Origin of the sequence: Vibrio lamellibrachiae (genome assembly GCF_050337265.1) — a bacterium.
GTDB lineage: Bacteria > Pseudomonadota > Gammaproteobacteria > Enterobacterales > Vibrionaceae > Vibrio > Vibrio kyushuensis.
In genome coordinates this window covers 1-57,671 of the sequence record NZ_JAKJSU010000015.1, presented here as the reverse complement: position 1 = coordinate 57,671, position 57,671 = coordinate 1, and the positions used below count along the sequence as shown (strand labels likewise).

The 57,671-nt window shown below is 43.0% G+C and carries 41 protein-coding genes, 1 tRNA gene, 2 rRNA genes and 1 riboswitch; of the genes, 9 read left to right on the top strand and 35 right to left on the bottom strand.

Going from position 1 to position 57,671, the window contains the following annotated elements:
- Nucleotides 1–72: 72 nt before the first annotated feature.
- The 3 genes from fbaA to epd all read right to left on the bottom strand — a co-directional run bounded on the left by fbaA (nt 73) and on the right by epd (nt 3,656).
- Complete coding sequence (gene fbaA, locus L4C54_RS21315) at nt 73–1,149, bottom strand: class II fructose-bisphosphate aldolase (RefSeq protein WP_428801227.1); 1,077 nt, start codon at nt 1,147–1,149, stop codon at nt 73–75.
- Between the two features lie 139 nt (nt 1,150–1,288).
- Nucleotides 1,289–2,449: a phosphoglycerate kinase gene (locus tag L4C54_RS21310; protein ID WP_428801228.1), complete on the bottom strand. Its 1,161-nt coding sequence runs from the start codon at nt 2,447–2,449 to the stop codon at nt 1,289–1,291.
- 157 nt (nt 2,450–2,606) lie between these two features.
- Complete coding sequence (epd, locus tag L4C54_RS21305; protein ID WP_428809722.1) at nt 2,607–3,656, bottom strand: erythrose-4-phosphate dehydrogenase; 1,050 nt, start codon at nt 3,654–3,656, stop codon at nt 2,607–2,609.
- Nucleotides 3,657–3,890: 234 nt separating this feature from the next.
- On the opposite strand from epd, the gene L4C54_RS21300 reads away from it, so the two are divergent.
- A complete protein-coding gene (locus tag L4C54_RS21300; protein ID WP_428809762.1) occupies nt 3,891–4,151 on the top strand; it encodes a hypothetical protein in 261 nt (86 codons plus the stop codon).
- 75 nt (nt 4,152–4,226) lie between these two features.
- Here L4C54_RS21300 and rraB read toward each other — a convergent pair whose 3' ends face one another.
- Nucleotides 4,227–4,649 carry a ribonuclease E inhibitor RraB gene (gene rraB / locus L4C54_RS21295; RefSeq protein ID WP_428801231.1) on the bottom strand — a complete coding sequence of 141 codons (423 nt, stop codon included), beginning with the start codon at nt 4,647–4,649 and terminating at the stop codon, nt 4,227–4,229.
- A gap of 559 nt (nt 4,650–5,208) precedes the next feature.
- Here rraB and arcA point away from each other — a divergent pair.
- Nucleotides 5,209–6,447 (top strand): arginine deiminase, encoded by a 1,239-nt coding sequence (gene arcA, locus L4C54_RS21290; RefSeq protein WP_428809721.1) that lies wholly within the window; start codon nt 5,209–5,211, stop codon nt 6,445–6,447.
- 111 nt (nt 6,448–6,558) lie between these two features.
- Here arcA and tldD read toward each other — a convergent pair whose 3' ends face one another.
- From tldD to L4C54_RS21160, 26 genes are all read right to left on the bottom strand, one after another.
- The gene (gene tldD, locus L4C54_RS21285; protein ID WP_428809720.1) at nt 6,559–8,004 is read right to left on the bottom strand and encodes a metalloprotease TldD; all 1,446 of its coding nucleotides are present in this window, start codon (nt 8,002–8,004) and stop codon (nt 6,559–6,561) included.
- 9 nt (nt 8,005–8,013) lie between these two features.
- Entirely contained in the window at nt 8,014–8,838 is an 825-nt protein-coding gene (locus tag L4C54_RS21280) for a carbon-nitrogen hydrolase family protein (protein ID WP_428809719.1), read from the bottom strand.
- A gap of 5 nt (nt 8,839–8,843) precedes the next feature.
- Nucleotides 8,844–12,719: a YhdP family protein gene (locus L4C54_RS21275; protein ID WP_428809718.1), complete on the bottom strand. Its 3,876-nt coding sequence runs from the start codon at nt 12,717–12,719 to the stop codon at nt 8,844–8,846.
- A gap of 10 nt (nt 12,720–12,729) precedes the next feature.
- Nucleotides 12,730–14,199, bottom strand: a complete 1,470-nt coding sequence (rng, locus tag L4C54_RS21270; protein WP_428801236.1) for a ribonuclease G — start codon at nt 14,197–14,199, stop codon at nt 12,730–12,732.
- A 21-nt stretch (nt 14,200–14,220) separates the two neighbouring features.
- Entirely contained in the window at nt 14,221–14,829 is a 609-nt protein-coding gene (locus L4C54_RS21265) for a Maf family protein (protein WP_428809717.1), read from the bottom strand.
- Nucleotides 14,829–15,317: a rod shape-determining protein MreD gene (gene mreD, locus L4C54_RS21260; RefSeq protein ID WP_428801238.1), complete on the bottom strand. Its 489-nt coding sequence runs from the start codon at nt 15,315–15,317 to the stop codon at nt 14,829–14,831. Before mreD ends, L4C54_RS21265 begins: the two co-directional genes overlap by 1 nt.
- The gene (gene mreC / locus L4C54_RS21255; protein ID WP_428801239.1) at nt 15,307–16,194 is read right to left on the bottom strand and encodes a rod shape-determining protein MreC; all 888 of its coding nucleotides are present in this window, start codon (nt 16,192–16,194) and stop codon (nt 15,307–15,309) included. Before mreC ends, mreD begins: the two co-directional genes overlap by 11 nt.
- A gap of 95 nt (nt 16,195–16,289) precedes the next feature.
- Entirely contained in the window at nt 16,290–17,333 is a 1,044-nt protein-coding gene (locus L4C54_RS21250; protein WP_428801240.1) for a rod shape-determining protein, read from the bottom strand.
- Nucleotides 17,334–17,483: 150 nt separating this feature from the next.
- Entirely contained in the window at nt 17,484–22,499 is a 5,016-nt protein-coding gene (locus L4C54_RS21245; RefSeq protein ID WP_428809716.1) for a DUF6701 domain-containing protein, read from the bottom strand.
- A gap of 7 nt (nt 22,500–22,506) precedes the next feature.
- Nucleotides 22,507–22,968 (bottom strand): MSHA biogenesis protein MshP, encoded by a 462-nt coding sequence (locus L4C54_RS21240; RefSeq protein ID WP_428809715.1) that lies wholly within the window; start codon nt 22,966–22,968, stop codon nt 22,507–22,509.
- A complete protein-coding gene (locus tag L4C54_RS21235) occupies nt 22,958–23,650 on the bottom strand; it encodes a PilW family protein (protein WP_428809714.1) in 693 nt (230 codons plus the stop codon). The genes L4C54_RS21240 and L4C54_RS21235 overlap by 11 nt, the downstream gene beginning before the upstream one ends.
- Nucleotides 23,650–24,252: a prepilin-type N-terminal cleavage/methylation domain-containing protein gene (locus L4C54_RS21230; protein ID WP_428809761.1), complete on the bottom strand. Its 603-nt coding sequence runs from the start codon at nt 24,250–24,252 to the stop codon at nt 23,650–23,652. The genes L4C54_RS21235 and L4C54_RS21230 overlap by 1 nt, the downstream gene beginning before the upstream one ends.
- Entirely contained in the window at nt 24,243–24,770 is a 528-nt protein-coding gene (locus L4C54_RS21225; RefSeq protein ID WP_428809713.1) for a pilus assembly FimT family protein, read from the bottom strand. Before L4C54_RS21225 ends, L4C54_RS21230 begins: the two co-directional genes overlap by 10 nt.
- Nucleotides 24,771–24,917: 147 nt before the next feature.
- On the bottom strand, nt 24,918–25,397 hold the full coding sequence (locus L4C54_RS21220; RefSeq protein ID WP_428809712.1) for a type II secretion system protein: 480 nt from the start codon (nt 25,395–25,397) through the stop codon (nt 24,918–24,920).
- A gap of 38 nt (nt 25,398–25,435) precedes the next feature.
- Entirely contained in the window at nt 25,436–26,011 is a 576-nt protein-coding gene (locus tag L4C54_RS21215) for a prepilin-type N-terminal cleavage/methylation domain-containing protein (RefSeq protein ID WP_428809711.1), read from the bottom strand.
- Between the two features lie 74 nt (nt 26,012–26,085).
- Nucleotides 26,086–26,544 carry an MSHA biogenesis protein MshF gene (locus tag L4C54_RS21210; protein WP_428809710.1) on the bottom strand — a complete coding sequence of 153 codons (459 nt, stop codon included), beginning with the start codon at nt 26,542–26,544 and terminating at the stop codon, nt 26,086–26,088.
- 7 nt (nt 26,545–26,551) lie between these two features.
- Nucleotides 26,552–27,772, bottom strand: a complete 1,221-nt coding sequence (locus L4C54_RS21205) for a type II secretion system F family protein (protein ID WP_428801249.1) — start codon at nt 27,770–27,772, stop codon at nt 26,552–26,554.
- 26 nt (nt 27,773–27,798) lie between these two features.
- The gene (mshE, locus tag L4C54_RS21200; protein ID WP_428801250.1) at nt 27,799–29,529 is read right to left on the bottom strand and encodes an MSHA fimbrial ATPase MshE; all 1,731 of its coding nucleotides are present in this window, start codon (nt 29,527–29,529) and stop codon (nt 27,799–27,801) included.
- Entirely contained in the window at nt 29,519–30,775 is a 1,257-nt protein-coding gene (locus tag L4C54_RS21195) for a tetratricopeptide repeat protein (protein ID WP_428809709.1), read from the bottom strand. The genes mshE and L4C54_RS21195 overlap by 11 nt, the downstream gene beginning before the upstream one ends.
- Nucleotides 30,772–31,617, bottom strand: coding sequence for an ExeA family protein (locus L4C54_RS21190; RefSeq protein WP_428809708.1), 846 nt, complete (start codon nt 31,615–31,617; stop codon nt 30,772–30,774). Before L4C54_RS21190 ends, L4C54_RS21195 begins: the two co-directional genes overlap by 4 nt.
- 82 nt (nt 31,618–31,699) lie before the next feature.
- Entirely contained in the window at nt 31,700–33,316 is a 1,617-nt protein-coding gene (mshL, locus tag L4C54_RS21185; RefSeq protein WP_428809707.1) for a pilus (MSHA type) biogenesis protein MshL, read from the bottom strand.
- Nucleotides 33,317–33,331: 15 nt separating this feature from the next.
- Nucleotides 33,332–33,610 (bottom strand): MSHA biogenesis protein MshK, encoded by a 279-nt coding sequence (locus L4C54_RS21180; protein WP_428809760.1) that lies wholly within the window; start codon nt 33,608–33,610, stop codon nt 33,332–33,334.
- Nucleotides 33,611–33,727: 117 nt separating this feature from the next.
- A complete protein-coding gene (locus L4C54_RS21175; RefSeq protein ID WP_428809706.1) occupies nt 33,728–34,372 on the bottom strand; it encodes a type II secretion system protein GspM in 645 nt (214 codons plus the stop codon).
- Nucleotides 34,369–35,808 (bottom strand): MSHA biogenesis protein MshI, encoded by a 1,440-nt coding sequence (locus tag L4C54_RS21170; RefSeq protein ID WP_428809705.1) that lies wholly within the window; start codon nt 35,806–35,808, stop codon nt 34,369–34,371. Before L4C54_RS21170 ends, L4C54_RS21175 begins: the two co-directional genes overlap by 4 nt.
- 12 nt (nt 35,809–35,820) lie before the next feature.
- The gene (gene csrD, locus L4C54_RS21165) at nt 35,821–37,830 is read right to left on the bottom strand and encodes an RNase E specificity factor CsrD (protein ID WP_428809704.1); all 2,010 of its coding nucleotides are present in this window, start codon (nt 37,828–37,830) and stop codon (nt 35,821–35,823) included.
- A gap of 135 nt (nt 37,831–37,965) precedes the next feature.
- Nucleotides 37,966–38,535: a single-stranded DNA-binding protein gene (locus L4C54_RS21160; protein ID WP_428809703.1), complete on the bottom strand. Its 570-nt coding sequence runs from the start codon at nt 38,533–38,535 to the stop codon at nt 37,966–37,968.
- A 299-nt stretch (nt 38,536–38,834) separates the two neighbouring features.
- On the opposite strand from L4C54_RS21160, the gene L4C54_RS21155 reads away from it, so the two are divergent.
- The 4 genes from L4C54_RS21155 to L4C54_RS21140 all read left to right on the top strand — a co-directional run bounded on the left by L4C54_RS21155 (nt 38,835) and on the right by L4C54_RS21140 (nt 45,282).
- Nucleotides 38,835–39,482, top strand: a complete 648-nt coding sequence (locus tag L4C54_RS21155; protein WP_428809702.1) for a LuxR C-terminal-related transcriptional regulator — start codon at nt 38,835–38,837, stop codon at nt 39,480–39,482.
- A 117-nt stretch (nt 39,483–39,599) separates the two neighbouring features.
- Nucleotides 39,600–40,469, top strand: a complete 870-nt coding sequence (gene galU / locus L4C54_RS21150; RefSeq protein ID WP_428809701.1) for a UTP--glucose-1-phosphate uridylyltransferase GalU — start codon at nt 39,600–39,602, stop codon at nt 40,467–40,469.
- Between the two features lie 146 nt (nt 40,470–40,615).
- Nucleotides 40,616–43,438 (top strand): excinuclease ABC subunit UvrA, encoded by a 2,823-nt coding sequence (gene uvrA, locus L4C54_RS21145; RefSeq protein WP_428809700.1) that lies wholly within the window; start codon nt 40,616–40,618, stop codon nt 43,436–43,438.
- A gap of 65 nt (nt 43,439–43,503) precedes the next feature.
- Nucleotides 43,504–45,282, top strand: coding sequence for a PglL family O-oligosaccharyltransferase (locus L4C54_RS21140; protein WP_428809699.1), 1,779 nt, complete (start codon nt 43,504–43,506; stop codon nt 45,280–45,282).
- Between the two features lie 57 nt (nt 45,283–45,339).
- Here the strand turns inward: L4C54_RS21140 and L4C54_RS21135 are convergent, their stop codons facing one another.
- Complete coding sequence (locus L4C54_RS21135) at nt 45,340–46,461, bottom strand: pyridoxal-phosphate-dependent aminotransferase family protein (protein ID WP_428809698.1); 1,122 nt, start codon at nt 46,459–46,461, stop codon at nt 45,340–45,342.
- Between the two features lie 177 nt (nt 46,462–46,638).
- Nucleotides 46,639–46,815, top strand: a riboswitch (Lysine riboswitch).
- Nucleotides 46,816–46,920: 105 nt separating this feature from the next.
- Here L4C54_RS21135 and lysC point away from each other — a divergent pair.
- Both lysC and L4C54_RS21125 read left to right on the top strand, forming a co-directional pair.
- Entirely contained in the window at nt 46,921–48,270 is a 1,350-nt protein-coding gene (gene lysC, locus L4C54_RS21130) for a lysine-sensitive aspartokinase 3 (RefSeq protein ID WP_428809697.1), read from the top strand.
- A gap of 262 nt (nt 48,271–48,532) precedes the next feature.
- The gene (locus tag L4C54_RS21125; protein ID WP_428809696.1) at nt 48,533–49,840 is read left to right on the top strand and encodes a cation:proton antiporter; all 1,308 of its coding nucleotides are present in this window, start codon (nt 48,533–48,535) and stop codon (nt 49,838–49,840) included.
- 73 nt (nt 49,841–49,913) lie between these two features.
- Here L4C54_RS21125 and metH read toward each other — a convergent pair whose 3' ends face one another.
- Nucleotides 49,914–53,591, bottom strand: a complete 3,678-nt coding sequence (metH, locus tag L4C54_RS21120; protein WP_428809695.1) for a methionine synthase — start codon at nt 53,589–53,591, stop codon at nt 49,914–49,916.
- A 150-nt stretch (nt 53,592–53,741) separates the two neighbouring features.
- Here metH and L4C54_RS21115 point away from each other — a divergent pair, with 150 nt between their 5' ends.
- On the top strand, nt 53,742–54,176 hold the full coding sequence (locus tag L4C54_RS21115) for a PilZ domain-containing protein (protein ID WP_428809694.1): 435 nt from the start codon (nt 53,742–53,744) through the stop codon (nt 54,174–54,176).
- A gap of 113 nt (nt 54,177–54,289) precedes the next feature.
- On the opposite strand, the gene L4C54_RS21110 is transcribed toward L4C54_RS21115, so the two are convergent.
- The 3 genes from L4C54_RS21110 to L4C54_RS21100 all read right to left on the bottom strand — a co-directional run bounded on the left by L4C54_RS21110 (nt 54,290) and on the right by L4C54_RS21100 (nt 57,532).
- Nucleotides 54,290–54,366 (bottom strand) — tRNA-Asp (locus L4C54_RS21110).
- Between the two features lie 68 nt (nt 54,367–54,434).
- Nucleotides 54,435–54,550: ribosomal RNA gene (gene rrf / locus L4C54_RS21105) — 5S ribosomal RNA — on the bottom strand.
- 90 nt (nt 54,551–54,640) lie between these two features.
- Nucleotides 54,641–57,532 (bottom strand): 23S ribosomal RNA (locus tag L4C54_RS21100).
- Nucleotides 57,533–57,671: the final 139 nt, after the last annotated feature.

Here is a 57,671-nt window from a genome sequence, read left to right as displayed (position 1 = left end):
TCTTAGAAATGAATTTTAGGCATAAAAAAACCCGCTAAAAGCGGGTTTTTAAAACAGTTACCGAAGTCTAAATTATAGAACGTCGATAGCGTTTAGGTCAGCAAAAGCTTTCTCTAGGCGAGTAACCATTGAAGCTTGACCTGCACGTAGCCATACGCGTGGATCGTAGTACTTCTTGTTTGGCGCAGAATCGCCAGTTGGGTTACCAATTTGACCTTGTAGGAAGTCAAAGTTTTCAGCAGAGTAAGTACGGATACCGTCCCATGTAGCCCATTGTGTATCAGTATCGATGTTCATTTTGATAACACCGTAGCCGATTGACTCTTGGATTTCTGCTTCAGAAGAACCAGAACCGCCGTGGAATACGAAGTTTAGAGCGTCAGGTGCAATACCGAACTTCTCTGCACAGTAAGCTTGAGAGTCACGTAGAATAGTTGGAGTAAGAACTACGTTACCTGCTTGGTAAACACCGTGTACGTTGCCGAAAGAAGCAGCGATAGTGAAACGTGGGCTAACAGCGTTTAGGATTTCGTAAGCGTAAGCAACATCTTCAGGAGAAGTGTATAGCTCAGATGCGTCCATATCCGTGTTATCAACACCGTCTTCTTCGCCACCAGTACAACCTAGTTCGATTTCTAGAGTCATACCCATTTTAGCCATGCGAGCTAGGTATTTAGCACATGTTTCGATGTTCTCTTCTAGAGTCTCTTCAGAAAGATCGATCATGTGAGAAGAGAATAGAGGCTTACCAGTTTCAGCGAAGAACTCTTCACCAGCGTCTAGAAGACCGTCGATCCAAGGAAGAAGTTTCTTAGCAGCGTGGTCAGTATGTAGAATTACTGGAACACCGTAAGAAGCAGCAACAGCGTGTACGTATTTTGCACCAGCTACAGCACCAAGGATTTGTGCACCTTGACCTTCAAGTTTAACGCCTTTACCAGCGAAGAAACCAGCACCGCCGTTAGAGAACTGAACAACAACAGGAGCTTTAACTTTAGAAGCTGCTTCTAGAACACCGTTGATTGAATCAGTATTTACTACGTTTACTGCAGGAAGAGCAAATTTGTTTTCTTTTGCTACTTCAAATACTTTCTGTACGTCATCGCCAGAAATTACACCAGGTTTTACAAAATCGAAGATCTTAGACATGGAAAAAGTCCTATTTATTCTATCGTTTTAAGATTAAAAAACTAAAGTTTAAAAACTTGCAAACGTTTGCTCACAACGCGCGCATTGTATCAAACAAACATTAAAAAAGCGGAAATATTATTCCCGCTTTCAAAATTTATTACTTAGCACGCTCTTCTAGCATAGCTACAGCAGGGAGTACTTTACCTTCAACAAATTCAAGGAAAGCGCCGCCGCCAGTAGAGATGTAAGAAACGTCAGCTTTGATACCGAACTTGTCGATAGCTGCTAGCGTATCGCCACCGCCTGCTACAGAGAAACCTGCAGAGTCAGCGATTGCTTTAGAAATACCTGCAGTGCCTGCTTCGAAGTTCTTGAATTCGAATACACCAACTGGGCCATTCCAAAGAATCGTTTTTGCGTTGCTGATGATGTCAGCAAGTACAGCAGTTGAATCAGGACCAAGATCGAAGATCATGTCGTCATCTTGTACGTCTGCAACGTTCTTGATTTCAGCTTCTGCGTTTTCATCAAATGCTTTTGCACATGCAACGTCAGTAGCAACAGGAATAGCACACTCTTTCATTAGCTTTTTAGCTGTATCAACTAGGTCTGCTTCGTATAAAGACTTACCTACGTTGTGGCCTTCAGCTGCGATGAACGTGTTTGCGATACCACCGCCAACAACAAGTTGGTCAGCGATTTTAGAAAGAGACTCAAGAACAGTCAGCTTAGTTGATACTTTAGAACCACCAACGATAGCAACTAGTGGACGCGCTGGGTTATCCATCGCTTTACCAAGAGCTTCAAGTTCAGCCGCTAGTAGAGGACCAGCACATGCGATTGGTGCATTAGTACCAACACCGTGAGTCGATGCTTGTGCACGGTGAGCCGTACCAAATGCGTCCATTACGAAGATGTCACAAAGTGCAGCGTACTTCTTAGAAAGCGCTTCTTCGTTCTTCTTTTCGCCTTTGTTAAAGCGAACGTTTTCAAGAACCACAAGCTCACCAGCGTTTAGCTCTAGGCCATCTAGGTAATCTTTAGCTAGTTTAACGTCGCAATCTAGTGCGTCATTTAAGTAGTTAACAACAGGAGCTAGAGAGAACTCTTCGTTGTATTCGCCTTCAGTAGGACGACCTAGGTGAGAAGTAACCATTACTTTAGCGCCAGCTTCTAGGCAACGCTTGATTGTTGGTAGTGATGCAAGGATACGTGCATCTGAAGTTACTTTACCGTCTTTTACTGGCACGTTAAGGTCAGCACGGATGAAAATGCGTTTACCTGCAAGTTCCAGGTCAGTCATCTTGATTACAGACATGTTTGTCCTCTCAAATTATTTAATAAATAAAGTTTTTGGAAACCCGGCAACCCTGCCGAGCCTAATAATTCTTCAAACTGGTTACTTATATGGAGATACTTCACATTTATTTCAAGTCTCGAAATAAACATTTCTCCACGGCATCCTTTCCATTCTATTAATCGAACTTGGATGCTTGCATTGCGAGCGCGGTATCCAGCATACGGTTCGCAAAGCCCCATTCGTTGTCACACCAAACTAGCATCTTAACGAGATGCCCATTGCTTACTCGTGTTTGTGAACCATCGACAATCGCGCTATGAGGATCGTGATTAAAGTCGATAGAAACGAGCGGCGCTTCAGTATAGTCAACAATGCCATCTAATGTACACTGAGATGCCTCTAAAATGGTTTGATTTACGTCATTAACTTTCACATTTGTATTAATTGTGACACTTAAATCCATTGCAGTAACGTTTACTGTCGGAACCCTTACAGAAATGGCTTCAAACTTGTTAGAAAATTTCGGAAAAATACGTTCAATACCTTTATGAAGTTTGGTATCGACTGGAATGATAGATTGGCTGGCTGAACGAGTACGACGAAGATCGCTATGATAGGCATCGATCACCTGCTGATCATTCATCGACGAATGTATCGTTGTGATCGTGCCAGACTCGATTCCAAAGTGCTCATCAAGCACCTTAATAATCGGCACAATGCAGTTAGTCGTACACGATCCGTTCGAGACAATGCGATCGCTCTGTTTTAGCGTATCGTGGTTCACACCGTAAATGATTGTATTATCAAGATCATTATCGCCAGGGTGCGAGAATAGAACCTTCTTAGCACCCGCTGTAATATGCGCCTCACCATCGGCGCGACAGCCATAAACACCGGTACAATCGAGAACAAGATCAACGTCGAGATCTCGCCAAGGCAACAGATCGATTTCAGCTAAATGAAGAATTCGGATGGTATCAAAGCTATCTTTGTTATCAGAAGCCTTATCACTATGATGCACGTAGATGTGCTCTTGATCATTAGTGATTTTTTTCCCAAATCGACCATGGCTTGTATCATATTGCAGTAGATGGGCCATAGCATCTGGCTGGGCAAGCTCATTGACAGCAACAATCTTAATCTGATGATCTTTATGACTTTCATACAATGCACGAAGAATATTGCGACCGATACGGCCAAATCCATTGATCGCTACTTTTAACATAATTCCATTGCCCTACTTCATTCGATTCATTGTCATTAATTCTGTGGCACAAATATTACCTGATAGTGGTGAAAAGCGCATCAATCAAGTGATCTACGTCGATAAATACCTTTAACCTATTGAAATGACGCATTTACATAACGCATAGTAATTAATGTGAGCCGCGATTTACCTGAGTCACATTTTCTTTGGCTGTTTCTAACCTACTTTATCAACCAAGGGAAAGGCTATTACATGACAAGTAAACGTAATTTTTTAAAAGACGGGTTTCTGGCAACTCACTTTTGTAAACAGTGCAATCAAGAAACAGAGCACAGTGAAGTTCTTGTTCGTAAACCAAGCAAGTACGATACACACACATCACTGTTTAGCAGGTTCATGCTTTTTATAACTGAATTCATTAATGGTGGGCATTACTACAACATGGAGCGTTATGTGACATGTAAAACGTGTGGTCGTCGAGAGCTCGACAATAAAGGGGATGAATTTGAGTGATTATTGATAGCATTAAAAAACCGAGCTAATCGCTCGGTTTTATTTTTTGCTCAAGACTTTTTATTTTTCGTCTTTCTATTTTTCGTCTTCTTCGCTTTCATCTTCTTCTTCAACTAGAGCATCTTCACCTTCATAGTAAGTGCCCCACCCGTCATAGATAATATCGAATTTCTCAGCAAGGTTTATCAGCTTCTCAACTTGTGCATCAATCGCTTCAGCGTTTAATACCGACTCCATCGAAGCGTCACAACAAAGCAGTTTATTGCCGTCTTCGTCTTCGGTTTCTTCAGCTTCAAGAACTTCAAAGCCCAACTTAAACGCTTCTACTGCCGCTTTTTCTAACGTTGCAAAATCTTCAGCAAATAAATGGTGTTCAATTTCATACAGCGAATCCGGTTCACTACCATCTTCCAGCAAAGCTTGAATGATATCGCGAGTCTCTTCTTTTTGAATCTCAATTAAGTCTTCTACTGATACATAGTCATCTGCGTTAGACATAGTTTGTGCTCCAGATCGTGTTCATAAATTCAAAATTATTTGCGACGAAATATCGCATGGATCGCTTAGAAATGCCACTAACAAAGCGATCCTGATAGGATCTTTATCCTTTATCGATGGATTATCGATACAAATACGCTTTAAGTTACAATTTTCTAACAATCGCCACTGAAATGTAAAATTCAGAGTTTTATCTCACAGCCTGATTCTTCACGACTAATTCAAAAGTGCGTGAATATGGTCAAACCTTGAATATCTTTATTCATCTTAATATGAATAAAGATTTAAACATCACGTTAGTTTTGGCAGAAGATGAATATCTATTCGCCATAGTCTTGGTTTCTTTCTTCTATAATTAAAAGACAAAACGCATAGGCAAGCACTGAACCATGATATGTTCCACACCTCACCTTTAGAGTTAACATCTACAAGACACACAAAATATAGAGGTAATAACTCAAATATTAATCAACACCAGTCATTACCATTGCAATTGCCACTTGCATCTTTACATCAAGCTTGTCATAAATACTGGCTGGAATATTAGTAAGGATACGAAATGAGTAAGTTGTACGTTGGATCTGAAGTCGGTCAGTTAAGACGAGTACTATTAAATCGACCTGAGCGCGCGCTCACTCACCTAACCCCATCAAATTGCCATGATCTGCTTTTTGATGATGTATTGGCTGTCGAAGCGGCGGGTGAAGAGCATGATGCTTTTGCTAGGACCTTAACTAACCAAGGCGTTGAAGTACTATTACTCCATGACTTGTTGGTCGATACACTAGCCATTGAAGAAGCGAAGCTGTGGCTTCTAAATACTCAAATTTCAGATTTTCGCTACGGCCCTATCTTTGCAAAAGATCTGCGCAACTACCTCTCTCAAATGACCAATGATCACCTAGCAACCGTGCTACTCGGTGGTTTGGCTTACTCAGAGCTTAAAATTAAATCTTCATCGATGCTGCCTAAAATGCATCGTCCTCTAGATTTTGTCATTGAACCGCTACCGAATCATCTATTTACCCGTGATACCTCTTGCTGGGTTTACGGCGGAGTTTCTCTTAATCCAATGATGAAAGCCGCTCGTCAACGAGAAACCAATCACTTGCGTGCTATCTATCGATGGCATCCAGTGTTTGCAGGTCAAGACTTTATTCAATATTTCGGTAATGAAGATCTTCATTATGATAATGCCAATATCGAAGGCGGTGACGTACTGGTTATTGGTAATGATGCGGTACTGATTGGTATATCTGAACGGACCACGCCTCAAGGTGTTGAAAACTTTGCAGCCAACCTATTTAAACATGGGCAAGCTAAGGAAGTGATCGCCGTCGATCTACCAAAACATCGCTCTTGTATGCACCTCGATACGGTCATGACTCACATGGACATTGATACTTTCTCTGTCTATCCAGAAATCATGCGCAAAGATCTCGATACTTGGCGATTAACACCAAAAGGCAGTGATGACCCTGCATCAACCGACGAAATGAAAGTTGAGAAGGTGCCAAGTTACATTCACGCGATCGAAAATGCGCTGGGATTGGACTATCTAAAAATCATTACGACCGGTGGTGATAGCTATGAAGCGGAACGTGAACAGTGGAACGATGCTAATAATGTTCTAACTGTCAAACCGGGCGTTGTTATTGGTTATGAACGTAACGTTTATACCAATGAGAAATACGATAAAGCCGGGATTGAAGTCTTAACCATTCCAGGTAACGAGCTTGGACGCGGTCGTGGTGGCGCTCGTTGTATGAGTTGCCCAATTGAGCGAGATGGGATTTAACTGAAATTAGCCTAGTTTTCTAAACGGGCTTTATATAACTCCTAACAAAAAAGCAGCGGAAGGTCGTCCCGCTGCTTTTTTAATGTCTGAACGTTAGTGTTCGAGCTATTGTTACTCAGTACCACCAACCGTTAACATATCTAATTTCAATGTTGGCTGACCAACACCTACTGGCACGCTTTGGCCTGCTTTACCACAAACGCCAACACCGCGATCCAAACTCAGATCATTACCAACCATCGACACTTGCTGCATGGCTTCAATACCAGATCCAATCAAGGTGGCCCCTTTAACTGGGTGAGTGATCTTCCCATCTTCAATCATGTACGCTTCAGACGCAGAGAACACAAATTTACCTGAGGTGATATCAACCTGACCACCACCAAAGTTTGGCGCGTACAAGCCGCGTTTAACCGTTGAGATGATCTCTTCCGGTGTGTGCTCACCTGGCAACATGTAAGTATTTGTCATGCGGGGCATTGGTAGATGCGCATAAGACTCACGACGACCGTTACCCGTTGGTGCAACTCCCATTAATCGAGCGTTGAGTTTATCTTGCATGTAACCTTTCAACTCACCCTTTTCAATCAAAGTGTTGTATTGACCACTGATACCTTCATCATCGACGTTCAGCGATCCACGAAGATCTTTTAATGTCCCGTCATCCACAATCGTACAGTGCTTAGAAGTCACCATTTCTCCGATCTTACCAGAAAATACAGATGACTCTTTACGGTTAAAATCACCTTCTAAACCATGACCCACCGCTTCATGAAGTAGTACGCCCGGCCACCCAGAACCTAGCACAACTGGCATTGCTCCAGCAGGGGCTGCAACAGCTTCTAAGTTAACTAATGCTTGGCGAATCGCTTCATCGGCAAATTGATACGCGACTTGTGAGCCTTCTTGATCGGTAAGGAAGAAATCATACCCAAAACGGCCACCGCCACCTGAACTTCCTCGTTCACGACGATCGCCTCTTTCAGCAAGGACACTAATAGACAAACGCACTAACGGGCGAATATCACCTGCGTAGGTACCATCGGTAGCAGCAACTAACATGTTTTCATGTACGCCGCTTAGACTAATTGATACTTCTTGGATCAGAGGCTCTTTGGTTCTGATGTACGCATCTAACTCTTTTAATAGCTCAGTCTTTTGCTGTTTCTTCCAACTCTCTAACGGATTAACCGCAGAATAATAGGCTTGATTATCATGACGGCTAAACGCCTGCACTTTTGCATTCTGCCCTTTTTGAGCAATACCACGTGCTGCTACTGCACTTTGTGTTAGGCCATCAAGGTGAATTTGGTCTGAATAAGCGAATCCAGTTTTTTCACCCGCAACGGCACGAACACCCACACCACAGTCAATATTGAATGAGCCGTCTTTAATGATGCTGTCTTCAAGTACCAATGACTCATGCCAGCTAGATTGAAAGTAGATATCGGCATAATCAATCTGGCGAGTGGCAATGCTGGCTAATGTGTCTGAAATATCTTGCTGCGTTAGACCGGTTGGCGATAACAATGCATCTTCGATTCGGTTTAGGCTCATAATCTACTCTTAATTATTTTTAAATTGGTTTTCAAACCGAGTGTGCGACGCCACTGGCATGGTATTTCGAATTTCGGCAACCTGTTGTAAGTTAATCTCTACGATACCGTTACTAGGTTTGCTATCGAGGCTAAGTACGACTTCACCCCAAGGGCTTATTACCATCGAATGACCCCAAGTCTCACGCCCACATGGGTGTCGGCCAACTTGATTGACCGCCACGACCCAAGACTGAGTTTCAATCGCTCTAGATTTTAATAAGGTTTCCCAATGTGCCTTCCCTGTTACCGCAGTAAACGCGGCTGGCACTAACAGTATCTGCGCCCCTTTTTTGACAAGCTCAGAATACAGGTGAGGAAAGCGCACATCATAACAGATTGAGAGGCCAAGTTTTCCAAAAGGCGTATCCGTTACCACAACATTAGAACCCGCTGAGAAGGTTTCTGACTCTCGGTAACGCTGATGGGTATCTTCCACATCAACATCGAACATATGTAGCTTGTCATAGTGGGCGATGATCTCCCCTTCACTATTGATCACTAAGCAAGTTGTACTGACATCTCCAGCTGCGGTTCGAATTGGCATACTCCCCACAACCAGCCATACCGAATACTGCTTGGCGATAGCGCTTAGCTGATACTGAATGGGTCCATCATCTAATGGTTCAGCATGTTTATGGTAGTCTTTACGATGGCCAAATATGAGTGCGTTTTCGGGTGTTACAATCCACGTTGCACCTTGATAAACAAGGCTAGCGACTTCCTGTTTAATGTACGCCAAATTCTGTAAAGGATCTGGCGTGGATGTCATTTGAATAATACCAACACGTTCCATGTGCTCTACTCCGCTTGTGCCTCTTCGATAAGCTTCTCAGGCAGCTTAAACTCACCTTTACTTCTAGACAATTCATTCACACTTGGTGAGTCTAGTGGTCCTTTGACTTCATAATTGACCTGAGTAAACACCTCTACGACGGGGGCAATCACCGTCGTAATAGCCAATACGTAGATGGCTGTTTGTGGTGTAACGGCAAAGGCTGTTAAAACAGGGATCCCAGAGGTAATATCAGGAACAAAATTCACTTCTGCATCAACTGTTCTATCATTGAGATTCGCCATCCCTTTGATGTTCATCTCTCCAGCAACCGCGTCCATCTGAATATCATTGGTCACGAAGATGCCATCACGCACCTCGCCTGTCCCTTTGATAGAGTTAAACGCCATTCCCTTGTCAAATACGTCGGTAAAATCGAGCTGCATCTTACGAATGATTGAATCTAAGCTAAATAGACCTAATAAACGAGCCGCACCACTGACATCTGAAACGATGCCTTTACCAAGCTTACTGTTAACTTTGCCTTCCAAGGTATTCACTTGCATTGACCAAGGTGCACCATCCCACTTCATCTGAGCGGAAAGATCAAAAGGGGCACGCTGAATACCAGAGCTAATACCAAATCGCTCCATCAGGTCACTGTTGTTTTCACCACTCAGTTCCATATTGTATTCGGTGAAGCTTTTATCTTCAGTCAACGTCCATGCGCCATTGATCGTGACGCTATTTGAGCCACTAGTAATAGAAATATCCTTCCACTCTAGCTTGTCGCCTTGTCGGACAAGATCAACGTTCACTTTACCAACCTTGTAACCTTGCAACCAAAAATCATCAATCGCTAACGTTAAGTTTGGCATCGACTGATGAAAAGCGCGATCAAAGCTTGAAATTAGCTCAGTCGGTTTCGAATCAACCGTTAATAGTGAAGCGTCTTCGTCCATTTCATCTAACGCAGGCACATAAATGTGTAGCCGGTCTAGCGATACGGCAAGATCATAAGGTTCGATGTAACTCGCTTCCCCGCTGACCTCTTGGCTTTCAAGATCAAAGTACCAGCCGAGGGTCTTTCTACGCGCGGAAAAGTCTACATCGTGCCATTCAATGCCTGCTAGCGTCAGATCTGCCACGTCAATATTGACACGTTGGGGCATTGGGATCGTCGGGGTGTTAAGCTCATCGAGTACCGCTTTCTGCTCTGGTACTGGCCGGTTTGAAATCTCAAGCCACTTATCTAGATTGAACTTACTAGTTCGGATCTGAGCATGATGACCAACAACTGGGCTGATTTTAAAGCTGCCATTGCCAACCACTAAATTGGTTGCCGTGATCACGGGCGTCTCTGGCCTAATATCTATTTCAGCTTGGTATTTCGCTCTTGGCAATAATAGACGTGCACTGATTGACTCTTGGTTACCTGAAGCTTGTAATCGAGCCTCACCTTTTGTTTTCAGTGGTTTCTTCAGTGGATATGGGTAATCGCTTTGGATCATTTTCATATCAGCCGTGAGATCGACCTGATAAGTAAACCCAACATCATTTAGCTGAATATTGATGTCTGACTGCCAAGGCGCATGACCTGATAGATCTTGCGTCCAACGCTCACCGATATAAGGTGTTAGTGGTTTGATATCCCAATCACCTAACAAGTCGATACCGACAGCGTAACCAGACCCTGAGTTTTCACCTGAGAAGTCGAGCGATATTGGTTGCTTTAAAAGATCCGCGGATAAGCCGGCGGCTTTGACCACATCATTATCAAATTCAATTCGACCCGACACTTTTTCAAGCGTCATAGGCGGCGCATCAATCTCTACGTGGTTATCGACTAAATCAGCATAGCCCCAAGCTCTTGCTTCTTCACCATCATGAAATGGAATGTAAAGCTGAAACTCTGACTCAACTTCACCATCAATCTGAATCGCTGTCAGCGCAGCCCCCACAGAATCAACCAAGGGTGAAGATGTCATGTAATCTCGAACCGCATTACCTTGACCAAGCGCAGTTGCTTCAATTTCAATATGCCCGTTACCAGCAAGTTCAGGGATTCGGCCAGTAATACGTTTACCTTCAACATCCATTAAGGTTGCGTCACGAGAATCTAGATGCATCGCATCGTTTTCGAACAACAAATCAAGCTGTAGATCGGTGATCGGTGGCCACGCCGTATCAAAGCTGAACTTGGCTTCTCTTAAGCCAACTAACGCTTGGAACATGCCGTTATTATCATGATAAGGGAAGTTACCTAATTCGCCATACCACAGCAATTTTGAAGTACTGACCTTACCTGCTTGGATGGCTGTAGATAAGTAATCAGTGAGGCTTTGGCCTAGAGCTAACGTCGGCAAGTATCGCCATGTTTGGCTAGCGTTATAGAGATCCGCTTCTGCATAAAATGAGAGAAACGGACTTTTACCCTCAGGGAAGTCTAATCGAAAGGCACCAAGCACTTGCAAATCAGGCGTTGCAGCAGTGACCTTATCAGCCCACAGAGACCAACCGTCTGAGTTATTCTGCCAAACAATTTCGACCTGACCTTGTCTAATATTAAGTGGCGCTTGGAAAACATCGCCATACGGCAAAATGTCATCAATAAGGGAGACCGATGCTTTCGCTTGCTCTGTATTACCTGAAACAGAGATTGATGCGTGATGAACCTCTGGCAGTAATTCCCACTGCGCCATTCCGGCATAGTTAAGATCAGCTGAGTATCGAAGAGATTCAATGCCACTTCCCATCGAGACTCGCACATCTTCAAGTTGGCCTGTAAAGTCAAACTCTTCAATAATCTTTACTGTCTCGTCAGAATCAGGAACTAAGCGTACCAACGGACGTAGTGCCTCTAAATCAAGTTGAGACATATTTAAGCGCCACTGATCTGGCTGCCAGTCAAAGGCGACATCTAATTCAGGCCATTCACTCTCATCGGTTCTTAATCTAAGTGAGTGACCATTCACTACCCAACCTTGCTCACTTGGAAGTAGCTTCACAATACCCGATTCCAGCATCAGTACGTGTTGTTTACTATCACTCCAGACAAGCTCTGATGGATTAATATCAACATAGGCATCAATTGGGCGGCTGCGTTCTAACGTTAACCAACTACTAAAGCTAACTAACCCTTTTTCGATGCCTGTTTGTTGTTGTAAATTACTGGTAATCCAAGGCGTAATTAATATGCTTTCAGCTTCAACGTAGAACTGACCAGAAACATCTCTCAATGAGCCAAAATCATGAAAGTTAGCGCTCACTTTCAAAGAGTTCAACGATGTGTCTGCTATGCTGATGGTCCCTTCTGCTTTATGCAAGCTACCTTGGTTTAACCAGCGCAGATTTTCGATATCAAGTTGACGAGTACCACCATCTACAGACTTATACGTAACCTGAGAATTGGTCATTGAAAAGTCATCAAGCTGACGTAGAAGAAGTCTGTCTAATTTAGATATAAACGAGCTATCGTGATCGGGCACATCCTCACTAGGCTCTTGGTCAGATTCAAAGACATCAACCGACCGCATATCTAACTTAAACCCATCAAGAGTTAGATCCGTGACAATAGGTTGAAGTTGAAGTAACGACTGAATTAAATCAAATTCGACTTCTAATGTCTGGGCTGAAAGGTGAATATCCGAATTATCAGGAAGGTCAGCGGTCATGCCTTTAAGGGCAATAGAAGGGTGAGTATTGCGCCAAAAACCCTTCACACTGTCGATATTAAATTCAATTCCGGCACTGGTACTGACCCAGGTTTGAATTTCATCTTGGAAGTGATTTAATTTGGGCAACGCAATACGCAAGCTCGTCACCAAAATTGCCAATGAGACAAGTATGGTGAGGAGCAAGAAGAGCAAAAACCGTAAAAGGTGAACTAAAGCTGAATTCACAAAAAGCCCATTACATCATAACAACGTCAAACTGCTCTTGAACATATAAAGGCTCGACTTGAATCCGAACCTCTTTACCTATAAAGACTTCTAGCTCCGCCATAGCATGAGACTCATCATCTTCTAATGACTCAGCGACGGCTGGTGAAGCGTAAACCACAAATTTATCAGCATCGTACGCTCTGTTTACACGAGTAATTTCACGCAAAATTTCAAAACAGACTGTCGCAACAGTTTTAACGCTACCGCGACCTTCACACGCTGGGCAACTAGCACATAAAATATGCTCAATGCTTTCGCGAGTACGTTTGCGCGTCATTTCAATCAGACCAAGCTGAGTAAAACCATTAATATTGGTTTTCACGCGGTCTTTACTCAACGCACCTTCAAGAGAGTTAACGACTCGCTTACGGTGATCATCAGATAACATGTCGATGAAATCTATGATGATAATACCGCCAAGGTTTCTTAATCTAAGTTGACGAGCAATCGCTTGAGTCGCTTCAATATTGGTATTGAATATCGTCTCTTCTAAATTTCTGCGCCCAACAAAAGCACCGGTGTTGATATCAACAGTCGTCATCGCTTCTGTTTGATCGATAATAAGGTAGCCACCTGATTTCAATTCGACTTTTCGATCAAGCGATCGTTGAATCTCATTTTCAGTGTCGTACATATCAAAAATTGGCTTATCGCCTTCGTACAACTCGACTTTATCGGTTAACTCAGGGACATATTCACTGGTGAACTCAAGTAGGTTTTCATACTCAAGGCGAGAATCGACCATGATGTTATCAAGCTCAGTACCAACAAAATCACGAATGATTCGCTGCGCCAAACCGAGTTCACCATAAAGAGTGCTGCGCGTTTTGTACTTTGCTCGGCGCTCTGAAATCTTTGACCAAAGACGTTTTAAAAATGCGGCATCTTGAGAAAGTTCTTTCTCATCAGCACCTTCAGCGGCAGTACGGATAATAAAGCCACCATGTTCATCACAGTATTCTGAAACGACTTTCTTTAAGCGGTTACGCTCTTTTTCACTTTCAATACGCTGTGAAACACCCACATGGCTTGCTCCCGGCATAAAAACGAGATAACGCGATGGCAAAGTAATATCGGTAGTAAGGCGAGCACCTTTCGTGCCCAGTGGATCTTTAACCACTTGTACAACAATGTCTTGCCCTTGACGAACAAGCTCTGAGATGTCGCGAACTTGGAACTGTTTCTTCTCATTTTCAGCCACACACTCAGTGTGAGGAACAATATCTGAAGCATGTAGGAAGGCTGCTTTATCTAAGCCAATATCAATGAACGCGGCTTGCATGCCGGGCAGAACTCGGCTTACTTTACCTTTATAGATATTACCAACAATGCCTCGTTTGGCTTCACGTTCTATGTGGATTTCTTGTAGGATTCCACCTTCAATCATTGCTACACGCGTTTCACTTGGCGTGATATTTAACAGTAACTCTGCACTCATGAGCGCACCTCAAAATTATAATTATAAAAATTCGCGCAGCAATTGGTCGGTTTCATAAAGCGGTAATCCAACTACGGCAAAGTAGCTACCTTCGATTCGAGTAACAAATCGACCGCCTAGCCCTTGAATACCATAGCTTCCTGCTTTATCGCATGGTTCACCGGTTTGCCAATATTGTTCTATTTCATTTTCAGACAACGGTTTAAACCATACATTCGTCGATACAACGACTGAGTGATGCTTTTGATTCGATATAACAGTCACAGCAGTTAAAACTTGGTGGCAGCCATTAGACAGCTGCTTTAACATTGCTTTTGATTCAGCAAGGTCGTTTGGCTTTTCGAGTACATTGTCACCGCATACAACGATGGTATCGGAGCCAAGTACCACTATATTATCTGAGCCAAGTTCAACTATATTATTTTGCTCGCTTAAGTGCTTCTCATAACTAAAAAGCCCTGCTTTGGCCTTATCAAATGAGAGCCGCTTAACATATTGCTCTGGTGTTTCCTTTGCTAAGCGAGATTCCTCTACGTCGGTCACCAGAACCTGAAACTCATAACCAAGCTGCGCAAGTAATTCTTTACGCCTTGGTGAGCCTGACGCTAAGACTAATGTTGTTGATTGCATTATTTTATTTGCCAATGTCGTCTCACTCGACGCATTAAAAGGAACATCCAAGGCCATAAAATACAGTTTATCAAACCACTCCAAAGTGAGAGTGGATTAAACGTAATGTCTTGAATTAAAAACTCACCAAAAAATATCAGCCCCTCAAGCCCTATAGATAATAGAGCAATAATGATCGCTTGCTGCCATAACGCCATGTTTCTTAGTACTAGGAAATTAATAGCAACGATATAAACGATAATGGATAACATCATTCCTCGGATGCCAAGTGTGGAGCCTAATAATAGATCCCACAGCAAACCTAGCACTAATGCAGTACCCACGTTTACACGATGCGGCAACGCTAATACCCAATAACAGATCACTAGCAATAACCATGCAGGCCTAACGAGGTCAAGCATGCCCGGCCATGGGATAGTTTGTAAAATAAGAGCAATTAGAAATGAAGTGACAATCACCAATCGACTTGAGAGTGCTCTATTGGTCATTGTTGTTCTCCTCTTCCATAACTTCAGGCTCGGCTTGCATCGCTTTTTCTACTCTCGACTCATTAGGCCAAATCAGCAGCAAATATCTCAAGCGATCAAATTCTACGACCAGTTCGGCACTGATAGCAGCAAATTCACGCTGAGTATCTCGATCGACACTGGAAACATGCGCTACTGGATAACCTTCAGGATAAACACCACCAAGGCCAGAAGTGACAAGTAAATCGCCTTCTAAGATATCGGTACTGGTCGGAATATGTTCAAGTTGAATTTGGTCAATATCACCAGATCCAGACGCAATGACTCGAATATCGTTACGTATTACCTGAACAGGAATAGCACTGTTACTATCGGTTAGCAGTAAAACACGGCTGTTATGCGCAGCAACAAACGTCACCTGACCAACAATACCATGTTCATTGGTGACTGGCTGACCAACGTAAACACCATCGATGCGGCCTTTATCAATCACCACTTGACGACGATAAGGCGTGGTATCTACCGCCATAACTTCTGTGACCACTTTGCGTTCATCTCGAACGAAAGAGGAGTCTAAAAGCTTGCGTAATCTATTATTTTCTTCTTTATATTGGTCGAGCAGCAGTAAGTCACTTTTAAGTTTGAGCACTTCACGCTTGAGTACTCTGCTTGAATCAAGCAACTTAGTGCGAGTATTGAAGTTATCGTAAAAACCATCAAACATAAGGCGTGGCATATCCGCCGCATACTGAATCGGAGCTACTAAGCTATTTAAAAAATATCGGACGCTTGAAAATGCACCTAAACGACTATCAGCCAGCATAAGGCTGGCTGATAAAGTAACCGCTAAAAATAGGCGAAATTGAAGTGAAGGCCCTCTGCCAAAAATCGGCTTCATGATATAGAGATCCTAATTTTCGCTTTATTGACCTTAACGCTGTATATCAACGAATTTTATTTCGAAGTTAGACACGCCAAGGTCGAATAAACTTATTACTCTTCGCTAAATAGATCGCCACCGTGCATGTCGATCATCTCTAGAGCTTTACCGCCACCAAGAGCAACACAAGTCAATGGGTTTTCAGCAACAACAACAGGGATCCCTGTTTCTTCAGTCAATAAACGGTCGATATCTTTAAGCAGTGCACCACCACCTGTTAATACCATACCGTTTTCTGAAATATCAGAAGCAAGCTCTGGTGGACACTGTTCTAGTGCAACCATTACTGCTGAAACGATACCCGTTAGAGGCTCTTGTAGTGCTTCTAAAATCTCGTTTGAGTTTAGGCTAAAGCTACGAGGCACACCTTCAGCAAGGTTGCGACCACGAACTTCAATCTCTTCTACTTCATCACCAGGATAAGCAGAACCGATCTCATGTTTGATTTTCTCAGCCGTTGCTTCACCAATTAAGCTGCCGTAATTGCGACGAACGTAGTTAATGATCGCTTCATCAAAGCGGTCACCACCAATACGCACTGATGAAGAGTAAACAACACCATTTAGTGAGATAACAGCAACTTCTGTTGTACCACCACCGATATCAACAACCATTGAACCTGTTGGCTCAGAAACGCGAAGGCCTGCACCAATTGCAGCAGCCATCGGCTCATCAATTAGATACACTTCTCGCGCACCAGCACCGAGTGCCGATTCACGAATTGCACGGCGCTCAACTTGAGTCGAACCACAAGGTACGCAAACCAAAACGCGAGGGCTTGGTTTAAGCACACTGTTGTCGTGAACTTGCTTAATGAAGTGCTGTAACATTTTTTCAGTTACATAGAAGTCAGCAATAACGCCATCTTTCATAGGGCGAATCGCTGAAATGTTACCAGGCGTACGACCTAGCATTTGCTTTGCGGCATGACCGACTGCTGCAACACTTTTTCCTGAGCGTGCGCGGTCTTGACGGATAGCAACAACAGAAGGCTCGTCTAGAACGATCCCTTGTCCTTTTACATATATAAGAGTGTTGGCTGTACCTAAATCGATGGATAGGTCGTTAGAAAACATGCCACGAAGTTTTTTAAACATATTCTTCGTTCGTCCTGCAAGAATTAGAAGATAAAAATTGCACTAAATGTACCAATGCCTTGCCACATCGGCAAGGCATTGAAGTATAAACATGGACCAAAATCCGCTATTTCTAACAGTTTCCTTACTTAACGCATGAAATCATGATAATTACTGACCTGTTAAACCCGTTTCACCTCGATAAATGACTCGATCGTTACCACGATGAATTCCAAATGTTACGACGGTTGATGGATCTTCGTCGCCACACTCTTCATTATTATCTTCCCCACAAGTTTTACCTCGCCAATCAAATTGCAACCAAGGCGTATCCAATGAGCTTAAACAAACACTAGCTTCTACACCATAGGGAGCACTATCGCCAATTCTCATCCATAACCGAATTTGCTCACGCAAAGCAGGATCTGTCTGTGATGAAATAGGAGTTGCCGATATGCTACTACTTTCCCCAAAGTTTACAGTTTCCCATGTTGAACTGTTTTCTGAACCAGTTAGAGTAGAATCTGATGTCGTACTTTCAGATTGCCATATAGTCTGCTTACAAACATAACTATTAACTGTCGCTAATTCGCTTCCAGAGTCTTCCAAATTAGTAATAAACCTACTACCTTGCCAATATTCAGTACGAACAGGAATAGTAATATTTGTATTCGATGTTCCTCCTACATCACTCATAACTAAGCGCCCATACCTAAACTCCGGTTGATTGAAGAATTCACTCCCTATATCAAGGACCGTATCACTTCCATCTGCCTCCAATTCCAGATCCAATCTAGAGAAATCAACCCCATCAACTTTATCGTATACCCTTAAACCAAACCCAGAAACAAATGGGCCATCTTCCGTTGTTAGCATCACAGAGTCACTGTTTGGAACTAGCTGCTTTATAAATGTGAAGTCATTTTGAGTTATATTTAGCTGAGCACCAGACCAATGACTTCCTTCCCATAACATCGTGACGTAATTTTCAACCCTATCCTCTAATTCTTTAGATGACCCATTTACTGCCAGAAACTTAACCCCAACGATGTAGTCCTCGTCAAATAAGCCATAATTATCGGTCGTACAATCACCAGCTTCGCAATCAGTGGAGTTACGAGCTTCTACAACAATACTATGCGCGATCGGTTGGTTCATGTATGCAAAGCCATCATGGTTGTTCACATAACTCCAAGCATTACTATAGAGCACTAAATGGGCCGGATAAAAACGACCGATGTTTCGATAGCCTTGATTAATATCCATGCCTAGATAGGTAGCTTGAGTATCGACGAGCAAGCGGATACTACCAACTTCATCCCAGTTTAAATTGGCAAAATCATAATAATCACGGCCAGTGGAATTACTGTCATGATTCACACCAGGGTCAGGTAGACCCGATAACGTTCCGTTGTTTCCAGCATTAGGCGTATCTAGTTCATTAGTCATAACAATGATGGCGCTAGGTGCGTCCGATACAAAGAAGTTTTGGGTAACAGTTGCCCCACAGTATGTCGATGTATCAATATCGTCTGTCGTGCTGCCATTGGTTTGCCACACGATAGGCTTAACCATCGTTGAAAAAGCCGTCCCCGCCGCTTGATAGCCAACACCACCAGAAGAGTTACCACTGACATCGTCTTCAGAACAAATAGCGAACGTCCAAGGTCTTGCTTGAACTGTTTGCTTACCGCTAAATGTTTTACAGATTGGATCACCATTTTCATCATCAATGCATTGCTCGCCAGTAAGTGTATAAGAAACCTCTCCAGCTTCTGGGTAAATAAGCTCAGACGATGCAACAACCTCGCTATTCATCAACGAAAAATCTGCGGTGAAGTTAACCGTTCCACTCGCAGGTGTATCAACCCAATCATTAATGCCCTTATCAAATAGTGAAATAGCAGCACTATTAATTGGGGTGCTAGGAGTAACATAACTCACAGAGGATAATTTGAGTGTTTTAGCTCCAACGTAATTAGGAGAGCTTATTGCACTACCTTCTGAGCTACATTCCATAGGGCGAATCTCAAAGGTTTGTGACTTACCAGCGATAACTTGCAACGGATCCGCAGAGAGTTCATATAAATAGGGAACGAATTCGTAGCTGCCACTGTCGTCATAAGTCACACTATCAATTTCAGTGCTTACCATCGCCGTAACATTACTGACTTGTTCATAAGTTAAGTCAAACTCGGCAACACCAGAACTAGCAGTCTTCGTTTCCAAATTTGAGCCATTAACAGACAGGGTAATATCACCGCTGTAAGAGGTATGCACTACATCATCTTTATAAACAGTGGCCGTCAATGGAATATCATCACAGGTGAGAGCGATATCAACAGAAGGAGTGAGTACAATTTCGTATGTGGAAGAAGGCGGAGGAGTTAAACATGCCCCTTCACCGATAATCTTAGAACCAGCAACATGAAAAACTAAATTATTAGATGTAATCGCCCCTCGAATAATACTTAAATTAGTAAACTCAACTTCGTCCGCTAAGATTTGGGCAATAATATCATTGCCGTCTTGCGTCCTAAATGTAAGATCAGCATCGGGACCATAAAAAATCAGATCTCGAGTTCCATCAACGTCATAAAAAGGAACGGCATTCGATTGAGAGTAACTATCTTCAATATTAATAACTACGCCGGTTTCTGAGGATAAAGAAGATCCAGAGCCGCTATAGTTAAACTCTCCAAATGTATAACTTGAATTTGCTTGAAAGTAATTGAGAACCGCTCCATCAGATATATACTCTTCAATGCTTATTCCATAACTACCAGAAGTAGACTCAAATACTGTTTTTATACTTTGGCCTGAAGCACTCACAGTTAACTCTTTCAAAGACTCTTTTATTGTTAATACTCTTTGCCCGTCAACCGTTGACGTCTCACACTCAGATAAACTAGAACACACAGTTTCAAAGTTCCAATTATCCACAGTAAGAACTCGAGTTCCCCAAGTTGGAGATAAATCTATTGGAGTATCAGCTAAAGGTGGGGTAGCTCCTGTTTTTAAAACACAATTAACTGTTCCGGTACTGGTAATACAGCTATCTACCAATCGAGATTCATTCTCATTATTATCAGTTTCCTCAAATGCAATGATAAGATCATTATCGGACAAGTAAGCATCCTCGTAAGATTCAGACCAGCCCTCGATTGTGATATTAGAACTTAATAAATTTATCTCTCCATCAGCTTCCCAACTCTGCGCTGGCTCTGGAAAATACACACAAAGGTCGGTTTCAAGCTCCATACTTTCAAAAGCAAAATAGCCAATCTCTTCAGGTACATGAGTTCTATCATCAGAATCTTCATCGATCACAACGCTAAATTTATCGCCATCAATACGACAACGCCTTGCCCAACCGCCATCACTTCCCGGTCGCCTCTGTTTTTTCGCTACAACACCATCTACGCTATCAAGATCCGTCTCTTCAAACTCGTCACACCCACCTTCTAAGGGACCAGAAATACCTTGTCTGGACTTAAAGTAACCTTTGCTAAATTCAACTTCATAGCCTTGAACTTCTAGATCGTCTTCTTCATTTGTAGCTAAAAAAGCGATTCTCTCACTCTCATAGTCACCACTTCCTGTATGTGAAAGCTCCAAATAGAGTCGAACCTGCTGATCCTTAGTGCTATTGGATAAAACTTTACCCGATGTTTGCCACTGAGAACCATTATTTCTAGTTTGAATTTGGTGGAGAACTACAGGATCATCAAAGTCGGTTTGTCGACCAAAGTCAGAATAGTCAACAATAGCTATACCATCACTATGTGTTGCCGACTTAGTTATGTCAGTATCAACATAACCCGCAATCACTTCGTGACCATCAAAGTCAGCCACACCAGGCTCAATAATAAGGTAACTGATGTCTGTCATAGCGATATCATTAGGGTATTCAGAGAGGTTAACTGTCGCTTTGTTAATGACTACTGAGCTTGAGTCGGAGGTAAGTGCGGAGGTAATGACTAATGTTGCTGGCTTATCTAAGTCTGGATCAACCGTATCCACAGTAGGCATAACGAATACTAATGGAGCAAAATCGTATTCTTTTGTGAAGTCAATGGTACACGGCATCGATGAACACTGCTTAGTACCAAATTCATATTGAGCGTCGTTTGAGTAAGTAGGAGGCGTCACATCTTCTGCTACACAGTCGAATTCATCAACCCCATCACCGACACCAACAATGTTACCGTTTTTAATTGCGGTATTAGACTGTTCGATAAACTCCCAATTACTAGACCCTGCATCGCGTCGATAGTAATAACTCATATCGTTATTAGCATCATGATCAAAGCGCAGTTCGTAAGAAGAGCCCGTCGTTAACCCCTGTTCGTTAAAAATGAATTCAGGATCTGCGTTCGGATTTTGGGTATACCAAAGTGTTTCATAGCGTTGGTTGCCACCTGAGTTAGTAAAGTAAAACTCTTGGTAAGAGCTACTTCCTGTGACTGTCATTGTTGCGACAAAATCTTTGTTGCCTTGAACCCCACAACTATTTGAAGGAAGTGAGTCGGGAAGCTCCCCTACGAGCTGAGCGTTGTCATAAATTTTTAGAGTATTAGTTGTCACTGTACCAATGAGAGTGACATTTTCTGCAATTTCCAAAAAGCCTTTGCTAAAAAAGTGCCCTTTGAAGCTACTATTCCCTTTCAAACTCACAGTTTCACTTGTTCTTGCAACAACAACCAAAGTTGCACCGTTATTGGCAACAATCTTTCCACTTGATTGCACTGTCATTTTATCTACATAGAGGGTGACATCTCCGTTGATGGTCAATGTACTTCCATCTAATTTAACTTCCTCGCCCGTTGCATCATAAATTCCGGCAGATAACGTTTTACTGCCATCTATTGTTATTTCTTGAGCACCATTAGGGACAGACCAATTTGGTTGATCAATCATGAGACTGTTAACTCCAACACAGTCTCCACTACTACAAGTATCAGTGTCATCCCCATCATTAGTAATCTTGTTATTTTTATAGCCAAGCTGATTTCCATTAAGTGCATTTAGAATCGGCTTACTGGACAGCAATTCTGCCGTTGCGCTATTACTCCATGTCTGAGCAGCTGTTTTGGGTAGCTCATCAACGGGGAAATAAGCTGCTGTAGCTGTAAATGATAAGCCGAATGTAATCATTGCTATTGTTCTAAGGAATAATATTTTCATAAGTCCACTACTCCTTAACCCAGACTTCTTGCGTTCTCTGAACATAGTTAATACCCGTTCCACAAATGGCCGAGCTTTCAACTTTATAAAACCTTACGCCATCAAGCTCCCCAATGAAGCCGCATGTTGATTCGATTGTTGAACAGTTCTTATGTTGAGAAGCTAATTGCTGCAATGCACTCTCTACACTTTCCCATCGAGCGGGTTCATCAATGCATGTATCAGCCACAACCTCAGAGACTGAATTAAGTGGGTACATATGGGTTAATACCAACTCATTTGCTGAATGCGAGAGTAACCATGCTTGTGTACCCAATGCATCACGTGTGAGTGCGTCGCTGTTTGACCATTCCATTCGTGTTAATGCGGTCCCTAAAAAACCCATCACGACCAATACAAATATGGCAATAATATATACCGTTCCCGACTGTTTACGTCGTCCATTAAGTAATCCACTTCTACGGGACATTCAGCACCTGTATATCTTGTTGGAAACTCGTTTCTTCATCATCATTTGTAAAGGTAACGTCTATATGTACAACACCACCACGCTGTAGGGTTGGCGCGTCGTAACTGATGCCTCCTCCGGTTACGCTATCGGCAACTTGAGTCGTATTTCTAACAATCGCCTCACTTGAAAAGTTTAAACAATAAGTAACGAGGTCTTTATAAATATAGTGTCGATTTGCAATAGATTCACTAGCAAGAGGCTGGTCTAAAGTAATTGTGGTACTGGCACCCGATAGCGTTATAGCGATATTACTGTCTGTAAAGTCACTCTGTTGACTTGGATTGATAATCATAAACAGATCATCATAAGTTGCCGGAGGGTTATCATTACCTACTAAAAAAGAGAGGCTTAGGTTGTCGGCCGATGATACCGAGTAAAAACCTGAATAAAGAATAGGGTAAAAGGAGACGCAGATATCTGTTGTTCCCGAAACTTCAATACTATTAGGCACCGAGTGGCGTATTTCTCGTGATATTTTCTCTAGAATAAACCTTGCTTGGGTCTGTAACCGCTGCCTATCTACGGTATCACTGTAGCCTTTCATGCCAAGCTCTAGAAACCCTGCAATACCCAGAACCAAGATCCCACCAATAATGATGGTCATAACCATTTCAATTAAAGTGAAGCCATTACGTTTCATCAGTAATTACCTCGGTAGCCAATGAAACTGTAATCGCCCCACCGGCCTGCTTGTATCGATAGCGTTATTTTTTTCATTGTGGTGATTGTGGCTACTTCATCATAAGAGCTAGGGTCGACATAAGTTACTGCCACAATAACAATAAAGTTTTTATATTGGTCTGAAGAGTCATTACCAAGGATATCGGTTAGGTCATATTCTGGTGTTGCGCCCGAACAGTCTGAGCTATTTGTACCTTTCCAGCAGCCTAAATAATCATCTACATCGTTAAAGCTCTCTGGGTCACTTTCCCCTGTATCTGCACCAAAATCTACAGTGTTAGTACAACTGTTTGTTGGATTATCAACATGAGGTACTAAAGCAGGCTCTCCACAACGTACATTCCCCCCATCAAAATCACTCCAATGATCAAATCCACGCGCTAAAATCTGACTCAACATACTTTGCCCTAAAGTAACTGCACGTGTTTGATATTGAGATGCGGCCGAACGCTCTATTTGCGGGTAGAGAAAACTGGTAAGTGTCACCATGGCAAAGCCCATTATGATGATCGCGATTATGCTCTCTATGAGGGTAAAGCCTTTAACTTGCCTCATAAGCAGGTACCGCCATACACATACCCTTGAGAGTTAATGCATACATTCGCTTCACTTTGCCCAGCGGTAATTGTTATATCAACACCACCACTCACGACTTCTAATGGGTTACCTAGCAAATCAAAAGTAATGTTAGATATGACAGGTACGGTGCTAAAAGAGACTTGATCAACGGCAACAACATCACTGCGAGAGCTTGAGTCGCTCTCACTACAACCACTCGAACTGCCAATACAACTTGAGGTAGCAGTAATTCGGCTTCGCAGACAAAGCTCTCTTAATTCGGAATTCGCAGGGGTAAGGTCTTCACAGTAGTTATAAAGGTCGGGAATATTGGTTTGAATACGATTTACTTGAACTTGGCGGATCACAGAGATGATTTGTTCTTGAGCGGTAAAAGCAGAAAAGCTAGAGACTCCTAGATATCGACTGCCCGCATACACAGAGACGATTGCAATCAATAAGATAACAACAATAAGCTCAACTAATGTAAAACCTTGCTGCTTTGAGCTATCTTCACCCATGAATCACCTAAGCAATGACAATAAACACATATAAACTAAGTATTTAATATTATAGCAATAAATATTTAAACTATTATATTCAGCACTTAAATTTATGACGGGATTAAAAAAGGCCAGCTGCGCTGGCCTTTTTTACCGTATCAGATATTAACAACCATTCGGGAATACTGTAGTAGAGTAAATATTACTTGCATCTGCTTGTGTATAACGAACATAACAGTTTCCATCAGTTACTGCCGAAACATCTGAGCCTGATGAAATAGCATCATCATCTTTAAAAGTTGTGTAGTAACTAGAGCCGTCAGCAACAGAACTCCAGTCTGAATTCAAACCAACAACAGCTTCTCCAACTCCAGAAGATGTAGCTAATGGATAACCATAAATAGTTAAAATACCATCGACATCAGTGCCAGTAGAAGCACTTGCCGTTTCATCACCATTGATTGCTGCTTTACCATACACAATACCAGCAGCGCCATCGAGCGCGCCTTTTAAGCCTTGTAGCGATGATTTACGTGCATCATTCTGTAAGTTCAAGAAACGAGGTGCTGCAGTAACTGCAAGAATACCTAGAATAACAATTACCACCACTAGCTCTATCAGGGTGAAACCGCCTTGTTTTTTCATGCTTAATTCTCTCTATGTTTTAAATAAATAATGCAGAATTACTGCAAGGTTACGGTCACACGACCTGTTTCAATTTCATAAACAAACTCATGATCAGTGCCACCTTCTTGCTGTATATAAGTACAAGTGTAGTCTGTGTCATTTGCTTGAGCTGAATACTTCACATTAGAATCTGTTTCAGCGTTCTCCACCGTATCGACTTTAGGTGGGTTCTGTAACAAATTATCCATTAAATCAATACAATGTGCATCAGTTAATGTTGATGGAAATGCGCCACCGCCCGTATTTAGCGCAAATGGGTAACCATCACGAAAACCCGTATCTTCGCCAGCGTTGGTGCTTGAGCGAGTGAGCCAAAAATCAACACCGTCATAATTCACGGTGTTGTATTTTTCATTACTGATGGTTTCTGATGGCCTTGCTTCTGCTTCCCATTGGGCGCGAGCAGAAAGTACACCTGTCGCATAACCACCAGCAACACCTTCAATACTGGCTTTTTTTGCTTCGTCAGTTACATCTAGAAAGCGTGGCAGTGCAGCAACTGCGAGTAGCCCCACCACAACGATGACGACAACAAGCTCCACTAAAGAGAAACCAGATTGTTTATTGTTCATTTTATCACTCACTTTATTCGTATGGCGTATTATACGGTAAAATTATTCACTTGCTATCAATAACGCGTCAAAAATTACGCTTTCGTTAAAATATCGACGCTGACCGTAAACCTGTCATTAACTATTTGAATAACAATAACTTGATTGCTGGAATAGATATACCTACATTGATATTTCAGGTTATCGTCATCACTTTCCAGTCGGTCTTGGGCTAACTCTAAATCTCGATTATCTGGGTATAAAACCTGTAGCCAAAATGAACAACTAGCTTGTTGATTTTGATCGATAGGCATTACCCAACCCGCTTTACTCATCGTTAACGTTGTGCCATCTATTAACAGTTTAGGTGGTTGTTGGTTTAACAACCACTCCTGCTTATAATAACTGGCACGTTCGACAATTCTTTTGCTCGCAACAAGAAGTCCTGTGTCACTCGCTTCCTCGTCGACCTTCTGCCATGCCAACATAAAACCCATGATCAAGATAACAATAATCAAAAACCAGATAACAAATTGAGAGCGTCCATTTTCCACAGCTCAATTATCCTTTCATTGCATCTAACATGCCCCACATTGGTAAGAATATACCCAATGCTAGAACCAAAACCATGCCTGCGACTATCACCAATAATATTGGCTCGATCCGCGCAGTTAACGTTTTAAGGTCGTACTCAACTTCTCGATCATAAAAGTCTGCGACCTCTAATAGCAGCTCATCAATTCGCCCGGTCTCTTCACCAACCGAGATCATTTGAATAACCAAAGGGGTAAATATATTGGCATTAATGGCGGTAGACGAAATCGTCGTACCCGCTTCAATCGCTGATTTCATCTCAAGTAACTTTCTCTCCAGAAATTTATTATCTAGTGCTTCAGCTGAGAGTGCTAACGATTGATTCAGCGGTACCCCCGCTTTGAGCATCAAGGCAAAAGTTCGAGAAAAACGAGATAACTGTGCTCGATTTACAATATCACCCACAATAGGCATCCGTAATCGAATCAGATCCCATCGCTCACGTCCCGCTACGGTATTTACCCACGCTCTGAACGCAAATAACAGCCCAACCATGACACCGATCATTAAAGCCCAGTAATTGACAAAGAAATCCGACATCCCAATTAAAATACGAGTAGGTAATGGAAGATCAACACCAAAACGACCAAACATCGTAGCAAACTGAGGGATCACTTTGATATTGAGAATAAACAACGCGACAAGAATAAAGCTAATAACGAACGTTGGATAACGCATCGCGGTTTTAATTCGTTTACGTGTTTCAACTTCTTGTTCGTAGTACCCGGCAAGCTGCAGTAGAGCTTGATCAAGTCGACCTGTATTTTCACCAACACTGATCATCGAAACAAACAAAGGGCTAAACACTTTAGGGTGCAACTGCATTGATGCCGATAAGCTACGACCATTAGTCAGCTCTGCGGCCACTTCTTCCAACGCTTCTTTAAGTTGCTTATTCGCACAGTTTTGCGTTAACCCTTTCATCGAGCGTAATAGAGGCACACCCGCTTTGGTTAAGCTATAGAGCTGACGACAAAAAATAACTAAGACTTCGAGTGGAACGGCAGGAACGAACAGGGTTTTCAGATCGAAATCGAATGAAAAGCTCTTACCACCAACGGATATTGAGGTCGGGATAACCCCTTTGTTCATTAACGATTCCGCCGCTAACTCTTCAGTTGCCGCTTCAACTTGCCCCGTGGCTTTGCTGCCATCGGAGTTACGTCCGTGATACTGATACGTTGGCATATCTTTCCCAAATTAACATTGCTTTCCTACATTAATATTGCTTTGCTGATGCCAGATGCATCGCCTTCACTAAGGTTCATTACTTCATCAAGGCTAACGACACCTTGCAATGCAAGCTCCATTGCTGACGCAAGTAATGGCTTATAATTTTCAGAGCTTCGAGCCGCATCGGCAAAACCGACAGCGTCATTTGCACGCAATGCGTCCATCATTTCCTGTTCTAGCTCTAGCATTTCAAACACACCAATTCGCCCTCTGTAACCAGTCAGGTTGCAATTTTGACAACCGCTACCACGAGAGAAATTGGCCTGTGTTTGGTTAGGGAATCGAACTGCGAGCCATTGTCTTCTAGCTTCATCAACATCTTCTTCAACTTTACAGTCGGTACATATTTTCCGAACAAGACGCTGTGCTACGACGGCGCGTACGGCACTGGCAACGAGGTAACCCGGTGCGCCCATATCCATCATGCGAAGAGCACTGTCTACTGCATCATTCGTGTGCAAAGTACTTAATACTAAGTGACCTGTTAGTGCAGCTCTTAATCCGATTTCTACTGTCTCTTGATCACGCATTTCCCCTACTAAGATTATGTCGGGATCTTGACGAAGAAAGGTTCTTAATATGGTTGAAAAGTCGAGATTGATCTTAGTATTAACCTGAACTTGGTTCACTCGTGGTAAGCGATATTCCACCGGATCTTCCACGGTAATGATCTTTTTTCCCGGCTCATTTAGCTCAGACAATGCACCATAGAGTGTAGTCGTTTTACCGGAACCCGTTGGTCCTGTTACCAAGATCATGCCATGAGGTCTTTTAAGCTGCTTGCGAAGTTTATCTAACAGCTCAGTAGGTAATCCAGACTCTTCAAGCTTTCTCACCCCAGATGATTGGTTAAGTAAACGCATAACGACCGACTCGCCATGCTGAACTGGCATCGTAGACATACGAATATCAACCGACTGCCCTTTGGTTCGAATATTAAAACGGCCATCTTGTGGTAAGCGTTTTTCTGATATATCCAAGTTTGCCATCAGCTTTAAACGAAGTACTAGCGCGGATGCGATATTAACTTCATTAAGCAGCGTTTCATGAAGCACACCATCAATACGCTGACGCAAACGCAGCACATTGGCGTCTGGTTCAATATGAATATCAGACGCACCCATTTGAATCGCATCTTCAAACAGTGAGTTAATCAGCTTAACAACGGTTACTTCATCGCTGTCGGTGTCGTCATCAAGAATATTAATATCAAACGCATCATTAACTTGGTGCTCTGCCTGCAGCTGCTCGGCAAACGAAGCGATCTCTTTAGTACGACGATAATAGCGGTCGAAGCCATCAACAAGTTGGCTTTCAGGTGCAATAACAAACTCAAGGCTAAATTTTGACAGTTGACCTAACAGTGCCTCTTGGGCAAAAAGATCAGCAGGATCACTCATGGCAATACGCACGGTATCGCCATTACGTGAGATCACCAACGCACGTAAACGACGGGCATGAACCTCTGGCAAGAGCTGTACGGCATCAACGTCAATATTAGCTCGACTTACGTCTATCAAAGGAAGAGCCAGCTGCTGAGATAAGAACGTCAGCATCTGATGCTCAGATAAGAAACCAAGCTCAATCAGCATAGCCCCCATTTTTCGGCCAGTACTTTTCTGTGCAGCTAACGCTTGTTCAATTTGAGATTCGGTAACGATGCCTTCTTCAACCAGCAAATCACCAAGACGTTTTCGAAGCTTAATTTGCACTGCTACTCTCCTCTTTTGAGCTGCTACTCTCTAGAGAAGTCAGCAACTTTATTCGTTCTCGTACAAATGTCTGTGATTGTCTTGATAGACCCACTTTCGTCAGAGCCTGTTCATAAGACTCTTTCGCCTTTGGCATATCCGCATTTCGTTCTTGTTGGATGGCCAATCCCAGCCACCAGCGCGCATTGCTATCTTCGACTACAACAAGCTGTTGGTATGTTTCTAAGGCGATATCATCAAGGTTATTTCTTTGTGCTAGCGCTGCTCTTAATGATAAATAATCAACACTCGGATTATGGTTCAAATGGATGAGAGGTGTTAATGCTGCTTCATGCTGCTGCTCTTTAATGAGCAGTTTTGATAAAGCAATACGAATGACTTCACTGTCATTATCGATTTTTATGCCATCTTGGAGTATTTCAAATGCTTGACGGGCATCCCCTTTACCGTAATAAAGTGCCGCCAACTGCTGACGAATATTCTCGTTTCTAGGGGTGTATCGAAGGGCTTCTTTGTAACTACTTAACGCTTCATCGATATTATTACTATCAATCGCCTTACGAGCTCGTTGCTCGGCCTTTTCAGCCAATTGCGCAGGTGTTAGCTCGACTTGCTCAATGATAACCGTATTCGGTTTTGAAGCTACTGACGCTTGAACTGGTGTCGGCGATAAGGTTTTAGTTTTAACCACTGGCTGAGAATTACTAGCCAATAACAGTGGCTTGTCTAATATTTCATTTTCAACAGGTTTAACTTGTGCAGCCTTTGGCAACTCTTTAATGGTTGATTGAGTCGCTGTAGCAACAGCCAACGGCTGATCGACTTTCTTCACTTGCTTAGATTGTGTTATTTGCTCGGATTGAGAACGTTGCTTAGCTTGATCGACGGGATCTGGATTCTTTTCAACAACCTCACTAGATGCCTGATAAATGGTCACTTGCTCTGAAGAACCTTTCGATACTGAAGCACTCGCAACTTTGGTTGCCAGACTTAATTCTGCCTCTTCACTTCTCTGATTATCGACTTCCAAAGCAACTGGTTCAGAAGTTAATACGATCTGCTCAATAGTGTCTGACTGCTGAGATACCGCCCAGCCACCAAGAGCCAAACTAATTGAAAACCCGCCAATAATCCAAGGTAGTACCGGGCGAGGCTTCACTTTGTTAATTTGAGCTTTTTCAATCTTAATCTCTGCGCTTTGAGCTTTAACTGTGAGCTCTGATAACGCTTGATTGATGGTACTCATGAGTGACTCCATCCCCATAAAAATGGGGCTTTAAATTTTGGTTTACAGCTATCAAATGTATCGTAGATAGCGCTATAAACATGATTAGTATTTACTTTCGATGCATTAACACCAAAAGCCAAAATCAGTGCTTTATGACAAATCTGATTGATCAGTCGAGGGTTTCCGTTACTTGCTCGCCAAATCGCTTTTTTGAGAGAAAGGCTGAACAAGCTTTCACAACCGGCACTTCGTGTTAGACGAGTATCAATATACGCAACGCTCTCGTCGGGAGATAATGGCCGTAACTTAGCGTTAAACGTAATACGCTGACGAAATTGGCGTAAATGATGCTGTGTTAAACGTTCATCAAGCTCTGGCTGACCTATCAGTACAATATTAAGGAGCTTGTCTTGCTCTGTTTCCAAATTTCCAAACAGCCTTAATACCTCCAAGGCTTCATCGGATAAAGCCTGCGCTTCATCAACGATTACAACAGTTTGTTTGCCTGACTTTGAAAGTGCAATCAACTGCTCTTGAATTTTATCAACAACGGATACCGAAGATTGAATACTCAGACCTAATTCACTGGCAACAGCCAGACGAAGTTCTTCACCCGTTAATACTGGATTTGGAAGGTAGACTAATTCAACACTCTCTTTTAAGTGGTTAATCAGCATTCGGCAAACCATGGTTTTACCTGAGCCAACCTCGCCAGTGACCTTAATAACCCCTTCACCCATAGTTAGCGCAGCCGTCACCATTTGAATGGCTTCGTAGTGAGGCTCTAACCCCAAAAACAGACCTGTGTTTGGGGTTAAATGAAATGGATACTGGCTAAAACCAAAATGTTCAAGATACATTATTTACTCGGAACCTAACCTTGCTCGAAATCTGATGATCTTAAGATCAAAGCTAATGAAGGCCACTCGGCTAAATCACCGATTACTTTGAATCAGGGAACCACTCTTGCAATATGTCACGTGAGCGCTCTAGCTCTTTTTGCCACGTATTTACACCAACAACCGTCGGTCTAAGTAGTATCACCAATTCAGTTTTCTGAGTGAGTTCAGTGGTATTTCTAAACAGATGCCCAAGCGCTGGAATATCACCAAAGAACGGAACTTTAGATACTTGCTCAAACGTGTTGGACTTCATCAAGCCACCAATCACGACCACATCACCATCACGAGCCCGAATAATAGAATCAGATTCACGAATTGAACTTTGGGCCAACGGCAAACTAATGGTTGTATTACCGTAACCAATTTCTTTGACCTGCTCGGTTACATCAATGACGGCAGGGTGAACATGCAATAGCACATTTCCTTCATCATCAATCTGTGGTGTCACATCTAATGAGATACCTGAGAAGAATGGCGTTAGTTCAACTTCTGGAGATGCTTCAGAATTATCACCGCTACCGACTACACTGGAGAAATCCGTCACGTAATACTCATCAGTACCGACTTTTATCACCGCTTTTTGATTATTAGCCGCAGTAACTCTAGGGCTTGAAAGTACATTCAAGTCGCCTTGGGTATCCATAAAGCTCAGAACGGCTTCAAAGCTGCCATCGGAAATCGTTACATTCGTTTGACCACCCAATAAACTACCAATCGAATCTAACCCAGGAAGCGCGGCGGCGCCCAATCGGTCAATCACAACCTTGCCATCACCCATCGAGATATTTGACCAGTTAATCCCTTGTTGATAACCGTCATTAAGAGTGACTTCTAGGATCTTCGCTTCCAAGATAACCTGACGCTGCAAGCGCTCTTGGGACACGCTCAAAAAGTGTCTTACTTCTCTAATCGCATCAGGGTACGCTCTTACGGTAATCACACTGGCTTGTGGCGTAACAACAACACTTTGCCCATCACCACTGCCAATTAATTGAGAAACCGCCGTCACTAACTGAGGCCAAAAGTCACTTTCACTGATCGTTTCTATTTCAGTCCCGCCTTTTGAACTCGTCGTTGATGAGCCTGACGAACTTGAAGAAGAACTGGATGATGAAGAAGATGAAGACGAGCCACTGTCAGTGTTGGTAATCGTGCCGGTAGTGATCGATGTTAATGAACGACCTTTTCGCTGCATCTGCAAGTAATCAACAGGAATGGTAACGGTACGAATACCAGAAGGGTAAACCTGAATCACCTTCCCTTTTCGCTCAACTTCATAGCCGTACATATCACGAACAACCGATAAAACTTCATCTAAAGTGACATCTGATAAATTAACAGTAATAAGACCTTTTACAGAGGGATGAATCGCAGCGCTGTAGTCTGTCCCCTTAACTAAACTGGCAAAAAAGGTGCTGGCTTCAACACCATCAGCACGGATTCTAAACCGCTTAACATTGCCTTTAGCAGCCAGACTCACACCATCAATGTTTGGCATAAGATCTTGCTGAACAGAGGCCGGCAATTCATTAAGCTTTAGGCTATTGGCTTCATTGATCGCTTCATTAAGGGCAGATTTTGCCTCAACAGGATCACGGTGACCCATAGAGCACCCTGCAAGAGTTACGATAGCGATAGCAATTACGATTTTGCGCATAGAATTATTATTACCTTAATTCTTAATATCTAACGAGAATAGCTCTAATGTCCAAAGCTTACTCCCGCGTACTAAAGTCACGTTTTCATCTGAAATCTGACGGACTTGATATCCATTTAATTTATCTCCCTTCTCAACAACACTGTTATTAAGAACGGCATTACATCGGCCAACTTCATCACAAGCGATGCTCTTAAGCGTGGGCAACCGATAGGTGATGGTTCTTTTCGCTGTCGACGTTGATTTCGCAGGCTTTTCCCATCCTAAGGGGGCAGTTGGATCTTGCCCTGCCATGCGTGTTTTGTCTGCTGCAGGCTGCTTTTCTGTTGAAGCAAGAGCCTGCTGTGCGAAGGAAGGTGCACTTCCTAACGCGAGGGCAACGAATAGCATTATTCTCAATGTCATGTTCTGTTAGCCCCCTATAAACTCTTTACGAGCTCCTAAAGTGTAGACTTCCATAATCAGTCGCGCTTTAGGGTACTCTTCAACCTGATAATGGAAACTGCGCCAATAGTATTTCGCAGGCATCGCTTCTAACGCTTCTAGGTAAGTCAAAATATCAAAATAGCTGCCGGTAACTTCAATTCTTACCGGGTGTATGAAATAGCCAGTCTCTTGCGACTGTTTCTTAACAATGGATTCAGCACCCAGCGTTTCTAAAGAGACAAGATGAAGACGTTTACTTTCAGACAGCACATTTTCAAGTAACAAGGTCATCTGTGTCGGAGAAATTAGCGTATCAATAACCCCAGACAGCTCATGAGAGAGATCTTGGCTCTGTTTGAGTAACTTTTTGAACTCAATATCGATCTCTTTATTGGGATCTTTTCTTAACTTAGCTGTTAAAACCAGTGTTTCACCTTGCATGCGCTGAATATCAGCCTTGGTGATCATTAATTGGTGATTCAGTTGATTACTTTTTTTCATCGCAGGCTCAAAGACGAAAGTAAACATCACCAACGCAGTAACGATAAAACCACCGATTGAAATCAACCATTTTTCACGCCCAGACAACTGCTCAAATTTGTTTTCAAGCTGAACTAGTGTTTGATTCATCGTTTTACATCCCCTTGCGTTAACAACTCGAATGTAATGATGTTTTGTTCATTTCTGCCAATTTTTAGTTTTTCAAAGGTTCGCCCTATCAAGTTTAGCTCTTGCCTAAATTGATGAACCCAGTTCGGTACAGCTTCTGCATTTCTTGCTAAGCCTTGTAAATTGAGCTGTTGACTGTCGATCTGAATTTTAATCAGCGAAATATCTTTTCTACCAAGTGTAGCCAATGAAGCCATCACACCGGAATACCCTTGCCTTTGAGATTGATCATAATCACCGATCGCTCTCAATGAGTCACGATGAGACTGAATTTCAAGTTTAAGCCTTGCGACTGCCGCAACTTTATCCGGTGACGGTATATGGCTTTCGAGCTGTTTTCGTAACTCAGCTGACTCTTGCGACAGTACTTTTGCCTGTTGCTTCTGATCCGTCAACTCAACTTGCAACTGTTGCGACTGATAGTAATAAAAACCACTGAGTGAAAGCAGTATCGCGGCGACAGCAAACCAAGAGAGCGCCACATTCTGAAAAGTGAAGTACTGTTTCTTTGGCCTTAGGTGTGCGGGGTAAAGATTAATATGTTCAGCAGGTACATCGATGGCTGCTATAGATAACAATTCGCCAGAGGAGGTAGCGTCTTCTGATAGCGGCTTAACTTTTACGTTTAGTCGTTCATCTAGCGCCAGTGCTAACTCTTGCTGATCTTCTTCATCACAACAGGTAAAGAGTGTATGTAATGGTATGCCTTTTAGCTGAGAAGAGAGGTAGTCAATTGAACGTTGTAGTTCAAGTGCCATTCCGTCTAACTGCAATGCAGAGCTTGCGGTGCCTGTTAATGGTGAAGCAACATTACGTATTGTGCGCTGAAACACGCATTTGCTTTCATGAAAAGCACTGATTTTATAACTGCCGCGAACACTGCGCTGAAGCAATAAATAGCTATTCTGCTCTTGTGATGTTGCGCCCCAGACGTCATCTTCAGTAATGACCTCACCCAATAAGCAACTCTGCTTAGTCAGTAGCTGGGTAAGTTCGGCTATGATTGATTTTTTTATGACATAAGTTTGGATCTTATTGCCATTAGGCAATCGGAATGCATCTGCCACAATCTCAGTCACTTTTTCAGTAACTAAGTCTTTTAATAGAAATGGAAGTGCGACTGACCACTCTTCTTGTGGAATGTTGGGCGTTTCGATTTGATAAGTTTGATAAAGAGTAGAGTTGAGAACAACACTTACCGTTACACCTTCAACAGCGTGTGTTTTTAAACTCGTCGCAAGCACCTGTGTCCAGCTGCTATTTTCAAGCGAAACTTTAGGCAAAGTGAATGTTGGATGCGCTGAAAAATAGATAGCATCCGGCTGCACTATCGCTAGTAAACTAGAGTGCTCGCTCTTTTTCGGTTTAAATTTATCTATGAGTGACTTAATTTTCATCTACCAATCACTTTAATGTATTGTTCGCCATCGATTTCGTCGACCCGGCTTTATTTTATTTGAATTCACAGTAGGCGCTTTTTCATTTATTTTAGCCCATACTTCTGATTCTGTATCAAAAAGGCGACCTTGCACGCCATGAACACCGAGATCTATTAGGGTTTTATGCTCAGGTTTACTTTCGACACCAACCGCAATGACCTTCGTTTTTCCACCGCTGCATGCACCAATAATACTTCGTACAAAGAGTTGGTTTTCATCTCTTTGATCGATTCGTTTAATTAGGCTTCGGTGTAACTTAAGGTAATCGACATTCAAGTCTTTTAAGTAGTGCGTACTGACTATTGTTCGTCCTGCTTGACCAACAATAACTTTACAACCTAGACCAGAGAGCATTCGTATCACAGGTCGCATGTAATCTAAGTGCTTAACTAACCGCCCTTCAGCAAATTCAAAACCAAGTTGTGAACGCTTCTGAGATGTCAACTGCAATAATTCATTCCTCAGCCATTTAAAGTTATTTTTATCCGAAAATGGTTGAACATGAAGGTTTACAGAATAACATAGGCTTAAAGGAGATTGTTTCACATATGCTACTGTTTTTCGAAGCATTTCTCGATCTATTTTGTGTTGATATCCAACCTGCTCAAGTGCAGCATTAAACCTTGATGCCTTCAGTATCCCTTTCTCTGGATCATCGATTCGAGCAAATAGTTCTTGATGAATTAACTGCAATTCATTCCTGTCTGTTTGCAGGTAACAAGATTGAGCGTAAACACGAAGATTTTCTTGAGTCAGGGTTTGATCAAACAGAGTACGCCATCGAACACTGCCTCGATCTTCTTTCTCGATATTAGCCTTACTAAAACGGGTCCAAGTATTAATTTGCTGCAGTTGAGCACTTTTTAATGCCACCTCTGCCTCATCCATAATCTTTCCTTGGCGATCACCCTCTCTAAACAAGGTCACCCCCATATGGCACCAATTATCTTTATCGATAGGAGAAGGTGGAGAGAGCTTTTCTAATTGTTTCATACACGCGTTAACAAGGTGAGTGACTTCTTTACTGCCCTGATGTGGTACGAATATAGCGAAGTCAGAGCTGAAATACCGAGATAGTAGTACATCAGGATAACGTTGAATTACACTGTTTAATGCCTCAGCTAATTCGACAATAAAATCATCACTAACACTTTTTCCATTAAGCTCTTTAACGTCTTCCCAATCATCAATTCTAAGTAATATCACAGAGCCGTAAGCTCCACTTTCATGTAGTACCGACTCTAGTTTACTGTCAAAAAGCACACGGTTAGCCGTCCCGGTTAGTTGATCCAGAAAAGTTTGGGTACGAATAAACGTATCGAAGCGACTGCGCTCTTGCCTGGCATCTTGCAGCTCTTCGATTAAGCAGTCTAATGCTTCACTCGCGGTGTAGGGCCACTCTCTTAAGTCCCCCTTTGCATGTTGCTCAACACGTCCGGCTAAAATCATTCTGCCACGCTCTTCAAGAAGCTCAGAGCCAATAAGTTGTTCTTTCAGCCACTTAACGCCTCTGATCAAGCAAAAAATAATTAGGCCAACAGCCAGAGTGATCGTCCACAATGCACTAAAAGAGTCGGTATAACCTAAATAAGGGGGAACAGCTTTGAATTTTATTTGGTAGCCGTTGTTTCTTTCGAGTGAATATTCCCTGCTATATAACCGAGTCGGGTCGACGCGAGAGGCGGTATCTTTAAATCGATAAATAATACCGGCACTAGAAGAGAGTTCCATTTCGACAATGCGAGATGCTTGTAACATCTTGGGCATCCATCGCTGCATAGACTGCGCAGCTTCTGGATCTGACATTTCTTTATCAACGACTGTAACAATGCCATCTAGATAGTGGGAGAGATACTCTTGGCCAATCTTTTTGAACGTCAGCGTCCCACCAATGAACAGTATAAAGGTCGCACTGATAACAATGATGGTAACAAATGCCACCAACCGGGTACTGAGCTTTAAGGTAGGGGTAAACCTCATAAAGTTAGAGTTCCTTTCTATATTTTCTTCAACGGCACAAAATTGATGGCTGCAATTGAGAGATAAGTCATTTATCTCTTTGCTCACTATATAAAAAAGCCGCGATAATCGCGGCTTTTTTCAACATTTTTTCCCTTAGAACGGGATGTCATCGTCAAAATCCATCGGCGGCTCATTATATTGTGGCTGAGCTTGCTGAGGAGCTTGTTGTTGAACTGGCTTATGCTGAGGTGCTGCTTGAGGCTGCTGCATTGCTGGTTGCTGCTGCTGTTGCTGTTGCATAGCAGGTTGCTGAGGTTGACCCCAGTTATTGTTTTGCTGCTGATTCTGTTGGCCTGCACCGCCACCTTGACCACGACCACCTAATAATTGCATTTGGCCTGTTGGCCACTGAACAACAACTTCAGTTGAGTAACGATCTTGACCGCTTTGATCTTGCCACTTACGAGTCTGTAATTGACCTTCAAGATAAACTTGAGAGCCTTTACGTAAGTATTCACCAGCAATTTCAGCCGTTTTGCCAAATAACACAACACGGTGCCACTCTGTTTTCTCACGCTGTTCGCCAGATTGCTTATCGCGCCAAGTTTCAGAGGTTGCAACGGTAATATTTGCAATCGCACTACCATTGGCGGTGTATTTAACCTCAGGATCTTGCCCAAGGTTACCCATAATGATGACTTTATTTACGCCACGGCTTGCCATGTTCTGCTCCGTTTAAATGATGTCTTTGGAAAAGTTAAGTGCGGTAGGATAACACGCTTTATCACGGGTACAAATGGGATTAAATAATCCATCGCCTTCTCAACAATATCATCGAATTAATTTACTGATTTTTAGAGGTTCTTCAAATTCACAGTTGCTGATAAATGCCTAGATTACTCAGCAATATGAAACCAGACGCAAAAGAACAGTCTATTATTCGGTATATCTAGCTCTTGCCCACAATTTGCTTCATTTTAGTCTAAAAAATAACGTCATAATAAAAGCAAAGGGCTTAAGTCATGAAGAAAGCAGATTACACCAGAACTATCTATTTTTTATGTGAAGATAAAAGTGCTGACTATCCACACGTCGATAAGTTACAGCAGGCTCTATCTATAGAGATCCCTAAGATCCAGCCAGAGGATCTAATGGAAGCAAGCCCTAAACATCGCCACAAAATACTTCTTATTGACTATCAAGCGCATAAATTACTTCAACAACAGGTCCGTAACTTACCGATTGCAGATAAGAACTTTGAAGTGATCATCTTCAACCTCAATAAACGTCTAACGACGGATGAACTTCTCTATTTTGGTAACTTAAAAGGGTTGTTTTATACCTATACTAGCGTCGATGATATTGTCCGTGGGCTAGGAGAGATAATTAATGGTCAAAACTGGTTACCAAGAAAGGTCGCCAGCCAACTACTGCACTATTATAGGCATGTGATAAATAGTAATACCGCGCCAGTCATCGTTGACCTAACCTCTCGAGAGCTGCAAATATTGCGCTGCCTGCAAAACAGTTCATCCAATATTCAAATAGCGGATAGCTTATTTATTAGCGAGTTCACCGTAAAATCGCACCTTTATCAGATTTTCAAAAAACTTTCTGTTAAAAACCGTGTTCAAGCGATAGCATGGGCGAATCAAAATTTGGCGTCTTAATTTAACCAAACGATATCAATTCATTACTTGTTCAACGACGGTTAATAAATCCGTCGTTGAAAGCATGTTATCTTTGCGCCAAATGACTATTTATACTGAATTTCAAAGGGTTTTATCATGATCAAAAAGTGCCTTTTCCCAGCAGCAGGCTACGGAACTCGCTTTCTTCCTGCTACTAAATCAATGCCAAAAGAGATGATGCCAGTGGTGAATAAACCATTGATCGAATACGGCGTCGAAGAAGCAATTCAGGCTGGTATGGATGGCATGTGTATCGTTACAGGTCGTGGTAAGCACTCACTTATGGATCACTTTGATAAGAACTACGAGCTTGAACATCAAATCAGCGGTACCAATAAAGAGGAGCTGCTGTTCAACATTCGTAAAGTAATCGACAGTGCAAGCTTCACTTACATTCGTCAGCAAGAGATGAAAGGTCTTGGGCACGCCATACTGACTGGTCGTGAACTCGTTGGCGATGAACCCTTTGCCGTCGTACTAGCCGATGATCTTTGTGTTAATGAGCAACAAGGTGTATTGGCACAAATGGTCGCGCTTTATAAGCAGTTCCGCTGTTCAATCGTTGCTGTTCAAGAAGTACCAGAAGATGAAACTCACAAATATGGCGTGATTTCTGGTGAGATGATTAAAGACGATCTATTCCGTGTCGATGACATGGTTGAGAAGCCAGAGCAAGGCACTGCACCAAGTAACCTTGCCATTATTGGTCGCTATATATTAACTCCAGATATCTTTGAGTTAATAGAGCAAACAGAACCAGGAAAAGGTGGTGAGATTCAAATTACTGACGCACTACTAAAGCAAGCTAAATCAGGCTGCGTTTTAGCTTATAAATTCAAAGGTAAACGTTTTGACTGTGGTAGCGTTGAAGGCTACATTGAGGCGACTAATTACTGCTTTGAAAACCTGTATTTAAAAGATAAAAAGACCTCAGAGCTAGGTAAGCAATCAACCCATAAAGAGTAATCTACTAGCTCAGACCAACCTTAAATAACACCACTTGTACTTTAACTATACAAGTGGCGTTACTGTTTTTTTGTCCAGTATTTTCTTTGCACAATTCTCACACTATGTAATACTTGCATCACTTAGTATTTCAACGAGTTTAGAAGATGGACACAATCGAAGTTCGCGGTGCACGAACCCATAACCTTAAAGACATCAACCTCACGATTCCTCGCGATAAACTGATCGTTGTCACCGGCCTTTCGGGCTCAGGTAAATCTTCTCTCGCTTTTGATACCCTTTATGCAGAAGGCCAACGCCGCTATGTTGAGTCTCTTTCAGCGTATGCACGCCAGTTTCTTTCATTGATGGAAAAGCCCGACGTCGACCATATTGAAGGTCTATCTCCTGCAATTTCAATCGAGCAAAAATCAACCTCACATAATCCTCGCTCTACCGTTGGTACGATTACTGAAGTCTACGATTACCTCCGTCTACTGTACGCTCGTGTTGGTGAACCTCGTTGCCCAGATCACCACACTCCACTGGCTGCACAAACCATCAGCCAAATGGTAGACAGGATCTTAGAACTGCCGCAAGGCTCTAAAATGATGCTCTTAGCGCCTATTATTAAAGAGCGAAAAGGCGAACACGTAAAAACTCTAGCGAACCTTGCCGCACAAGGCTTTATTCGTGCTCGTATTGATGGGGAAACCTGCGATCTTTCTGATCCACCAACGTTGGAGCTACATAAAAAACATACTATTGAAGTGGTTGTCGACCGATTTAAAGTGCGTAGCGACCTACAACAACGCTTAGCTGAGTCTTTGGAAACCACACTTGAGCTTTCTGGAGGCATCGCTGTCGTTACCTCGATGGATGGTGATAGTGAAGAGATAGTATTTTCTGCAAATTTTGCCTGTTCACACTGTGGTTACAGTATGCAAGAGCTTGAGCCAAGATTGTTCTCATTTAACAACCCTGCTGGTGCATGTGGTACATGTGATGGACTTGGTGTTCAGCAATATTTCGACCCCGATCGTGTCATTCTAGATGAGAGTGCAAGTCTTGCTGACGGAGCCATTCGCGGCTGGGATCAAAAGAACTACTATTATTTTCAAATGCTCTCATCACTTGCCGAGCATTATGGTTTTGACCTTAATACTCCATTTAAAAAGCTTCCAAAGAAAACTCGTGAAATCATTTTAACTGGTTCAGGTAAGACTGAAGTCGAGTTTAAATACATCAATGACCGCGGTGATATTCGCGTTAAACGCCATCCATTCGAAGGGATACTCAATACTCTTGAACGACGCTACCGTGATACTGAGTCAAATGCAGTTCGAGAAGATCTGGTTAAGTATATTTCAACGAAATCATGTACTGCCTGTGAGGGTACCCGTCTACGTGTTGAAGCAAGAAACGTCTTCATTAACGATACTGCATTACCACAAATCGTAGAGTTTAGCATCGCTGAAGCACTCGACTTTTTTCATAATCTAAAGCTAGGTGGTCAACGAGGCCAGATCGCCGATAAAGTTATGAAAGAGATCAATGATCGGCTTCAATTCTTAGTTAACGTAGGTCTAAATTATCTAAACCTCTCTCGCAGTGCAGAGACATTATCAGGTGGCGAAGCGCAACGTATTCGCCTCGCTAGCCAGATTGGCGCAGGTTTAGTGGGTGTCATGTATGTATTGGATGAGCCTTCAATTGGTTTGCATCAACGTGATAACGAACGCTTACTCAAAACACTGACACACCTTCGCGATCTCGGAAATACCGTATTGGTCGTAGAGCATGATGAAGATGCTATTCGATGCGCAGACCATGTTATCGATATTGGCCCAGGAGCTGGTGTTCATGGTGGTCACATTGTGGCTGAAGGAACGATGGAAGAGATCATTGCTACACCTGAATCACTAACGGGACAATATTTAAGTGGTGTCAAAGAGATCTCTATTCCCAAGAAACGCACTAAAAAAGATCCTAAGAAAACCGTTGAGCTGATTGGCGCAACAGGAAATAACTTAAAAGAGGTAACGCTTTCTCTGCCTGTAGGACTGTTTACGTGTGTGACGGGGGTATCTGGATCAGGAAAATCAACCCTAATTAACGACACTTTCTTTAAGATCGCACATACAGCATTGAATGGTGCAACCACCGCTACTCCAGCACCTTATAAAAAAATCAAGGGACTCGAGCACTTTGACAAAGTCATTGATATTGACCAAAGCCCTATCGGTCGAACTCCCCGCTCTAACCCTGCTACTTACACTGGAATTTTCACACCAATAAGAGAGTTATTTGCCGGGACTCAAGAGTCTCGTTCTCGTGGTTATAAACCAGGAAGATTTAGCTTTAACGTTCGCGGAGGGCGCTGTGAAGCTTGCCAAGGTGATGGCATGATCAAAGTGGAGATGCACTTCTTACCTGATGTGTATGTCTCATGTGATTCTTGTAAAGGGAAGCGCTATAACCGCGAAACTCTTGAAGTTCACTATAAAGGTAAGAGCATAGATGAAGTGCTTCAGATGACCGTTGAAGATGCGCGCACATTCTTCGAACCTGTGCCTGTAATAGCCAGAAAACTTCAAACCTTGATGGATGTTGGACTCTCTTATATACGTCTAGGACAAGCGGCAACAACCCTATCAGGTGGCGAAGCCCAGCGTGTAAAACTAGCTCGTGAACTATCTAAGCGAGATACAGGAAAAACCCTCTATATTTTGGACGAACCAACAACAGGTCTGCACTTCCACGACATCCAACAGCTGCTTACCGTTTTACATCGATTACGTGATCACGGTAATACTGTGGTAGTGATTGAGCACAATCTTGATGTTGTTAAAACAGCGGATTGGGTCATCGACTTGGGGCCAGAAGGGGGACAAGGTGGTGGTGAGATTGTGGCTCAAGGCACACCGGAATCCGTCGCAAAAGTTAAAGGTTCTCACACAGCAAGATTTCTTAAACCTATGTTGAAATAGAAAAAAACGCTAAGATAAAGGAACCAGCATTGACGCTGGTTTCTTTGTATAGGAATAGTAATAACATGGCAATATTGCATACTGGAGGCACTCGCCTTGAGCCCCATGTACCCAAGATTCCACTCAACAAGCCATTCTTAGCTTCTCTAGCGGTCGTCTTTTTTATCGCGATGCATTTTTTCATGCCTAACCCTGGCGGCTCTGGGCTCGCATTGGCATTCAACCCAGCGACATGGCTTGCTCTCTCATTCACTCTTTCTATCGGCTTATATCAACTCGCAACCAATCGGGCTCTACTTTATTCAAAGCTAACCATTGGCCTGTTTGTTTGTGTCTGTTTAATGACTCTACCTTTACTGTATGCCAACGCAACACCATCAGCAGCACTAGGAAGAATCATTGGGCTTTGGCTTGGTTTCTTACTATTCGTTTTATTACAGCAGTTTCGATTTAGTAATAAACATAAACAAAGATTGTTGTGGTTTATTGTTATTGCGGTTTTTATTGAAGCACTGTTTGGTTTCTACCAATACCTATATCTTGAGCCCAATAACCTATTTGGCTACGATGCCATTCGTAATCGACCATATGGAATTTTTCAGCAACCCAACGTTATGGCGAGCTTCCTTGCTACAGGATTGGTGATCTCAGGGTATTTACTCGCAAGACAAACTAATAAATACAGCCTAGTCAGTGAAACAGTCTTTCTATGTTTAACACCACTGTTAACGACCTCCCTATTGGTCATCATAGCTTCTAGAACAGGATGGCTCGGTGCAATAATTGCACTAGCATTAGTTATTCCTTATATCTACAAGTACGTTTCAACTAAACGCTTCATTAGTTGGGTAGCTTGCTGTTTCCTAGGTATAGGGTTAGGCTTTTTAGCTGCTCATTCTCAAGGAACAGATAACTTAATTGCAAGTAAAACGAAAGCTGATCATGTAAGGCTATACATTTACCCACAAACACTCGACATGGTGATTGAAAAGCCCTTTACCGGTTACGGTTATGGTAATTTTGAGTCTGAATATATTCTGTATACCGCGAGACAACATCAACTGAATCCAGGCTATAAAGCGGGCTTACCAGCAATGGATCACCCTCATAATGAGTTACTTTTTTGGGGTGTCGAAGGAGGGTTGATTCCAATTCTCGCCATTGTACTTGCGGCAGCCTTGGTATTAGCTCGTATTTATTACGCAAAGAAGGGAACCCGGCTAGCGATGTTTGCGCTGTTTGTGCCGATTGTGCTGCACTCGCAACTTGAATATCCTTTCTATCACTCTGCAATTCACTGGATCATCTTTATGATCTTGCTGTTCTGGGTCGATCAACGTGTCGCAAATTATAAACAAATAGGCTTTAGTAAAGTGACTAAAAGCTTGTTGAGAATTTCCTGTCTCGTACTACCTCTCATGACGACTGTTTATATGGTCAGTGCATTGCATACCAATTATGTTTTAACGCAATTTGAGCGTTCGTCACCCAAAGAGCCTGAAATTCTAAGTCGAGTCACTAATCCTGTCGTCTGGAAAGATCGCTTCGACTGGGACATCTACAGTACCTATCTTAATATTGGTTTGTATAAGCAAGAGCCTGAATTAATACAGCCGTACATAGACTGGTCACTAGGTATTATTCAGTCTAAGCCGAGACCTGCATTTTATAGCAACCTTATCTTAGCTTATCAGGGGCTAGATGATACGAGTCGCGCAGAGCAAATACGGGCTGAAGCTCGATACCTATTTCCAGAGAAAGATTTCTCTATGATTCAATACAAGCCACGATCCGATAAGCAATCAACATCGGTTTCAACATCGGAAGCTAGCAAAAAACCTTAGCTTAGAAATAGAAAAGGGGCATCAAGGGCCCCTTTTATAATATTTAGTACTGATTATTTATTGTTGCAGTGTTTCTTCAAGGGCACGTAAACACAAAGACACATTCTCGTTCCTTGCAGCGTAACCCATCAAACCGATTCGCCATGCTTTACCCGCTAGCGCCCCTAATCCTGCGCCTATTTCAAGGTTGTACTCTTCGAGTAAAGTCGAGCGTACCTTAGCATCATCAACACCTTCAGGAATGAAGATAGCATTAAGTTGAGGAAGTCGGCTCTGCTCATCTACGACAAACTCAAAGCCAAGCTTTTCCAAGCCTACTTTAAGCTTCTCATGCATTTCAGCGTGACGCTTCCATGCATTTTCCAAACCTTCATTTTTTAGCATCAACAAAGATTCGTGCAAAGCATAGAGGCTATTAACTGGGGCCGTATGATGATAGCTTCGCTTGCCTTCCCCACTCCAATAACCCAACACTAAGCTTTGATCTAAGAACCAACTTTGGATAGGTGTCGTGCGAGATTGAATCTTTTCAATCGCTTTAGCTGAAAAAGTTACAGGCGATAAGCCAGGCACACACGAGAGACACTTCTGACTACCAGAGTAAACAGCATCTAGCTGCCACTCGTCGACCTTGAGAGGCACACCACCGAGGGATGTCACTGCATCTACAATCGTCAGTGCATTATTATCAATTGCGATGCGGCTCAAGGCCTGTGCATCGGAAAGTGCACCTGTAGAGGTTTCTGCGTGTACAAACGCTAAAATCTTCACATCCGGGTGAGCTTTAAAAGCTTCTTTAACCTTACTCGGAGTGACAGGAGCTCCCCATTCATCATCCACCATTATTGCTTCAGCGCCTGCACGAATAACATTTTCACGCATTCGATCGCCAAACACACCATTACGACAAACAATCACTTTATCGCCTGGTTCAATGAGATTTACGAAACACGCTTCCATTCCCGCGCTCCCTGGAGCTGAAACGGCAATAGTAAAATCATTCTCGGTTTGGAAAGCATACTTAAGCAGTTGCTTTACCTCATCCATCATGCCAATGAATAGTGGGTCTAAATGCCCAACAATCGGGCGACTCAAAGCTTGTAAAACTTGAGGAGATACATCTGATGGTCCCGGCCCCATAAGTATTCTATGAGGAGGGATAAAACTTTGAACTGGCATAGTAGCTCCTTGTATACAGAAGTGTGAACAACCACATTAATTCAATTATACAAGCCGAGCAATGCGCCGTAAGTCTAGTGTGATTACCCGCAACATTATTCACTCAATCGATCAATAAATGGTGACTAACAAATATCCGTTGACATTTGTTGCGCAAAACCGTTCAATGAAGACGCTTTATGCAGAAGAGGAGCACTGCCCAGGCAGATAGTTTGTGGAACCTTAATTCCAATACAACCTATCAATGGGGAGCAGTGCCGAGATAAATGTAATGTAAGGATTATATTTGTCGGTTAAGTGGGCTGAATCCCCTTAACTGTCACTAGCACCGCCTAGTGATGAGCTTCTGAGGTCAATCTATCTATACGCACCTCTTTTTTGCTCATTTTTCTCTTCTCTAAAGAACTTTAGGTTATCGTTAACCTGTTTATCTTATTTGAATATTTAGGGAGAAATGCTGTGAGCGCATTCAATGTCGCCAAATTTGGTGGGACCAGTGTAGCCAACTTTGAAGCAATGAGCCGTTGTGCTGTTATCATCGAGAACAATCCAGAAACCAAGCTTGTCGTTAGCAGTGCATGTTCTGGAGTGACTAATCTACTTGTTGAACTTGCCAATGGTGTTTCAAACCAAGAGCGACGCAGTGAAGTATTACAAAAGATTGCGGCAATCCACGATGCCATTTTGTCACAACTAACGAGTTCCGACGAAGCAGCCACTGAGATTTATAAGATCTTAGACACAGTAACAAGCCTTGCAGAAGCAGCGTCAATCCAAGCGAATAAGAAACTAACCGATCACCTCGTTGCTTGTGGCGAGCTAATGTCTACTCACCTGCTGGCTCAACTAATGCGTGAACGTGGCATCAATGCTGTTCGGTTTGATATTCGAGAAGTGCTTAGAACAGACGGAACATTTGGAAAAGCAGAGCCTCAGCTTGCAGATATTTCCCAACTTGCTAAAGAAAAGCTTATACCACTATGCCAAGATCATGTCGTAGTTACCCAAGGCTTTATTGGTGCTGACACTGAAGGCAATACAACGACTTTAGGTCGAGGCGGCAGTGATTACAGTGCAGCATTAATAGCGGAAGGTGTCGAAGCTTCAGGGCTAGAAATCTGGACTGATGTTCCGGGTATCTATACCACCGATCCGCGTATTGCATCAAAAGCTACACCAATCCCAGAGATCAGCTTTAGTGAAGCATCAGAAATGGCCAACTTTGGTGCGAAGATCCTACACCCTTCAACGCTCGTTCCAGCACTTCGTCACGATATTCCAGTTTTTGTAGGTTCTTCAAAAGAACCTGAACGTGGAGGAACATGGATTCGACATCATGCCGAAACGTCACCTCTTTTTCGTGCTCTTGCTCTGCGTAGCAATCAAACAATGGTCACACTGCGCAGTGCTAACATGTTCCATGCGTATGGCTTTCTCGCGAAGGTATTTGAGATCTTAGCGGCGCATAAGATTTCAGTGGATTTAATTACTACATCCGAGATCAGTGTTTCACTAACCCTAGATCAAACAGATACAGCCGGTGGCGCACCACAACTGCCAGATCAAGTACGCATCGAATTAGAAGAACTCTGTCATGTAGAAATTGAGCACGACCTCTGTTTAGTCGCCTTAATTGGTAACAATATGAGCGAAAGTAAAGGCTATGCGAAACAAGTGTTCGGAACATTGGAAGACTTTAACTTGCGAATGATTTGTTACGGCGCAAGTCCACACAACCTGTGCTTCTTACTTCACGAGTCAGATGCTAAATCTTCAATTCAAAAGTTACACGCAGAATTATTTGAATAATCACGTATGTAGTGCCGCTAGTACAGCGGCACTTTTTATTAACCATTCTCACATGATGACCAGCTTAACGTATTTCTATAGTTCAGCTCATCACTTTCACATCAGCTTAGACGCATAGCCTATTTAACTAAAGCCTACATGAACGCCGTAACTCTAATAATTGCTCTATAAATAATCACACAAGCATGACATAAAGCCATTGCTATTTGAGTTAACTGGCCCGAAAATCCAAGGTAACATTCAGTTACATTTTTGGTTGATAATGTCCATCTACTACACTCTTTGCTTTCTTTCCGCAGCTGCAATGCTGATTGCTTTTATCAACAGTAAAATCGGCAAGATGCAAACTACGATAGCGATTACGGCAGGAGCAATGATCCTTTCACTGCTCATTTTAGTCGCGGGTCAAAATGATTGGTTCCAGTTAACTGAACTATCCACTTCTACGATTGCCAGCATCAACTTTGAAGATTTTCTGCTAAAAGGCATTCTAGGCTTCCTGCTCTTCGCCGGTGGACTTGGTATTCATTTACCCCATTTAAAAGATCAAAAATGGGAAATTACCACCCTAGCTCTAGGGGCGACTTTATTCTCAACATTCTTTATTGGTGGTGTGTTATACGGGTTCTGCCTACTAATAGGGATTCAATTCGATTTAGTCTATTGCTTACTCTTTGGTGCGTTAATATCCCCAACCGATCCCATCGCTGTTTTAGCTATCGTTAAAAAATTACAGGCTCCGGAACGAATTTCAACCCAGATTGAGGGCGAATCGCTGTTCAATGATGGTTTTGGGTTAGTTATATTTGTGACCTTATTCACAATCGCATTCGGCACAGAGACGCCAACCTTTTCAAGTATCGCTCTTCTATTTTTTCAAGAAGCTATTGGAGGAATCGCCTATGGTTTTGTTCTCGGCTTATTGTTCCATTACTTAATCAGTTCAACGAACGATCACTCAATGGAACTATTACTCACTATCGGTATCCCTACAGCAGGATATGTTTTTGCTGATGTACTTCATGTTTCCGGCCCACTAGCTATGGTTGTCTCTGGAATAATGATTGGTAACTGGACTCGCTACGTGGGATTTTCAAAGGAGAGTGAAGAGCACTTAGATAAATTCTGGGAATTGGTGGACGAATTCTTAAATGGCATTTTGTTCCTACTTATTGGCATGTCGATGCTGCTTTTTAAATTCCATCAAGAAGACTGGATTCTAATGGCATTTGCTATTCCACTCGTATTGTCGGCTCGTTATCTGAGCGTGTTTATCTCTTACATCGGTTTTAAGCGCTTTCGCAGCTACAATTCATGGTCTATTCGAATCCTTACTTGGGGAGGTTTGCGAGGTGGTTTAGCTTTGGCTATGGCGCTTTCTATCCCATCAGGTATTTGGGTTATCCCAGATAAACTAATTGATGTAAAAGAGATCATCCTAGTTATGACGTACGCTGTGGTTATGTTTTCAATCTTGATACAGGGCTCAACAATTACCCCTATGATCGAGAAAGCGAAACACGTACAAAAAAAGTTAGACGATCCAGAACAGCATCAACAAGATATCTAACTGTAACTATATATCGAGATGTAAAAAAGGGTCGCTTAATAGGCGACCCTTTCGATTACAATCTATGACTTAACTAGTTAAGATTTGGTCCTAACCATTTTTCAGCTTCAACAAGATCCCAACCTTTACGCTCAGCGTAACTTTCCAACTGATCTTGCTGAATCTGAGCAATTGCAAAGTAACGACAATCTGGGTGCGAGAAATACATGCCAGATACCGATGCTCCCGGCCACATAGCGTAGCTACTGGTCAAAGACATATCGATAGCTTTTTCCACGTCCATGAGTTCCCATAACGCCCCTTTCTCTGTATGTTCCGGGCATGCAGGGTAACCCGGTGCAGGACGAATACCTTGATACTTTTCACGAATCAAATCATCGTTACTTAAATCTTCATCTGGTGAGTAGCCCCAAATATCCTTCCGTACTTCTTTGTGAAGATACTCTGCGAAGGCTTCAGCCAATCGGTCCGCAACGGCCTGAATCATAATAGCGTTATAATCATCGCCATTCGCTTTGTACTCGTCAGCCAACTCTCTTTCGCCAATACCGCCAGTGACAGCAAAGCCACCAATCCAGTCAGATTTACCACTGTCTTTGGGTGCAATGTAATCCGATAAACAATAGTTGAAACCTTTAGGCTTATCTGTCTGTTGACGTAAGTTACGCAGAATCTTAAGTACCTCGGTTCGAGATTCGTCTGTATAAACCTCTATATCGTCACCAACGCTGTTTGCAGGGAATAACCCACACATGCCTCTCGCTTCAAGAAGTTTTTCACTTTCAACTCGATCAAGCAGGTCATTGGCATCCTTGAAGAGACGTCTCGCCTCCTCGCCGACCTCCTCATGGTCTAAGATCGCAGGATATTTACCCATTAACGTCCATGTCATGAAGAAAGGAGTCCAATCAATATATTGGCGTAACACTGCAACATCAAAGTCTTTAAAGATATGGATACCTGGTTTTACAGGTGCCGGAGGAGTATAAGCAGCCCAATCAATATCAACTCGGTTTTGGCGAGCTTTCTCTAAAGTAACAGGTTTGGTACGAGGCTTTTTACGATTATGTTGCTCTCTAACGCGCTCGTAATCTAAATCGATCTTTTCGACAAAGGCAGGTTTTAATTCATTTGAAAGCAATGAAGTACACACACCTACCGCACGAGAAGCGTTATTCACATAAACAACAGGCTGAGAATAGTTCTGTTCTATTTTGACAGCGGTATGTGCCTTTGAAGTCGTTGCGCCACCAATTAACAGTGGTAAGTCAAAGCCTTGACGTTCCATCTCTTTAGCGACATGCACCATTTCGTCCAACGATGGTGTAATCAAACCTGAAAGCCCAATGATGTCGACATTCTCTTCTTTGGCAACCTTAAGAATTTTTTCACAAGAAACCATCACGCCAAGATCAATAATATCGTAATTGTTACACTGAAGAACAACACCGACGATGTTCTTACCAATATCGTGAACATCTCCCTTAACAGTAGCCAGCAAGATCTTTCCGTTGGTTGAACCTACGTCTTTTGTCGCGTTAATGAAGGGCTCTAAATGAGCAACCGCCTGTTTCATTACTCTTGCAGATTTCACAACTTGAGGAAGGAACATTTTCCCTTCACCAAACAGGTCGCCGACAACGTTCATACCGTCCATCAGAGGTCCTTCAATGACTTCAATAGGACGAGAAGCATTTACTCGTGCCTCTTCTGTATCTTCAACAATAAAGTCGGTGATACCTTTCACAAGAGAGTGCTCTAAACGTTTCGCAACTGGCCAAGTTCGCCACTCCAAAGCAGACTTATCTTCTACTTTACCAACAGCACGCTCCAAATATTCTGTCGCGATATCCAGCAGGCGCTCAGTGGAGTCATCTCGGCGGTTAAGCACAACATCTTCAACCGCTTCACGCAAATCCTCAGGAACGTTATCGTATATCTCTAGTTGGCCTGCGTTTACTATCCCCATATCCATACCGTTTTTGAAACAGTGATAAAGGAATACCGCGTGGATAGCTTCACGCACGTAGTTGTTGCCTCGGAACGAAAATGAAACGTTTGATACACCACCAGAGATCATCGCATGTGGAAGGTTTCGCTTAATATCTCCAACAGCCTCGATAAAATCCACAGCATAATTATTGTGCTCATCAATACCCGTTGCGACAGCAAAAATATTAGGATCGAAAATGATATCTTCAGGTGGGAAGCCAACTTCATTAACCAGGATGTTGTAAGCGTTAGTACAAATCTCAATTTTACGCTCACGAGTATCAGCTTGTCCTACTTCATCAAAGGCCATTACAATCACTGCTGCGCCATATCGGCGAACTAGCTTCGCTTGCTCTACAAACTTCTCTTTCCCTTCCTTAAGAGAAATTGAGTTTACAATGCCCTTACCTTGAATACATTTAAGACCAGCTTCAATCACTTCCCATTTTGATGAGTCGACCATCACAGGGACTTTAGATATTTCAGGCTCTGATGCACACAAATTGAGGAATCTAACCATACACGCTTCCGCATCTAGCATCCCTTCATCCATGTTAATATCGATAATCTGAGCGCCATTTTCCACTTGTTCACGAGCAACACTCAAAGCTTCATCATAAAGCTCTTCTTTAATTAATCTTTTGAAGCGTGCAGATCCAGTAACGTTGGTTCTCTCACCAACGTTAACAAATAGTGATTCTTTTAAAATAGTCAGGGGCTCTAAGCCAGAAAGACGGCAAGCTACTGGAATTTCAGGTAGCGAGCGCGGAGTCACACCGTCAACTGCCTGTGCCATTTGGCGTATATGCTCTGGCGTGGTACCACAACAACCACCAATGAGGTTTAAGAACCCACTTTCAGCCCACTCTTTAACATGTTCCGCCATATCTTCAGGAGAAAGATCGTATTCACCAAATGCGTTAGGAAGACCCGCATTAGGGTGAGCGGAAACACTGCACTCTGATATACGTGATAATTCGCTGACATACTCACGGAGCTCATCAGGACCAAGAGCACAGTTCAAACCAAATGAAATCGGTTTAACATGGCGTAAGGCATTGTAAAATGCTTCAGTAGTTTGGCCTGATAGCGTTCGACCAGAAGCGTCAGTAATGGTACCTGAGATCATAACAGGCAGGGTGATTCCAACCTCTTCAAATACAGATTCGACGGCAAAAGAACAGGCTTTAGCGTTCAGCGTATCAAAGATCGTTTCGATCAAAATCAGGTCAGAACCACCTTTAATTAAGGCACGTGTAGACTCTGAATAGGCTTCGACCAATTCATCAAATGTAACATTTCGAAAACCAGGATCATTTACATCCGGCGATATAGTACAAGTTCTATTTGTAGGACCTAAGACGCCAGCAACATAACGTGGTTTATTAGGGGTCTTTGCCGTCCACTCATCAGCGACTTTTCGAGCAAGTTTAGCTGCTTCGAAATTAATCTCTTCACTCAAACTTTCCATGTCATAGTCGGCCATGGCAATAGTCGTTGCGTTAAAGGTGTTTGTTTCTAGGATATCAGCACCCGCTTCTAGGTACTGTCCATGAATATCTTTTATCATTTGAGGCTGAGAAAGAACGAGTAAGTCATTATTCCCTTTAAGATCACAATGCCAAGTAGAGAAGCGATCACCACGGTAATCATTTTCTTCAAGTTTATAATCTTGGATCATCGTGCCCATACCACCATCTATAAGCATGATTTTCTGCTTAAGTTGAGCTTCGATCTGTTGTCTTACATTACTTCCCACGGTACAGCCTCATTCCTTTTATATTGCCTCTATCCTATCACAGAACATACAGCTGTCTAGACGTCCAAACTAAATTTGAATATATTTTAGTTTTTCAACTAATGGTCGTTTTAATCTAAGAAAGTACACGTGATATTAAGCTGCAGTGATATGAATTCAGAAAATGAAGCGAAGAGAAAACACGCCCGTTGGTATTTTTGGTCACCAAACGAACCATTTGGAACTCAAACAAACGGGCTAGCAGTAGAAATACGAAGAGTCGGTTGGTTTAAACGAAAGGTTGGACATGCTGTCATTAAGGACATCAGTCTAGGTGGGGCCGGAGTATTGGTTTCAAACAGAGTAAATGTTCCTAGTAGGATAATAATAATCACACCTACCTTGAGTGAGTTTTATGCCGACGTTGTTTACCAGCGTAAAGAAGGGGATAGCTTCACCTTTTTAGGTATTACTTGGTGTGATTCTAATGACGATGAACGTCTTGAGTTAATTGCTCACGTACAGAAAGCTACAAATGTAGAAAACCGAAATGAGGTTTCAATAAAAGAAAGGAATAAAGAAAAGTCCGTAGAAGAAACAGATTAATTTAATGAGCTAACATATATGCGATATATCATGATTGATGTATAGCAAACCTGTTCGCTCTTTCTTCAGACATAAAAAAGCCCGACTCTTTCGAATCGGGCTTTCTTAATAAGTGGCGGAGTGGACGGGACTCGAACCCGCGACCCCCGGCGTGACAGGCCGGTATTCTAACCAACTGAACTACCACTCCGCAGTGGCATACCTGCAATAGCAAGTGTCCATTTGTTTTTAGGTCTTGACCTAAAAACGATATTTAAAGCCTGGCGATGTCCTACTCTCACATGGGGAAACCCCACACTACCATCGGCGCTACTGCGTTTCACTTCTGAGTTCGGCATGGAATCAGGTGGGTCCGCAACGCTATGGTCGCCAAGCAAATTCTAAAATTCGGAAAACTGATTATAAAAGTTCAAACACGCATTCAATGTTCTTATATTGAGTCCACAAAACCCCTTGGGTGTTGTATGGTTAAGCCTCACGGGCAATTAGTACAGGTTAGCTCAATGCCTCACAGCACTTACACACCCTGCCTATCAACGTTCTAGTCTTGAACAACCCTTAAGGGCACTTAAAGTGCCAGGGAAGACTCATCTCAGGGCTCGCTTCGCGCTTAGATGCTTTCAGCGCTTATCGATTCCGAACTTAGCTACCGGGCAATGCCACTGGCGTGACAACCCGAACACCAGAGGTTCGTCCACTCCGGTCCTCTCGTACTAGGAGCAGCCCCCTTCAATCTTCCAACGCCCACGGCAGATAGGGACCGAACTGTCTCACGACGTTCTAAACCCAGCTCGCGTACCACTTTAAATGGCGAACAGCCATACCCTTGGGACCGACTTCAGCCCCAGGATGTGATGAGCCGACATCGAGGTGCCAAACACCGCCGTCGATATGAACTCTTGGGCGGTATCAGCCTGTTATCCCCGGAGTACCTTTTATCCGTTGAGCGATGGCCCTTCCATTCAGAACCACCGGATCACTATGACCTGCTTTCGCACCTGCTCGAATTGTCATTCTCGCAGTCAAGCGGGCTTATGCCATTGCACTAACCACACGATGTCCAACCGTGTTTAGCCCACCTTCGTGCTCCTCCGTTACTCTTTGGGAGGAGACCGCCCCAGTCAAACTACCCACCAGGCACTGTCCGCAAYCCCGATAAGGGRCCAACGTTAGAACATCAAACGTACAAGGGTGGTATTTCAAGGTTGACTCCACTCCATCTAGCGACGAAGTTTCAAAGTCTCCCACCTATCCTACACATGTAGGTTCAATGTTCAGTGCCAAGCTGTAGTAAAGGTTCACGGGGTCTTTCCGTCTAGCCGCGGGTACACTGCATCTTCACAGCGATTTCAATTTCACTGAGTCTCGGGTGGAGACAGCGTGGCCATCATTACGCCATTCGTGCAGGTCGGAACTTACCCGACAAGGAATTTCGCTACCTTAGGACCGTTATAGTTACGGCCGCCGTTTACCGGGGCTTCGATCAAGAGCTTCGACCGAAGTCTAACCCCATCAATTAACCTTCCGGCACCGGGCAGGCGTCACACCGTATACGTCATCTTACGATTTTGCACAGTGCTGTGTTTTTAATAAACAGTTGCAGCCACCTGGTATCTGCGACTCCTAGTAGCTCCATCCGCAAGGGACTTCACCGCCAAGAGCGTACCTTCTCCCGAAGTTACGGTACCATTTTGCCTAGTTCCTTCACCCGAGTTCTCTCAAGCGCCTTGGTATTCTCTACCCGACCACCTGTGTCGGTTTGGGGTACGATTTCTTATAATCTGAAGCTTAGAGGCTTTTCCTGGAAGCATGGCATCAATGACTTCACTACCGTAGTAGCTCGACATCGTATCTCAGCGTTAAGAAAGTCCGGATTTACCTAAWYCTTCCGCCTACGTACTTGAACCTGGACAACCGTCGCCAGGCCCATCTAGCCTTCTCCGTCCCCCCATCGCAATTATAAGAAGTACGGGAATATTAACCCGTTTCCCATCGACTACGCCTTTCGGCCTCGCCTTAGGGGTCGACTTACCCTGCCCCGATTAACGTTGGACAGGAACCCTTGGTCTTCCGGCGAGGGGGTTTTTCACCCCCTTTATCGTTACTCATGTCAGCATTCGCACTTCTGATACGTCCAGCAGCCCTTACAGACCACCTTCAACCGCTTACAGAACGCTCCCCTACCCCACATACTTAAAAGTACGTAGCCGCAGCTTCGGTGTATAGCTTAGCCCCGTTACATCTTCCGCGCAGGCCGACTCGACTAGTGAGCTATTACGCTTTCTTTAAATGATGGCTGCTTCTAAGCCAACATCCTAGCTGTCTAAGCCTTCCCACATCGTTTCCCACTTAGCTATACTTTGGGACCTTAGCTGGCGGTCTGGGTTGTTTCCCTCTCCACGACGGACGTTAGCACCCGCCGTGTGTCTCCCGGATAGTACTTACTGGTATTCGGAGTTTGCAAAGGGTTGGTAAGTCGGGATGACCCCCTAGCCTTAACAGTGCTCTACCCCCAGTAGTATTCGTCCGAGGCGCTACCTAAATAGCTTTCGGGGAGAACCAGCTATCTCCAGGTTTGATTGGCCTTTCACCCCTAGCCACAAGTCATCCGCTAATTTTTCAACATTAGTCGGTTCGGTCCTCCAGTTGATGTTACTCAACCTTCAACCTGCCCATGGCTAGATCACCTGGTTTCGGGTCTAATCCTAGCAACTGTTCGCCCAGTTAAGACTCGGTTTCCCTACGGCTCCCCTAAACGGTTAACCTTGCTACTAAAATTAAGTCGCTGACCCATTATACAAAAGGTACGCAGTCACAGAACAAGTCTGCTCCTACTGCTTGTACGTACACGGTTTCAGGTTCTATTTCACTCCCCTCACAGGGGTTCTTTTCGCCTTTCCCTCACGGTACTGGTTCACTATCGGTCAGTCAGTAGTATTTAGCCTTGGAGGATGGTCCCCCCATATTCAGACAGGATATCACGTGTCCCGCCCTACTCGATTTCACTGATTATGATGTGTCGGTTACGGGGCTATCACCCTGTATCGCGAGACTTTCCAGACTCTTCACCTGCATCATTAAAAGCTTAAGGGCTAATCCAATTTCGCTCGCCGCTACTTTCGGAATCTCGGTTGATTTCTACTCCTCCGGGTACTTAGATGTTTCAGTTCCCCGGGTTCGCCTCGTTRYGCTATGTATTCACRYAACGATACGTGCTTATGCACGTGGGTTTCCCCATTCAGAAATCCCAGACTCAAAAGGTTATTACTACCTAATCTGGGCTTATCGCAAGTTATTACGTCTTTCATCGCCTCTGACTGCCAAGGCATCCACCGTGTACGCTTAGTCACTTAACCATACAACCCCAAAAGGTTTCTGTATGGCAACTAACCAAGGTGTAAACTCGTTGTCTCATTATTTGAATGAGCGAGACAACATTTCGATTTTGCCGGACTCAAATATTAAACAATCACAACCGAAGTTACAACCGAAGTT

Excerpts from the sequence above, each read along its gene's own strand:
- fbaA (WP_428801227.1), bottom strand. The coding sequence starts at position 1,149 with ATGTCTAAGATCTTCGATTTTGTAAAACCTGGTGTAATTTCTGGCGAT.
- L4C54_RS21310 (WP_428801228.1), bottom strand. The coding sequence starts at position 2,449 with ATGTCTGTAATCAAGATGACTGACCTGGAACTTGCAGGTAAACGCATT.
- epd (WP_428809722.1), bottom strand. The coding sequence starts at position 3,656 with ATGTTAAAAGTAGCGATCAATGGATTTGGCCGTATCGGTCGCAATATT.
- L4C54_RS21300 (WP_428809762.1), top strand. The coding sequence starts at position 3,891 with ATGACAAGTAAACGTAATTTTTTAAAAGACGGGTTTCTGGCAACTCAC.
- rraB (WP_428801231.1), bottom strand. The coding sequence starts at position 4,649 with ATGTCTAACGCAGATGACTATGTATCAGTAGAAGACTTAATTGAGATT.
- arcA (WP_428809721.1), top strand. The coding sequence starts at position 5,209 with ATGAGTAAGTTGTACGTTGGATCTGAAGTCGGTCAGTTAAGACGAGTA.
- tldD (WP_428809720.1), bottom strand. The coding sequence starts at position 8,004 with ATGAGCCTAAACCGAATCGAAGATGCATTGTTATCGCCAACCGGTCTA.
- L4C54_RS21280 (WP_428809719.1), bottom strand. The coding sequence starts at position 8,838 with ATGGAACGTGTTGGTATTATTCAAATGACATCCACGCCAGATCCTTTA.
- rng (WP_428801236.1), bottom strand. The coding sequence starts at position 14,199 with ATGAGTGCAGAGTTACTGTTAAATATCACGCCAAGTGAAACGCGTGTA.
- L4C54_RS21265 (WP_428809717.1), bottom strand. The coding sequence starts at position 14,829 with ATGCAATCAACAACATTAGTCTTAGCGTCAGGCTCACCAAGGCGTAAA.
- mreD (WP_428801238.1), bottom strand. The coding sequence starts at position 15,317 with ATGACCAATAGAGCACTCTCAAGTCGATTGGTGATTGTCACTTCATTT.
- mreC (WP_428801239.1), bottom strand. The coding sequence starts at position 16,194 with ATGAAGCCGATTTTTGGCAGAGGGCCTTCACTTCAATTTCGCCTATTT.
- L4C54_RS21250 (WP_428801240.1), bottom strand. The coding sequence starts at position 17,333 with ATGTTTAAAAAACTTCGTGGCATGTTTTCTAACGACCTATCCATCGAT.
- L4C54_RS21245 (WP_428809716.1), bottom strand. The coding sequence starts at position 22,499 with ATGAAAATATTATTCCTTAGAACAATAGCAATGATTACATTCGGCTTA.
- L4C54_RS21240 (WP_428809715.1), bottom strand. The coding sequence starts at position 22,968 with ATGTCCCGTAGAAGTGGATTACTTAATGGACGACGTAAACAGTCGGGA.
- L4C54_RS21235 (WP_428809714.1), bottom strand. The coding sequence starts at position 23,650 with ATGAAACGTAATGGCTTCACTTTAATTGAAATGGTTATGACCATCATT.
- L4C54_RS21225 (WP_428809713.1), bottom strand. The coding sequence starts at position 24,770 with ATGGGTGAAGATAGCTCAAAGCAGCAAGGTTTTACATTAGTTGAGCTT.
- L4C54_RS21220 (WP_428809712.1), bottom strand. The coding sequence starts at position 25,397 with ATGAAAAAACAAGGCGGTTTCACCCTGATAGAGCTAGTGGTGGTAATT.
- L4C54_RS21215 (WP_428809711.1), bottom strand. The coding sequence starts at position 26,011 with ATGAACAATAAACAATCTGGTTTCTCTTTAGTGGAGCTTGTTGTCGTC.
- L4C54_RS21205 (WP_428801249.1), bottom strand. The coding sequence starts at position 27,772 with ATGCCAACGTATCAGTATCACGGACGTAACTCCGATGGCAGCAAAGCC.
- L4C54_RS21195 (WP_428809709.1), bottom strand. The coding sequence starts at position 30,775 with ATGAGTACCATCAATCAAGCGTTATCAGAGCTCACAGTTAAAGCTCAA.
- L4C54_RS21190 (WP_428809708.1), bottom strand. The coding sequence starts at position 31,617 with ATGTATCTTGAACATTTTGGTTTTAGCCAGTATCCATTTCATTTAACC.
- mshL (WP_428809707.1), bottom strand. The coding sequence starts at position 33,316 with ATGCGCAAAATCGTAATTGCTATCGCTATCGTAACTCTTGCAGGGTGC.
- L4C54_RS21180 (WP_428809760.1), bottom strand. The coding sequence starts at position 33,610 with ATGGCAGGGCAAGATCCAACTGCCCCCTTAGGATGGGAAAAGCCTGCG.
- L4C54_RS21175 (WP_428809706.1), bottom strand. The coding sequence starts at position 34,372 with ATGAATCAAACACTAGTTCAGCTTGAAAACAAATTTGAGCAGTTGTCT.
- L4C54_RS21170 (WP_428809705.1), bottom strand. The coding sequence starts at position 35,808 with ATGAAAATTAAGTCACTCATAGATAAATTTAAACCGAAAAAGAGCGAG.
- csrD (WP_428809704.1), bottom strand. The coding sequence starts at position 37,830 with ATGAGGTTTACCCCTACCTTAAAGCTCAGTACCCGGTTGGTGGCATTT.
- L4C54_RS21160 (WP_428809703.1), bottom strand. The coding sequence starts at position 38,535 with ATGGCAAGCCGTGGCGTAAATAAAGTCATCATTATGGGTAACCTTGGG.
- L4C54_RS21155 (WP_428809702.1), top strand. The coding sequence starts at position 38,835 with ATGAAGAAAGCAGATTACACCAGAACTATCTATTTTTTATGTGAAGAT.
- galU (WP_428809701.1), top strand. The coding sequence starts at position 39,600 with ATGATCAAAAAGTGCCTTTTCCCAGCAGCAGGCTACGGAACTCGCTTT.
- uvrA (WP_428809700.1), top strand. The coding sequence starts at position 40,616 with ATGGACACAATCGAAGTTCGCGGTGCACGAACCCATAACCTTAAAGAC.
- L4C54_RS21140 (WP_428809699.1), top strand. The coding sequence starts at position 43,504 with ATGGCAATATTGCATACTGGAGGCACTCGCCTTGAGCCCCATGTACCC.
- L4C54_RS21135 (WP_428809698.1), bottom strand. The coding sequence starts at position 46,461 with ATGCCAGTTCAAAGTTTTATCCCTCCTCATAGAATACTTATGGGGCCG.
- L4C54_RS21125 (WP_428809696.1), top strand. The coding sequence starts at position 48,533 with ATGTCCATCTACTACACTCTTTGCTTTCTTTCCGCAGCTGCAATGCTG.
- L4C54_RS21115 (WP_428809694.1), top strand. The coding sequence starts at position 53,742 with ATGAATTCAGAAAATGAAGCGAAGAGAAAACACGCCCGTTGGTATTTT.